Below are 57,671 nucleotides of genomic sequence, written 5' to 3' on the forward strand. Positions count from 1 at the left end.
CCGTTTACGTTATAAGAGATAATTTTCATTTGTATATTTTATTGTTGTATAATAAAGTCATTTAAACTTTCCCCTTCATTTAAAAAAAATAAATGACATTAATGATAAAAAAGCTAAAATAAGGATATTTAATCATTAATGTCCGAGTAAAAATACAAGACTGCTTCGCTGTAAAAGAAAAGAACAAAGACTAAATTTTAACTATTACAAAATGAGTAGTTTAAAGAAACATCATTACTAAACTCCTCTTTTTATTCATTTTTCTTAATAGCAAAGGTGGGGGCTATTTTAAAAACCTCTATTAACCCTTGATATATTTGGAATGCAATAAACGCTGTCTGCTTTTATCGGTCAACAAATAATATTTAATATAAACATAGAAGTAAGTACCGAAAAGTTTAAAGCATAATTTTCTTGATAGATTTTGATTCATCCTGTTTATTACAAAATTTCAAATCCATATTTTTACATCATGAAAAAAATCACCCTACTTTTTCTGATTTTTGTTAATATTATAATTGCTCAAGAAAAGAAAAACGATACTTTAACAGAAGTTATTTTAGAGTCCAAACGAGTTCAAAACAATTCGCTTATCCTCCCTATCGACGCAATTAGCAATCAAGATATTGAACGGTATGCTCCAACAGAAATTACCACCGTTTTAAACGAAACACCAAGTGTTCATGTTTTTTCTGGTGCTCTAAATACAAACCGACTTACCGTAAGAGGAATGGGTGCTAGAACTCCTTATGGAACCAATAAAATCCAAGCATACTTTAATGGAATTCCAATTACCAGTGGAGTAGGAGAAACATCTTTTAATATCTATGATCCTGAAAGTCTTGAACATATTAAAATTATAAAAGGTCCAAAAGCAACTATTTATGGTACTAACTTAGGAGGCGCTCTTTTATTCCAAACAAAACTTCCAGAGAACCATAAAACTACTTTTTCAAACCGCTTTACAACTGGCTCATTCGGACTCTTAAAAAATAGTTTTCAGGCAGGTTATCGAGATGATAAATTTTATCTAAATATCCTCTCTGACCATTTGGAAACCGATGGATATCGGGAAAATAGCAACTATAAAAGAAATAATATCCTTTTAGATATGGGGTATAATTTTAACGACAATAACAGCTTAAAAATCTTAATTAATCAACTCGATTACAATGCGCAAATTGCCAGCTCTATCAATGCTACCGATTTTGAAGAAGACCCCAAAAGAGCTGCCAATAATTGGAAAGAAGCACAAGGCTATGAAGACAATAAATTAACCACCCTAGGACTTTCTTTTCAACACAATTTCTCTGCTAATTTTACAAATACAACTACTGTTTTTTATTCTTACTTGGATCATTATGAACCTCGTCCTTTTAATATTTTAGATGAATTTACAAACAGCTATGGTTTTAGAACTCTTTTCAACGGAAGCATAACTACACTCCCTTTTAAAAACAAATTTTCGGCTGGCGCTGAGTTGTATGCAGACACTTATAACTGGGCTACAATAGAAAACTTATACGAACAAAATAATAACCAAGGAAGCTTGGAAGGAAACGTTTTAAGCGACAACAAGGAATACAGAAATCGGCTAAATGCCTTCGGGACTTTTAGTATGTATTTTAAAAAACTTGTGGTAGAAGTTGGGCTTAATTACAATACTACTGCTTATAATTTTAGAGATTATTATAATGAAGGAACTGCTAACAAAAATGCAAAACGAGACTTTGATGACATCTGGGCTCCTAGTTTAAATTTAAACTATCATTTCTCAGAGAATAATCAGCTATTTACCAATATAAGTTACGGGTTTTCCTTTCCTAACCTTGAAGAAACATTAACACCAGAAGGCGTTATAAACGAAGATATCGGACCTGAAACTGGAATTAATTATGAGATAGGAACAGAGAATTACTTTTTCAATAAAACCCTAAAATTCAAAGCTGCTTTTTATTATATGGATGTTAAGAATTTATTGGTTGCCAACCGTACAGGAGAAGATCAATATATAGGAAGAAATGCAGGTAAAACTTCTCACAAAGGCGTTGAATTCTCTTTAAACTATCTAACTAATCTCTCAAAAACAATTACGCTTCAGCCCTATATAAATGCAACTTTTAATCATCATAAATTTGAAAATTTTATAGATAACAGCAACGATTATTCAGGAAATGACCTTACAGGAGTTCCAAAAAATTTGATTAATGGTGGTTTTCAATTAAAGCATATCAAGGGAATTTATTATACTACTACCTACCAGCATGTTGGAACTATGCCCATGAACGACGAAAACTCTTTATCTAGTGATGCTTATAATTTAATCAATCTAAAAGGAGGTTATAAGGCTATACTTTCTGATAAATTTAGTGCAGAAATTAGTGGTGGAATAAACAATGTGTTTAACGAAAAATACGCTTCCTCAATTTTAATAAATGCTGTAGGATTTGGAAACGCAGCTCCAAGATATTATTACCCTGGATTACCCATTAATTATTACGGAAGTTTGAAGTTAATATATCATCTATAAAAACAATTTGTAGCTATCAAACTGATTTCTGTGGCAAAACCAAAGGAGGTGAAAATCATTCTCAAGAACAGCTCTACACACTCACTACTACTTTAATTGAGAATGTCAAACTGAGCTTGTCGAAGCTTATATGTTCCTAGGTGCGAACTGTCTTCGACAAGCTCCTGACATTTGGAGTTAAATGTTATAAAATAAATAGTCTATTTAGAATTTATTTAGTCTTCAATAACCAATTTCTTATGTCTACTTCCTGAGCTACAATACCTCGAAGCTCTTCTATTTTAACACGTTTTTGCTCCATGGTATCTCGGTGTCTAATAGTAACCGTGTTGTTTTCCAAAGTATCATGATCTACAGTAACACAAAATGGAGTTCCCGCAGCATCTTGACGACGGTAGCGTCTTCCTACAGCATCCTTCTCATCATAAGTTACATTGAAATCCCATTTAAGATCTTCAAATATTTCTTTTGCAACTTCTGGCAATCCATCCTTTTTAACCAATGGTAATATTGCCACTTTTGTAGGCGCCAATACCGATGGTAATTTTAAAACTGTTCTTGTAGATCCATTCTCCAATTCTTCTTCTACCAAAGAGTTTGAGAATACTGCTAAAAACATTCTATCTAAACCAATAGAAGTTTCTAATACATAGGGTACATAACTTTTATTTTCTTCTGGATCGAAGTATTGTAATTTTTTATTGCTGAATTTTTCATGCTGCGCCAAATCGAAATCTGTACGAGAATGAATTCCTTCCAATTCTTTAAATCCAAATGGAAATCTAAACTCAATATCTGAAGCTGCATCTGCATAATGCGCTAATTTCTCATGGTCGTGGAAACGGTAGTTCTCTTCTCCCATTCCTAAAGACATATGCCATTTCAAACGGGTTTCTTTCCAGTAATCATACCATTCTTTTTGTGTTCCTGGCTTGATAAAAAATTGCATCTCCATTTGTTCAAACTCACGCATACGGAAAATAAACTGACGCGCCACTATTTCGTTACGGAAAGCCTTTCCTGTTTGCGCAATCCCAAAAGGAATCTTCATTCGTCCAGTTTTTTGAACGTTTAAGAAGTTTACAAAAATTCCTTGTGCCGTTTCTGGTCGTAAGTATAAATCCATAGCCGACTCAGCAGAAGCCCCAAGTTTAGTCCCAAACATCAAGTTAAATTGTTTTACTTCTGTCCAATTCTTACTTCCAGTTTCTGGGTCTGCAATTCCAAGCTCTTCAATAAGTGCTTTTACATCTACTAAATCTTCTTTTTCTAAAGATTGTCCAAGGCGTTTTAAAATTGCTTGTGCCTCTTCATTATATTTTACTACCCGCGGATTGGTAGCCACAAATTGTTCCTTATCAAAAGAATCTCCAAAGCGTTTTTCAGCCTTTGCAATTTCCTTTTCAACTTTAGCTTCTATTTTGGCTACATAATCTTCCACCAAAACATCGGCGCGGTATCTTTTTTTGGAATCTTTATTATCTATTAACGGGTCGTTAAAAGCATCTACGTGTCCAGACGCCTTCCATGTTGTAGGATGCATTAAAATAGAAGCATCTATTCCTACAATATTATCATGCATTTGCACCATTGCTTTCCACCAGTACTCTCGAATATTTTTCTTGAGTTCTACCCCATTTTGTGCATAATCGTATACTGCACTTAATCCGTCATATATTTCACTTGAAGGAAAAATATACCCATACTCCTTAGCATGAGATATTACTTTCTTAAATTGATCGTCTTGATTTGCCATGACGCAAAAATATACTTTTTAGGAGAATTAGAATTTTATTTCAGCTTAAAAACTGTAGAAGCCAGTAAATTTTCTTTGTAAAACACATTCACTCGGTAATCGCCTTCCATTTCGAGGTCTTTAACAATGATATAATCACAGATTCCCATAGGCTTATTTTCATAGTCTACAACAATCTTTTTACTGTATATAAGTTTCTTATTTTTATATGTAACTGCTGCTCTACTTCCTAGAATCTGATTTTTAGGATCTATAAACTGTACATAAAAAATTCTTTCGCCAGGTTGTAAAAGGGTTCCTGGTGCTATATTAAAACATGCCCGAAGTCGTTCTGCCCTATTCGCTCTGTTTGTCTCAATTACTTTTCCATTGCTTCTTGCTTTATAGGCAATTCCCACTAAAGCCGAAACCTTTAAAGCTGGATCTTTATCTATTTGTTTGGAAAGCTCAATGTTTTCATTGATTAAAGAATCGGTAAATTGTGTTAAATTCTCGTTAGCACTTTTAAGTGCATTAGAATAACGCTCCAGTTCTATATATCGTAATTTGGTACTGTCTATTTCTTTTGAAAGCAAGAAATTTTGTTGCTTTATAGAGTCTGCAACTTGATGAAGGTATTTATTTTCTTTTCTTATTTCTGCTAATTCTCTTCTGTAGCGTCCCAAAATTTGATAATCTACTTCCAATAACTTAATGGAGTCTTTTAGCATGGCTATCCGCCTCCTGCTATAATCAATCTCTTTAATATGACTCTCATTTTCTTTAGCCAAGGTATTCAAATCATTTTCAATACTCTCTAAATCTTCCACTATCATTCCTTTTGCATTCTCTAAAAAGGAAACTTTCTCCTCACTTTCAACATAATTGAAATAAGAAAACCCTGTAAGTGCTGCAATACACAATAGTAAAACTCCTAATATTATTTTTTGTCCAAACTGCTTTTTTTGAGCACTCATTTAAATTAGTTAGATTTGAATATAACTACAACTATCATAATTGATTAAGGGCGTAAAGATACTAAATGATCTTCAAAATTTATTTTTTCCCAACACTTGTTTAGGGTGTTCCGAAATTATAGGCTTCAACGACGCTGTGCTTTGCGTTTCATGCCGACACCAATTACCACTTACTCAATTTATTAATGAGAACGATAATCTTACCGAAAAATTTTTATATGGTCGTATAAAAATTGAAAATGCCGCCTCATTTATACGATATTACAAAAAAGGTATCAGTAAACAACTTATTCATCATCTAAAATATAAAGGACATCAAGAAATCGGAACGATGTTCGGGAAATGGGTAGGACATGAAATATTGGTTTCCAATAGATTTAAAAATATTGATTATGTAATTCCTGTTCCGCTTCATAAAAAAAAATTAAAAGAGCGTGGATATAATCAAGTGAGCAACTTTGGAATTGAAATTGCCAATTGTATAGATGCTATTTATTCAGAAGAAATTGTTAGTAATGTTAAATACTCAAAAACGCATACTTCAAAAAATAGAAATCAACGAGCATTGAGCATTGGGAATCAGTTTTTATATAACAAAAACATTCCTTTAAATAATAAACATATTTTAATTGTAGACGATGTTATTACTACTGGAGCTACATTAGAAAGTTGCGTACGTGCTTTCCCTAAAGAATTAAATATAAAATTTAGTATTATCACTATTGCAATTACATCTTAATTTCAACGTTACTAAAAATAATCGTTAATTTGCAGCTTTAATTGGGCTTGATGAAAACTAAGAATCTTTTAAGTTATATTCTATTTTTTACACTATTATTCAGTTTAATAAACTGCGCTAGAAGAGGTACCCCAGAAGGTGGTCCGAAGGATTTAGATCCTCCAAGAATAACTTCTTCTAGTCCAGAAAACTACACTACAAATTTTTCTGCTGAAAAAATCAGAATTAATTTTGATGAATATATCAAATTAAAAGACTTACAAAAGCAGCTTATTGTCTCGCCTCCATTAAAAAACACTCCATACATTTATCCGCAATCTGGCGCTAGTAAATACTTGGAAATTGAAATTCAAGATACCCTAACAGAAAACACCACCTATGTTTTTAACTTTGGACAAAGTGTGGTGGATAATAATGAAGCAAATCCATATTCATACTTTAACTATGTGTTTTCCACAGGCTCCTATATTGATTCTCTAGAGCTTGAAGGGTTTGTTATTGATGCGGTACTAAAAAAGCCAGATTCTTTTATTTCGGTAATGCTTTATGAAGTAGATTCTGCATATACCGACTCTGTAATTTACCAAAAACCACCAAATTATATTACCAATACACTGGACAGTTCTACAAATTATAGACTTACAAATCTAAAAGAAGGAACCTACAGACTTATTGCATTAAAAGACGAGGCTGGAAACTACAAATTTGACCCAAAAAAAGATAAAATAGGATATATTGACCATTTTATTAAAATTCCAAGCGATTCAATTTACGGACTCAACCTTTTTAAAGAGGTCCCAGAATTTAAAGCTGCAAGACCTTCTTTAATTGCAAAAAATAAAATTTACTTTGGATATGAAGGAAATCCAAAAGGGATGGAAATAAAACTCTTATCCGATAAACCCGAAGATTATTCATCCCGTACATTTCCAGATCTTGAAAAAGATACTCTTAATTACTTTTTCACACCTTTTGAAACCGATTCTTTAGTTTTTGAAGTACGAAACACCAAAACAATTGACACTTTTACCGTACGTATAAAAGAAATGTATGCAGACACCCTTGTAGTGGCGCAATTAAATAAAGGGTTTAGTATAAACGATACTTTAAAAATTCATACCTCCACCCCAATGGAAACCTACAATAAGGAGCTTATAAATGTGTTAGATAAAGACTCTACCAATGTTGATTTTACTTCTATTTTAGATGAAAAAAATAATATTTTCAATCTAAAATGGGATTCAGATGTAGGTCAGAAATACAGAGTTACTATGCTGCCAGGTGCTATTACAGATTTTTATGGAGAGGTAAACGATACTTTAAATTATTCAGTTTCCACAAAAGACCTAGCAGATTTAGGAAGTTTACGTGTGAATTTAAAAAATGTAGACCAATACCCTATTATTCTTCAACTAACAGACAATAGCGGGGTTGTTAAACAAGAAATGTTTATTGAAGAACAAAAAGCTTCTTATGAGTTTAGAAACATCGATCCAGCCACCTATCTAATTCGTGTAATTCACGATAGTAATGGGAATGGAAGATGGGACACAGGAAACTACTTACAAAAAATTCAACCAGAACGAATTAGTTACTATCCAGAATCGGTTGAATTAAGAGCCAATTGGGAAATAGAGCAGACTTTTACTTTACAGTAAACTGATCTCTATCATTTAAAAATTTAAGTCCGTTTCGGTACGTATCAATTTCGTTTTTATGCAGGGTTGCATAGATAGTTTCGTCACTTTTTGTATGGATCAACTCCTCCCCAAGGGGGTTATACACTGCAGAGTGCCCTGTATATTCGTAGCCATTTCCATCCAATGCTATACGGTTTACCCCCATGCAATAACTCATGTTCTCAATAGCGCGGGCTTGCAATAAAACATCCCAAGCTTTTATTCTCTTTTTAGGCCAATTTGCTACATATACAAGCACATCATAATCTTCTACATTTCTTGCCCATACAGGAAAACGCAAATCGTAACATATTTGCGGACAAATCTTCCAGTCTTTATAATTTATAATTAGCTTTTTTTCTCCAGAAGCATACACTTCATGCTCTCCAGCCAAGGTAAATGTATGTCGCTTATCATAATACTCAACACTTCCATTAGGCGTTACAAATACAAAACGATTATAAAAATTGCCGTTCTCTACAATAACTAGACTCCCTCCAATTGCCATATTTTTCTCTGATGCAAGATTTTTCAGCCATTCTATAGAATCTCCCTTCATTGATTCTGCTACCAAACTTGCATTCATAGTAAATCCAGAAGTAAACATTTCAGGAAGAAATAGTACATCGGTTTCCTCATTTACAAGCTTAATTTTATCTTGAAGTAATGCTCTATTTGCTTCAGGATTCTCCCAAATCAACGTTGTTTGTAGAGCTGCTATGTTTAATATCTGTGCCATGGTATAAAATTAAGGTATTAAATCATTAATGTTCGAGAAAAAATACAAGACCGCTTCGCTGTAAGAAAAAAGAACAAAGACTAAATCTTAACTATTATAAAATAAGTAGTTTAAAGAAATAACATTACTAAGATCTTTTTTTTATTAATAGCAAGGAGGCTATTTTGAAAACCTCATTTAAACCTTGATATAAGTAGAGTCCAATAAATTCCGTTAACCTTTATCGGACAACAATAGTATTAAATTATAATTGAAAAAAGCACTAATCCAGATAACCTTTAACTACTTTCAACGCAATGTTTATTTGTAGCATGCTATAGATAAGCAACTACCTCGAGGTATTCAAAGGAAATAAATTGAATCCTTTTCGACGTAGAACCTTTCGATAAACTCAGGAAGCTTTGGGAATAAAACCCTCTATGAAGGATTTAAAATTCCAATTACAATAGTATGAATCCGTAAGGCAATTCCTGTAAGTACTGGTATCACCACAATTCCAATAGTTAAATACAAAAAACAAGCGGCGGCTCTACTACTCCCTACAAATACCTCTTGCTCTTTAAAATTAAACTGCCAATTTCCAGCAAATCCATAACCAATAAACAACCATAAAACGGCTAATGCTATAATGAAGTAGAGAATATTACGGTAATAAAAATGAAACTTCCTAACTGGATTATAAATACTCTTATTTCCGTAGAAAATTACGGTTGGTAAAAAAATAAGAATACTCCAGGCCAACAAACTCCCTATTGGAACTTCCAATCCTAAAAAAGTACGACTTAAATTAAGTACTCCTGATAAAAAAAGGTAACATGAAACCAAAAGAAGTAGGAAATAAAATAGAAATAATTTGGTACGTTTGGTCATTTTTTAATTTTAATAAAATTAGTGTTTAAGAAAACTACTTTTTGTTTACCAAATTTATCTGTCTTTGTATTTTATTAAAATAATTGACTAATCGTTTTCATTGGTAAAAACATTTTTCCACTATCTGGAAGTTTTATAAAACCATACTTGTTATAAAAATTTTCCGCATCTTGGTCAATTGGGTCAACAACCACAGCAAACGATGCAATAGTTTTAGATATTTCGTAACTTCTCTTTAAGGCATCTATTAATAGATACTTCCCAATTCCTTGCCCTTGAAATCTATTGTCAATTGCTAGCCTTCCAAGTAAAGTTGCAGGGATTGAATTATAAGCCTTTGGTAGTTTATTCCGTATTTGATTTGGAATAAAATCTGAAGAAACGCTAGTATTTGACAACGTATAATAACCTTTAATTAGATTAGTTTCTATTTCGTTAATTACAAAACAAACAGAAAGCTTTCTTTTAACATCTTGATTTGCTTGTTTTTGAATGTAAGTGTCTAACATTTCCTTTCCACAAGAAAACTCAGATTTTTTATGTTTAGAATTTAAAGGTTCTGATAATTGACTCATCAAGTGAAAAGAGCTTTAAATTCATCCGCAGCTTTAGAAAGATCTTTGTTTGGTGTTTTAGGATTTAATACAGCTTCAAAAAACAGTTCACTATCTTTTTGAGAAGCAACTACCCGTTCTCTTTCCGATATTATCTCTTTAGCCTTTTCTTGAACTGCTATAACTACAAAATCAGTTAAATTTCTATAACCTCCTAATCTAGCTGCTCTCTCAAAAAATAATTTTTGTTCTTTAGGAAGACGAGTATCAAATCTTGCGTTTTTAGTATTTTTTTTTTCTGTTGCCATCACATTCTTTTATACAAATGTACGTTCATTTTACGTACTTCGCAAAATACAGTACGTAAATTAAACGTACATATACAACCTATTTCTTTTTGGTTGCGTTAGGATAAGCATAATATTTATATGTATAGAAAATAAGCGCAAAACCTCCAAAAACCTAAATCCTTCATTTAGAAAAATCGTTCCTCCGTAAAAAAAGAAGCTCCTACCGGGGTAGTTACCGCTCCCGAGGAGCTTTTATGATCTCCTGCACACATTGTCACCCTTCCCGCAGGGATAATTAGCTTTTCTGCACTATTATCTGTCCTAGTTTCATTAGCTCTAGCAAGTAAATCTGCCATAGTAGCTGCGGTAGTTTCGGCGGTAGTTAACTGTTCCATATCAAACATAATTTTCTCTAATTCCTGAGGGTTTTTATTCCCTAAAGAAGCTAGATCACTTAAATCCTGAATCATATCTGCATGTCCAAAACCCGTGCTAATCTCTTGGGTACGACTTAATAGGTCTTCTCGTTCTCTAAAAGCAAACCGAAAAGCATTTAACAACTCTTCTCTTAAGGCATAAGCGTCTGGCGACCGTAAGTCCCATTCCTTGCGTGCTTCCTCTCTTCCATAGCGCTCGCTTACCCAAAGAGATTGTGCATGCCTAAGTGCTCCTGCTCGAACTGGTAAATCTTCCATATAAATTATCCAATTCAAGCCCACAGCTTCCAACGCTCTTTTATCTTCTTGCGCCCAAACATATAAGTCCTCCGCCTCTTGCAAATAACTATCTACTGGCATGTTTATTCTCTTTACCTCTTCCAATGGTATGCTTTTTAATAAGCTAAACTTAGTTTCATAATTCTCTTTGCTCATAATTTACTATTTACAGGGTTACTATTTTACATCATTAATTTTGAAATCCTATTTTATCGGGTTTTGGGGTTAAATTCTTGAGGTGCTGTTTTAGGTTCATTTATAGTTCCATCGGCTCCAGTATCATTATAAATGGTCCATTCGGAAAATGTATAGTCCGTATTATTTTTAACAACTGTAGTATTTCGTACAGCACGTCCATCTTCAAATTCGTGATTGGTGCCCGAGCCATCCTCTCCAGGAACACCAAATACATCTACCACCTTCCCATTTCCATCTACCAGATGCATAGTATCATCACCATTAGAATCTGCTGCACCGCCAGTACCCCCTTCTAAATCTGGCGGAAAACCATAAACCACTTCAAAAGAGAGCGCATCTGCCGCAATTACAAAAGCACTTAAGGGCGCCATAGTATATCCTGTTAAATCAATAACACTTCTTGCGGTAAATTCGGTATTAGAATTTGTATACCTACGTAAGCTCCAGCCCGACAAACTAACAGGCTCACTACCTGCATTAAAAAGTTCTATAAATCGCATATTTGTGGTAGTGTTACTATTATCTGGGTCGGCTATTTCTGAAATTAAAATACTAGTACTCGTGTTTTTTAACGAACAATCTTCGTAACTATCTGTAAACTGAAAATCCATTGCATCTCTAACATATAAATTGTTGCCAAAGGGAATTCCTACTACATTTCCACGACCTTTTACCACCGAGGCATTGGAAAAAGTAGCTGTTTTTGAAATGGAAATAATAAATTGATCCTCACAGTTAGTCAATTCATTTTCTCCTCCGTAAGTTGAATTAAGATCTTTAAACTGAAAATTATTTATTTGTACTAATTTATTTTGATAGTTCCCCGTTAAAAACGCCTCTAAGCCTATTATTTCTGGCTGAATTGTATTTCCATCAACACTACTTAAAATATGTTCCGAAGTAATCTTTGTTAGCAAGAATCCATTTTTATTCTTTTTTATACGCAAACCTCGTAAAGCAATTTCTATTTTAGAATTTACCTTTAATTGATGCGGAGCATCAAACTCCAATTCAATTCCAACATCTCCACTTTGCATTATAGCCTTAGTTTCTTCAAGGTTTAATGTTGAATAATTGGAGGTAATTATCCCTCTAATTTTTATGTTTTCTACTATCTCTTCGGAAGTCTCTCCAAACCCCATTAATAAAGTTTCCAGACTAATTTCGGTAGCGTTTTGTAATACATTACACCTTTCGGTATTCATTTGTAAAACATCCTCTAGACTTCGGATGCGTAATTGATACTTTTTATCATATTGTAAAATACCAATAATGATTCCATTTTCTTGAGGTAGAAGCGAATCTCCATTTTTAAATCTTCTAGAAGTAGAAACAAAGATTTCATTTGCAAAACAATCGGTTACTGCGCTTTTAGTGTCCTTATTACTAACTACAAAAGTTGACTCTTTTATAAATTGCACCGAAGCAATAGCCACCAAGCTCCCAAGGTCTTTTTCTGAAATAGCATTTATTTCAATAGCTTTTGGAGTTACATGCTGCGTCTCTTCTCCTAGATAAAAAAAGCGATAAAAATCTTCCTCTTGAATGCCAGAAAACGCATCGTCCTTCAAAACCCCTAAAACAAATTCTCCATCTACCTTATGAAGTGTTATTCCATTAACCGCAATAGTTATTTCATGATTCAATTGAAAAGTTTCAAAAAGAGCTATTTCCTCAATTTTAATATTAATTCCACCCGACTCATCTTGTACATATATTTCCTTATAAAAATTCCCCGAACTATCATTAGCAGTAATTACACCCTTAATAACCAAAGACTCTTTTAATGTTATTGAGGTTTCTTTATACATTTCTTTAATGGATTGGATAGTGGTATTTGCTATAGGCGTTTCACAATAATATTCAATACCTCTACAGCGTACATTATTCATTTTAACATCCTCTAAATCTCTAACGGTAAGGATATAATTGTTTTGATTTCTTGTTAAAACCCCTGTAATAGTTCCATTTCCAAGAGGCAATAATGCGGCTTGAAAATCTGCAAATCCGCTATTCTCCATAAATACTTCATTGCCTTCGCAATCTTTTAAAATATGCGTTTTAGCTTTTTGAGGTTCAGCATAGGTACTGCATAAGCTAGCGGGAGTTAGCTCTACATTTTGCAAGGTTACCAAGGTGTTTACCATGGTAGAATCTAATTCTGAAATTAAATATTTCTTTGGAGTAATTACCGAAACAGCATCACAGGAAACTAAAATATGCTCGTTAATTTTTGTAGCTGGCAACCTCCCTACAGATAAATTTCCGAAAGCCGAAAAGGTTCCACCCAGTTTAAATGTCCCTTTATTGTTATCTAAATAGAGTCCTTTTAAATTGAGGTATATTTTTTGACCCATAGGATAAAACAAATATAAATCCTGTAGATCCAGTTCTAACTGAAAACCTTGCGTTGGATTGCTTTGATGGTTTTGAAAATGTATACTTCCGAAGAAATTTCCAGTCAGATCTGAAGAGTTTATATATCCTTCAATAATAAGTTCCTCTTGAATTTGTAAAACTTCTCCCTTATAAAGTACTTTTACTGCTTCAAAAGTTATATTAACGGTAGGCATTTCTCCTATGCAACTATCTTTTGGAGGCGTGTACTCATCATCCGCTACACACGCAAAAATCAGCATCAAAGTAATGCTAATAAAAGAACTAAAAGCTATTATTCTCTTTAGATTTTGCATCTTAAAAACTTATTGCAAGGTTTACAAAATAGGTTCTTCCGTAGCCGTACCAATACTTATTTCCAAACTGCGGAGCACCGCGCTGCACATCTATAAATGCTTGTCCGAAATTTGCATTTCTACTCTGCTCATATCCGCCGCTTTTATAAGTAACATCAAAAACATTGTTAATACTGGCAAACAGACTTACATATCTCTTGTAAATACGCCACGATTTTCCTCCAGTAAGATTTAATAAGTAAATAGGGGTTAATCGTTCTTGAGTTAAAAGCATAGCCACTTGCTCTTCAGAAGCATTTGGAAAAGTACCTCCCTCTGGATTTTGCAAGAAACTTTCGGTTCTTTTAATTGCTGAAATATCTATATAATTATCTGCCAAATAATTACCAGTTATTCCTACCCACCAATATTTACTGCTCCTATAATCTACCCCGATTGAATATGCTTTTTGCGGTCCAACAGCTAGTTTATAATCTTTAATATTAGTTTTTCCTAAATCTAAAGTCCCTATCAAATTAATTAAATCATCCTCGGCGCCAACCGTATCAAAATTGATACTTACCTCTGCATTTTTGGAATAGCTATAATCTCCATAGGATGCCACCGCAGAAAGTTTAATTTCTGAAGTAGCTTGGTAGGCAAACCCGAGTTCTCCACCATAATGTAATTTTTCAATATTGGTAACTACCTCCTGTACAAAATCGCTCCCAACCCCAGCATCTACATAGAAATAATTAATATCAGTGGCATTTTTAAATTCAGTATAATAGCCTGTTAGTCGCATTGTAATTTCTGGCAAGTTTAAATGATAAGAGAAAGATGCCGAAGTGCTAATTTCCGACTGTAAGCTATCCACCACTTTATTATTCTCTCTTGAATTAATAAAGCTATTTTGAAGAGTTGGAGCGCTCGTTATATATGCTCCCATCCCATTAATTGAATGTCGGTTATTTAATTTGAATGTAAATCCGGCTTTAACTCCATAATTAGAAAAAGACAACGCTTCACTTTTCCCTTCTGAAGTTAACGGAAATCGCTCATTTAAAAACAACCCTTCTCTTTGATAAGAGGTATTTGAGGTTTTACCTGAAATAAAAAAGGCAAGTTTTTCAAACTGAAAATTCCCTTGCAAAAAAGCTTCATATTGACTGGAAACAATGTTATAGTTATACCCCATTCTATCGCCTTCAGTTTTATTTAAAGTACCATTTGCATCATTTTTAGTATTAGAAAACGGATCGATATCTTCATGAAATTGCGCGCCCAATAAATCTGCTAACAACCCGTAGTTTTCAGAATTTGAACTTAAATACCTAAAACCTGTATCTAGTTTAAAAAACTCATTGAATGTATAATTTGCATTTATATTTACGGATATCAAGTTTTCTTCCGTAGCATCATTATATAATACATAAGAGCTTTTCCCATTATTTGTTTCTGAAAGATTTGCACTATATAAACTATTCCAATGTATTTGAGGATCATTTATAAAACCTTCTTTTGCTAAGTTGGCATTCTCAAAATTAGCCTCCGAAGGATTATTAATATAAAAGCTTGGTAAATAGCGGTAATAATCTGGATTAGGACTCGGCGCATTGTAATACCCTAAACGACTACTAGTTAAGATCCCGAATTGATAAGCAGCACCCAACTTAACGCTTAATTTATCGCCTAAATATTCATAATTAAACATAAAAATAGGCTCTTCAATTTCTCGTATTCTAGAATTTCTACGCTCCCCCTCTTGAGTTCCCCAATAGGGGTTATATTTCCGACCTACTAATTCAAAAACCTCATTTGTTACAGCAGAAGACTTCCCTCTTCTATTGGGGGTATAAAACCCTGTGAAGTATAGCGTGTGCTGTGCATTAGGCTGATATCCTATAGCGCCAAAAACTGAATATGCGTCGTATAGCGTCCCATCAATATAACCTTCTTTAGTAATTTTTAATACATACGTTCCTGCTAAAATATTTTCTAAGCTGAAGTAACCATCTGCCAAAGATTGTATTTTATGAAATGAATCTTCTATTTCTATTGATGCTCCGTTTACAGGGAGATTAGTGCGAGCGTCAAAGAGAGAACCCTCCACCTTATTTTCTTGAGAAGCTAGCGTCTCAAATAGCAAACATATAAGTATAAAAACTCCAGATCTCATTGGTTAGGATTTACTTATTTCAAAGAAGACTAAAAACACCAACCTCTATGCGTATAATACTATATAACATAAGGGCTTAATAAATTAGTAGTTGACCAATATACAAATAAATAAAGTATATTTACTACAGTTAAATAGAAAATAAAACATGAAGATATTGATTGTATTAATATGTATTAGCGTATGTTCAATAATACATAGTCAAGAAAACGATTATAATATTGAATCTATAGTGTTTTATAATGTAGAAAATTTGTACGATACTTTAAACGACACGCTAACTTTTGATGATGACAGAACCCCAGACGGAAAATACCAATGGAATCTAGATAAATATACGCTCAAAATAGCGCAAATTGCCAAGACATTAAAAGCTTTAAATAACGACACCTATATTGCTACTCCAACAATTATTGGTCTTGCTGAAATAGAAAACATCAAGGTTTTAACCGATTTAAAAAACCACGAAGACTTGTTAGCTAGCAATTATGGAATTATCCATGAAGACTCCCCAGATGAACGTGGAATTGATGTGGCATTACTTTATAAAAAGGATAGCTTTATACCGAATACGATACATAGCAGGCGACTCATAATTTATAATGAAAAAGGTTTTAGAGATTACACTAGAGACCAACTTGTAGTTGATGGCTACCTACATGGAACATATTTTTGCTTTATAGTAAACCATTGGCCATCTAGAAGTGGAGGAGTACAAAGAAGCAAACCTTTTAGAGAAGCCGCCGCTAGGCTAAATAAGCAAATTATAGATTCGGTTTCTAGAAAACATCCAAAAATAAAAATTATTAGTATGGGCGATTTTAACGATAATCCAACTGATAATTCATTTAAAAATATCCTAAGAACAAAAGGAAATAAAGTAATTCAAGAAGAGCCATATCTCTACAATCCAATGGAAAAGATCTACAAAAAAGGAATTGGTTCTTTAGCGTATCAAGATAAGTGGAGTTTATTTGATCAGATTTATTTTACCTCGAATTTATTAGAAGATAATAATGGGTATCGATTTTGGAAAGCAGGAGTCTATGCGCCTAACTATTTAAAAACAAAAACTGGAAAATACAAAGGATATCCATTGAGAAGCTATGCTTCTGGCGTTTACTACGCCGGATATTCTGACCATTTTCCAGTTTATATCTATTTGGTAAGAAAGTTAACTATTAATAAAAGTGAATAGCTAGTGTGTTATGTACTTTTTAGTATTTCGTTTATTAGGACTGTTTAGGATCTTAAAGACAACCCTTCGACAAGCTCAGGGCTACAGTCAACACTAAATTATTGTAACACAGCACTAGTTAAACTTATGTAACTCTTAATTTCCAACCTTTAATTGCTTAGGAACAGCGTTCTTAATCGAACCAAAGCATATAAGGTATTCTAAGTAAAATAAGGAAAAGTCCGATTCCGTAGAATAAAGCAATTTTTCCAAATTTTCTTTTAGAAGTAGTTTCTTTTTTATGTTTACTCCACCCAATAGTAATTAAAGCAATAGCAATAATGTTAGTAAAAGGATGCTCTACAAGCACTAATCTTAGGAGACTATCACTCATAACGCCCCCTGTTTGCCATGAAGCAAATCTAGGAGAAACGAAATAAAGCACGAGTCCTATTAGAAGTTGAATATGCGAAAATATTAGTGCAAAAAGACTAACTCTAAGATCCTTAGCCATGCTAAAATCTTTATTTTTAAAATAACCTACCATAGCATTTAGAACTGCTATAACAAGTACTAAAAGGGTGAAATATGCCCAATATGAGTGTAAAACATTAACTGTTGAATACATGAATGAGATTGTTTAGTTTGTATTCAAAAATACACATTATAGCTGATAAATTTCCAGAAAAGGCATAAAAAAACCCCGCAAATTGCGGGGTTTAATTTTTATAATAAGATCTTATTAGAAGTTGTATCTAACAGCAAGGTTCCAAGTTAGACCGTTTCCATAGAAATAACCGTAGTTATCTTTTTGGCTAATATATTCTTTATCAAATAAGTTATAAATATTACCTCGGATACTAATGTTATCACCTCCGAAATCAAACTTATAAGTTGCTCCTAAATCAATTAGAGAATAAGCATCTAATTTTTCTGGCTGATAAGTTTCTCCAGCTAATGAACTTGACGCTACATCTTCAACATCAACAAATCCATATAGATTTGCATAGTGATTCCAATCAGCATCAACAGTTAGTTTATCCATAATGATATCGTAAGAAGTACCTAAACCAAAGGTAGTTTGTGGTGCTTGTCCAACTTTAGTTCCTGTTAAATCAACATCAAAACTATCAACTGCTGAATTATCATCGCTATTAATTACATTAACAGGAGAAGATCCATCATATTGCCAATCTCCAATTGTAAAATACCCTCTTAACATAAAGCCTAAAGTAGGTCTCCATTTACCATCAATCTCAATACCTTTATGTAACTGACCCACATTTGTAAATCTAAATAATGCATTTTCAACATTAGCTTCATCATAGTTACCAGCAAATGCTAAGTATCTGTTATCCCATTTTGTATAGTACCCGTTAATGCTACCTACAAAATTCCCTTTTTGTAATCTATATCCAGCTTCAAAACTTAAAATCTCTTCGTTATCAACTTTAGGGTCTGCTAACATTGTATTATCATCATAAGAAGGAAAGATATTATCTAAAAATGGCTGTCTTGAATAATTTCCAGAATTAAAATACAGTGTATTTCCTTCAATAAAAGTCCATGCAGCTCCTCCTTTAAGGTTATATCCAGTTCTTTTTACTGTTTCAGATTCTTTAGGGTTATCAAAATCAAAGTTTCCTCTATCCTCTCTTTTATAAGATTGGTTAGAAATAGCTCCTTGAAAATAGGCACTAAAAGAATCTTTTGCATACTCTACTTGCCCGAAAGCTCCTTGATAATTAATATTCTCTGAGTAATCGTAATCAATTCTTTGGTCTTTATCTGCATAGTTAAATAATGCAGCCCATGGATCTGGATTATACGTTTCTGTAACTACATATCCATCAGGACGTCCACCAATAGCTTCAACACGCCCATCTAAACCTAATAAATCTGTAATTTGACGGAAGTGATCTCCTTGATAAAAACGAAAATCTGCTCCTACATTAAATTTAAAATTTCTTTGCGTATCATACTCATAATTCATTACTGTACCATACCAAGCATGGTTATTCACAGAAGCTCTTAATACTGTACCATTATACCCGTCACTCACTCCACCAGCAATACTTGGGTTATATACATTCGTTATATAATCCCAATCTATTTGTCCATTATTATATAAATATGCTCCGTCTGTTCTATCGTCACCATTATCTACATAAGAGACTCCATTTCCATAATCTCCTGTTCCACCACCTCTACCAAAAGAAGCATACACTACTGTAGAAAAGTTAGACTTTTCATTAATTGCCCAGTCCCAGTTAAGGTTCATCACTGGTTTATGGTAGTAGTTTCTTCTTAAAGAAAGATACTCTCCATTCTTAAATCCGTAATTGTTGTTGTATTTAATGCCATAACGGTCGTACAATTCCTGATCCTTAGAAAAATTCTGGTCATGCCATTGCGGAGCACCTGTAAGTAAGAAGTTGAAGTTATGGTTTCCTGCTTGTTTCCCTACAGAAAAGAAATAATTCTGACCTTGACCCTTAGTACCGTAAGCATACTTGCTATGTGCTTGCCAGTAATCTACAAGGAAAGAGAATCCCCATCCATTATCACTTAAACCTGTATTATATGCAGCCGTGGTTTTAAAGAAACTATCATTCCCCGCTATAAATCTAGCAAAACCACCTTCTTGCATGTCTGTAGTTTTAGTTACAATATTTACAGTACCTCCAACAGAAGAAATGGCTAATTTAGAAGAACCTAAACCTCTTTGGATCTGAACTCCGTTTGCGATGTCAGACATCCCAGACCAGTTAGACCAGTACATTTTTCCATCTTCCATTCCGTTAATTGGCTGCCCGTTCAAAAGGAAAGCAACATTTGTTTGGTCAAAACCTCTAACAAACATTTGAGAATCTCCAAATCCACCAGATTGATTAGAAACATACACTGATGGTGTATTTTTTAAAATTTCAGGAAACTCAACGTTACCAACCGCTTTCGTTTGAATTTCTTCAACACTTACTGTTGATACTGCAATAGGAGTTTGTCTGTCTCTAGCAAGGTCAATAATACCAGACCCTACTACAACAACGCCTTCTAATTCTTCAGCGTCTGGTTGTAATGTAATTGTTCCGATATTAGCAGAACCATTACTTAAAGTAAAAGGAACTTGTTTTGCAACAAATCCAATGTAAGAAACTGTTACAGTTCCAGAATTTTCAGAAACATTTAATGTAAAGTTACCGTCAAAATCGGTTGAAGTTCCAGAAGTAGAACCTTTTACCATAACATTTGCACCTGGCAGCGGACCACCTTGGCTTCCATCTACTACAGTTCCGCTAATTGTTCCTTGCGAAAAAGCTGTTGTAGTAATTAAAGCAATTACTGCTGTTAAAATCCAATTGTAAATTGTCTTCATTTGTTGTTTGATTTAATTTAACGCTGCAAAAATCCTATATTAAATAGATTCCTACATTAAGGCAATGTTAAATAATTTAACACTAAGACAAAAGTAAACAAAAAACGTAACATATTAATCTTGTTAAGATTACAATGCTACGTTTTGAGATTTTAACAAAAAATGTTAATTGTTTTTATAAAATCGTAAAAGATTTAACGTTGAACTGTCGTGATTACTAATCTTTTCAGATTTAATATCGGTAAGTATCGTTGATGCTAGTTGTTTCCCTAACTCAACACCCCATTGATCAAAGCTAAAAATGTTCCAGATTACTCCTTGAACAAAGATTTTATGCTCGTACATTGCAATAATTTCTCCTAAAGCTTGAGGTGTTAATTTATCAATAAGAATTGAATTTGTAGGTTTATTCCCTTCAAATACTTTAAAAGGAAGTAGCTTTTTACTTTCTTTTTCTGAAAGGTTTTTTGCTTTTAATTCCTCGTTTACTTCTACTTCAGTTTTACCATTTAACAAGGCTTCTGTTTGAGCAAAATAATTGGCCATTAATTTATCATGATGGTCTTTATCTCCATGAAGCGACTCTATAAACCCGATGAAATCGGCTGGAATTAACTTTGTTCCTTGATGTATTAATTGAAAAAAGGCATGTTGAGAATTTGTTCCAGGCTCTCCCCAAATAATAGTTCCAGTTTGGTAATCTACAGGGCTTCCTGCACGATCCACGCTTTTTCCATTACTCTCCATTGTTCCTTGTTGAAGATAAGCAGACAACCTGTGAAGGTATTGAGAATACGGAATTAAAGCTTCGCTTTCCGCTCCATAAAAATTATTATACCAAACACTTAAAAGCGCTAATATAACAGGAATATTTTTTTCAAAAGGAGTTTCTCTAAAATGGTCATCCATTGCTTGTGCACCTCCTAATAGCTTGTCGAAATTATCAAATCCAACTGCTAAGGCAATAGACAACCCAACAGCGCTCCATAAAGAAAAACGTCCACCCACCCAGTCTTTCATAGGAAAAACATTGTCTGGGTCAATTCCAAATTCGTCTATTTTTTCAAGGTTTGTTGAAACTGCAACAAAATGTGTAGCTACATCTTTTTGGGTAGCCGATTCTAAAAACCACTTTTTAATAGTGGTGGCATTACTTAATGTTTCTTGAGTAGTAAAGGTTTTAGAAACTATAACAAACAATGTTGTTTCTGGATTTAGTTTCTTTATGGTTTCATGCACATGATCCCCATCTACATTACTTACAAAATGAACATTTAAATGATTTTTATAATACTGAAGAGCTTCGGTAACCATTGCTGGCCCTAGATCTGAACCTCCAATACCTATATTTACAACATCGGTAAAAGCTTTACCTGTATGTCCTTTTTTCTCTCCTGAAATAATTTTTTCAGTAAATGTTTTTATTTTTTCTTTTACCTGATAAACTTCAGGAACTACATTTTCTCCATCAACAAAAATCTCTTCATTTGCCTTAGCTCTTAATGCTGTATGAAGCACCGCTCTTCCTTCGGTTTCATTAATAAGATCGCCTGTAAAACATTTCTCAATAGCTTCTTTTAGTTTTACTTCGTTTGCTAATTCCAAAAGTAAACTTATAGTAGTTTCATCAATTCTATTTTTAGAATAATCTACATAAAAATCATTCCACTGAATTGTATATTTTTCTGCTCTTTTAGGATCTTGAGTAAAAAGATTTTTTACTGAGGTGTTATGAAAGGCTTTATAATGTTCTTCTAGTTTTTCCCAAGCTTTTGTTTTAGTTGGGTTTACGGTCGCTAATGGCATTTTTTTGATTTAATTCAGTTATATATTCTTCTTCATTGGTAGTCTTATCAGACGGAAATGGCATCCCATCAAGCTGTGCTTTTATTGGCTCAATATGGGCTAAATATTTCACTTTAAGAGAATCTCCAATAGGCTCTGCTTTTGGTAAATCTTGTTTAAATGGATCTACTTGTCTTCCATTTTTCCAAAAACGATAACAAACGTGTGGTCCACTGGTATTTCCAGTCATACCAACCCAACCAATAATATCTCCTTGTTTAACATAATCTCCAACTCTTACTTTTCTTTTCTTCATGTGTAAGTATTGAGTGGTATACGTTCCGTTATGTTTTACTTTTACATAATTTCCATTTCCTCCTCTTCGGGTGGACTCAACTACAGTTCCATTTGCCGTAGAAAGAATTGGAGTTCCTACTGGCGCAGCAAAATCTGTTCCTTTATGAGGTCTAATTTTATTTCCGTAGTATGCAATTCTTCTGTTTAAATTATAACGAGACGATATTCTACTAAACTGAACTGGAGCTTTTAAAAATGCTCTCCGTAAATTTTTAGCAGTTTCATCAAAATAATCTACAATATGCTTTGTAGAATCTGTTTCAAAACGGAAAGAATAAATAGGCTCTCCTTTATGCTCAAAATACGCTGCTTGAATTTTATCAATTCCTGCATAAATTGAGTCGTCTATATATTTTTCAGTAAAAATAACTTTAAACCTATCCCCTTTTTGGATTCTAAAGAAATCTATTGTCCAAGCATAAACATCGGACATTTTATAGGCCACAATAGGACTTAAGCCTTGATCTTGAAGTGTTTGATACAAAGATCCATTAATAATTCCAGAAGCTTCCCTCTCCACAAGTTTAACTTCTTTTTTACCTTTTTTAACTTTTGCAGAATCTGCAAAATCTACCACCACATAATCAATACTATTTGGTTGATAGATAAAACATTTTGGCGTTTGCAGAGAATCCTCTTTGTCACAAAGTAAGGTATAAGGTTTCCCTACTTGTAAACTTGCTATATTAAACGAATCTTTAACCCCTTCAACAATATTGTATATTTCTGGATATCCAATATTGTTTCTTTGTAGAATTTCTCCAAAGCTATCACCAGCTTTTATAGTATCTCTAACTACTAAATAGTGGTTGAGATTATAACCAAATTCCTTTAACTCAATAGGTTTAAGCTCTTCTGTTTCAACAGCGCTTACTTCCTCTACTTCTTTCTTTTCATTTTTGCACGATACTAAGGCTATCATTGCCATTAGTAAAAATGCTGCTACATTCTTTGGCATTTAGTTTTAATGTGTTTGAGGGTTAAACATATGCTCCACCCACTGTTTTCCCCAGTCGGCTTTTTCAGAATCGCTCCAAAGTTCAGGAAAAAAGATGATTTTCTGAAAACTTGGAGGTAAATATTCTTTCCAATTGGTGCCTCCAGTAGCATCAATGGTATGATCTTTTTTACTTAAATGTTTGTATGCTGCACCCATGTGCATTAGGTTCCAATTTATATTTGCATTTACATCAAGCTCCCTCATTGCCTTGACTAACAACGAGTTATTTTTAACTTCTTCTGGCAAATGTAAGTATTTTTCATATACGGTGGTCCCTTTTACTTCATTTGCTATACGCATGAATCTAGGCGTATAACGATATTCAAACTGTTTTAGTGTGAGCGTCTTCTCATTTGTTTTGGTATCTACCGCTCCTTTTTTCCAATAAATATTTTCATATAAATCTTCTAAAGTGCTTTTTTCTGAAAACTGTTCCTCAACACTACAATGTAATAAATTATTTAATGGCGTTGAATAAATTTCTATCATTCTAAATTGTGCAGACTGAAAACCACTTGCAGGCAAGAGTGCCATTCGGTATTTTAAAAACTGAGAACGATCCATTCCATTAATCATTACATTAAAAGAATTGATTAATATTTTATAGTAATTATTAATCCTTTCAATTTTGGTAATTAAAAAATCTGCTTCTTGAAGCTTATGATCTATAATTTGTTTTTGCTCATGAATAATAAGCTTAAAATACAATTCCGTAATTTGATGATACATAATAAATATCTCTTCATCTGGGAAATGCGTTCTTGGGATTTGCAAACTCAAAAGTGTATCCAAATGAATATAATCCCAGTAAGTAAGATACTTTTCGTAAAGAAGGCCATCTAAATAAGAACTTAGATCTTGACCAGAATTTTTATACTTTTCTTCTAATGATGCTATTTGCGCCTCAATTTCGGGTTTCACTGCCATTAATCCATTTGAATTTTAAACTGATGCTTTAATCCTTTAAAGGCCTCTAAATCGGCTTTAATTGATCCTACAAGAATATCTGCTTTTACTCTTATGGGCATTTTATTTTCATCGTCAGACACCCAAAGTGTCAAACTTTCTTCTTCTTTAAATATACGACCCGACTGAACGTAAGGGCGGAATTTTAAGCATCTTACTTTACCAAACTTGGTATTAAGGGTTTGTTTTCCTAAATACTTGAGTTTAAACTTAAACAATCCATCATCATCAAAAAGCATATCCGAAACAAACTCCTCTCCTTCTTTTACAGTTTTTCTATCAACGCGGTCTCTTAGGAAATAAAATGCAGAAATAAGATCTTGCACTCCCTTATTTATTTGAAATATTTCTTCAGTATCGTGCTTATGATCTTTTAAGACAGCCTTATTTTTATTATAATCAAAATTAATTTCTAGGTCTTTGGTATGACCTCCTTCGTTAATTTTTCTAATAAATTTATAGGGTTGCCCTGAGTTTTTATCAAAATAACTTTCGTAATTATCGTCTACTTTAAAAAATAAATCTGCTAAACCTGTAGTTTGACCTTTCCCAATTACATGAAATACTTCTTTTCCGTTAAGGTTTTCATTTTTAAGCTGAAGGGTTGCATAACTAGCATTAAAAATTCCATAATGGATTCTAAACTTAAACCACTCTCCCGCTTGGTATGCATTCTCTTCTACAACTCTATTTTGGTTTACAAATGCTGAGGACCAAAATACTAGTATAGCTAAAATAATCTTCTTCATAATCAGCGTATTAATAAACTCGCATTAAACCTTGATAACTATTGATAATTAATTGTAATTCAATAAATTTAAAAGAGTTCTGTGTAAAAATAATAAAATCAATTACATTATAATTCTTATATAGCTATAATTAACAATTATTATTCCAAAAGTAGAAAAAGGTATAAATAAACTTCTCTAACCATAGCACTGCTATGCTTCTTTAAAAATACTTGATTAAAGAATAAAAGCACTTTTTTTTACTCAACCAAAAAAAGTCAAAATAAATTGAACGCAAAAAACTCGACCGAAGCCGAGTTTTTTTCATTAACCAACCAAAACTTTAAATTATGAAAACTTTACTTAAAGTTTGCAAAGGGCACCACCCCTTTTGCGAGCGCAAAGTTAATACAAAACACATGTTATGCAAGCATAATAAATAAGTTTAACTTTTTTAACATTAAGTAATCAATTTGTTGAGTTTTAAATTATTAATTTAACAGAAAAAGATGTGTTTTATAGCGTTCCTCGCATTTCTTGTTCCCGCTCTATAGCCTCAAACAAGGCTTTAAAGTTGCCTTTCCCAAATGATTTCGCCCCTTTTCTCTGGATTATTTCAAAAAACATTGTCGGTCTATCCAAAATTGGTTTTGTAAACAATTGTAATAAATACCCCTCATCATCTCTATCTATTAAAATCCCTAACTCTTTAAGCGGCTCTAAGTCTTCATCTATTTTTCCAACTCGCTCCAAAACTGTATCATAATAGGTTTCCGGAACTTTTAAAAACTCTACTCCCCGCAATTTTAATTGCTTTACCGTTTCAATAATATTATCTGTGGCTAAAGCAATGTGCTGAACTCCTGCTCCGTTATAAAACTCTATATACTCTTCTATCTGAGATTTTTTCTTTCCTTCAGCTGGTTCATTTATTGGAAATTTAATTCGTCCATTTCCATTGCTCATCACTTTACTCATTAATGCCGTATAATCTGTAGAGATATCTTTATCATCAAAGGAAACCAACTGGGCAAAACCCATAACCTTAGCGTAGAACTCACACCATTTTCTCATTTCACTCCAACCAACATTACCCACCATATGGTCTATGTATTTTAACCCAACTGTCTCAGGTTTGTAGCTTGGATTCCACACTTTGTACCCTGGCATAAAAGATCCAGAATAATTGGTGCGCTCTACAAAAACATGAACAGTTTCTCCATAGGTATGAATTCCAGAAAGTACAACTTCCCCGTTTTCATCTTCTATAGTTTTTGGCTCCATATAACTTTTTGCTCCACGCTTTATAGTCTCTTCATAACTCTTAGTAGCATTGTCTACCCAGAGTGCTACTACTTTTACACCGTCGCCATGTTTTTCTATATGCCTGTTTACCTCTCCGCCTTCCTGCAAAGGAGAAGTTAATACAATGCGTATTTTATCTTGTTGAAGCACATAGGAAACACTATCTTTTCTTCCAGTTTCTAATCCAGCGTACGCTATGGGTTGAAAACCCCAAGCCGATTGATAGTAATGCGCTGCCTGCTTAGCATTTCCCACATATAATTCTACATAATCTGTTCCTAAAAGCGGTAAGAAGTCTTCTGCATTTTCAACTTCTTTATTCAATTTTAATGATGTTGTATCTTGTGACATAATTTTTTCAATTTGATGATTTTTAATCCCTCAAAGTTCACTCTGAGGTAATTGATTTCTGAAAGCCTTCCTATAAAGAATATATATTTAGTGATGATAAAGTTATCATCCTAGCTCTTCACCACATTGCTCTCAAGTGAGCTGATATATCTACTCTAAAATTCATCATACTACAAAAATCAATGTTCTAACCACGATTTATAATAAGAATCATCAGCTATTTCTAATGCTTCTTTTGTAAGCTGAAGTGGTCTAAAAGTATCTACCATAACAGCCAATTCGTCGGTTTTTGTTTTCCCAATACTACGCTCTACAGCCCCAGGATGTGGTCCGTGAGGGATTCCTGCTGGGTGCAACGAAATATACCCTTGATCGATATCGTTTCTACTCATAAAATCGCCATCTACATAATATAAAACCTCATCAGAATCTATATTACTATGATTGTATGGCGCTGGAATACTTTCTGGATGATAATCATACAAACGAGGCACAAAACTACAAACCACAAAAGCATCTGTTTCAAAAGTTTGATGGACTGGTGGCGGCTGATGGATACGCCCAGTAATTGGCTCAAAATCATGAATACTTAATGCATACGGATAGTTAAACCCATCATAACCAACCACATCAAATGGATGTGAAGCATATATCATATCAAAAATTTCGTCTTGTTTTTTTATTTTTATCAAGAAATCTCCTTTTTCATCATTTGTTTCCAATTCGTAGGGCCTCCGAATATCTCTTTCACAGAAAGGAGCATGTTCCAATAATTGCCCAAACCAATTTCGGTATCGTTTTGGTGTATATATAGGTCTTCTAGATTCTACAATAAAAAGTCTGTTTTCTTCTGTATCAAAATCTATTTTATAAATTATTCCTCTAGGAATAACTAAATAATCCCCATAAGAAAAGTCTAAATTCCCAAGATGGGTTCTTAATTTACCACTTCCTTTATGAATAAAGATTAACTCATCTGCATCTGCATTTTTATAAAAATAATTCTCTATAGATTTTTTAGGTGATGCCAGTTGAATTGTACAATCTGAATTTGTTAAAATTGACTTTCTACTTTTTAAAAAATCATCTTCAGACTTAATTTTAAATCCGTGTAATTTATATGATTGAATATTATTAGAAATTGCAACCTTTGGAGCTACATCTATTTTTTTATTTATCTCTTTTACCTGTGTTGGTCTATGGCAATGGTATGAGTTGGTAGACATCCCATCAAATCCAATGGTTCCGAATAATTGTTCATAATATAAGCTCCCATCACTCTTTTTAAATATAGTGTGTCTTTTATGAGGTATCTTTCCTAGTTTATGATAAAAAGGCATAGCGAAAACGTTTGAATTCTACAAATATCGGAATAATATACGGAGATTTACATTAAGAAATTCTTAAAACCAAAAACCAATACTAATTGTAAACAAGGTATCATCTGTTTCTGGAGACCAATTAACTTTAGCTTGTAATGGCCCTATAAAAGACTCGTAGCCATACCCCACACTATAACCTGTATAAGTTGGCAGAGTAAACCATTCTCCTCTTTCAAAAATATTATCTCCAGCATTTGCTACATTGGCAGTAAAGTTTAAATGATTTTGTTTTACAAATTCCCAATCAACATTAAAGGTAGCTTTAACAAAGCTATCTCCCCCAAAACTTAAATAATCATACCCTAAAAAAGGGGTTATGTTGTTTATAAAATCATTACCCCATCCTCCAAGAATAAAATCAAAGGAGTTTACTTCTGTATCTCCAAATTTAAATCCTCCTTCAGCAAAAAAATCAAACGAAAGATTTTTATAAATTGGTGTTGCAAATCCCATTTTAGCTTTAGCTACTGAAAACTCACTAAAATCATTAGAAATATTAGTAGACAATAAATATAAATGAAAATCGCCGTCAAAGTAAAACCCTTTTGAGGGGAAGTATTTATTGTCTAATGAATCAAATTTTAAAAACCCATAGGTACTAAAATAATTATCATTTTCAAGAACAATTTCATCTCCTTCATCATCTGCAATCGTTTCGGTTTCAATTTTCAGAAACTTATGCTCAAGTCCAACCCCAAAAGTAAACTCTTCTTTCCAGACCGTTTGCATATATACCTGATTGGTAATATCCGACAGTTTAACGTCTAGTTTATTAACTTCTGGTAGCGGTGGATCTCCAGCCTTCTCTTCTACAAAATCAAAACTTACATTCCTATCAAATGAATTATAGCGCGATTTTAAACCAAAACTCCAATAAAATCCTTTATCCACATAGTATTCTAAATTATAACGGATATTATCTCCCACAATAAAATCTACATACATATTATCGTCATCAAAGAAGAGGTGTTTTTTGGTAATATTTAGCAATGCAGCGGTTTTATATAATCCATCATAATGTACTCCTAACTTCAAAAACATGTCTGTATGCCTTTCTACTATAGGAACTGTAAGTTTATACCCCTCTTTATTCGGTCTTAACTCATAGCGCACACTATTAAAGTTATTGGTTGCAGCTAGATTACTCATCCCTTGATTTATTTTATCAAAAGTTGTGTATTCCTCTGTTGTATATCTTAATTTTCCTTTTAGATAAGCACGTGTAAATTTGTCATTTCCTTCAAAAGACAATCTATCAATTAAAAAACTATCAACAATTTTTCCAGGATAACGCATTACAGGTTTTTTAATCTGAAGTTGCGCAATACTATCCAATGTTCCCTTTTTTTCTTCCGCAGCTACATACCCACTTTCTATAATTTCTTTTCCTTTACCAAAGGACAAAACACTGTAAGGCTTTATATTAGGCTTTATATGAAGGTCCGTTTTTTTTAACTTCTCCTTCATTGCATTAATAGTATTGTAATAATTTATCTGCACCAAAACATCGGTAGCAGAACTCAGTTCGTCTCGAGTAGCTAACGAATCTTGAACATCTACCCCAATAATTATATCGGCTCCCATCTCTTTAACCTCATCAACCGGATAGTTATTTATAACTCCCCCATCTACCAACACCCTATCATCATTAAATACAGGTTCAAAAAAAGAAGGAATTGCTGCACTTGCAGCCAAGGCTCTTGGCAGGTATCCTTTATCTAATTTTATTGGATCGCCTGTTTCTACATCTGTTGCCATACAGAAAAAGGGAATAGAGAGGTCGTTAAAATCTTCTACATCATTTACATTAAACAACAGTTGAGATAGTAGGTTGTATAAATTTTGCCCTTTGGACAAAGAAGTAGGAAACGATAATCTAAACTTATTAAACGGCAAGGCAACCGCATATTTTTCATAACTATTTTTCTCATAAAAAGACATAGCAGAACGAGGAATTCTATCTTGCAGTAAAACGTCAAAATCGGTTTCTTGAAAAATAGAATCCAATTGTTTTGGAGAATATCCAGCCGCATAAAGCGCCCCAACAATAGCCCCCATACTTGTTCCTCCAATATAATCTACTCTAACTCCTGCCTCTTCTATTGCCTTTATAGCGCCAATATGCGCTAAGCCTTTTGCGCCCCCTCCGCTTAAAACCAATCCTACTTTTGCATCTTTTTTGGTTTCATTTTGAGAAAAACCCAAGAATGAGAAAAGAAAAACTATTAAAAACAACCTATTCCTTATAAACATACCCCTAATTATTTATGAAAAGCTTGATAAATTTTTTGAGCTTTCGATTTCCCTACTACCTCTGTAATTTGCTCCAATGGAGCTTCTTTAATTCTTTTAACCGATTTAAATTTTTTCAATAAATCGTTTGCCGTTTTTTCTCCTATCCCTTCAATATTTTCTAATTCCGAATTAATAGCGGCTTTACTTCTTTTATTTCTATGAAATGTAATTCCAAACCTATGCGCTTCGTTTCGCAAATACTGAATAATCTTTAACGTTTCCGATTTTTTATCTAAATACATCGGAATCGAATCTCCAGGATAGTAGATCTCTTCTAAACGTTTTGCTATTCCAATAATTGCAATTTTGCCTCGTAAGCCTAAAACATCTAAACTTTTTAATGCTGAAGAAAGCTGCCCTTTCCCTCCATCTATTACTATTAATTGCGGCAAAGACTCCTCTTCTTCCAACAATCTTTTATAACGTCTAAAAACAACTTCTTCCATAGACGCAAAATCGTCTGGCCCTGTTACTGTTTTTATATTATAATGGCGATAATCTTTTTTACTTGGTTTCCCATCTTTAAAAACTACACATGCTGCCACTGGATTTGTTCCTTGAATGTTTGAGTTGTCAAAACACTCTATATGGCGTGGTTCTTCCGACAGACGTAAATCTTTCTTCATTTGTCCCATAATACGCTTTACATGCCTATCAGGGTCAATAATTTTTATTTGCTTGAACCTTTCTTGTCGGTAATACTTAGCGTTCCTTTCGGAAAGTTCTAAAATTCTCTTTTTATCTCCTAATTTAGGAATCGTAACTTTAATTTTGTCGGCTACTTTTATCGGAAAGGGCACATAGATTTCATTAGATAAAGAATTAAACCGTGTTCGAAGTTCTGTTACCGCCAATTCCAATAACTCTTCATCTGTTTCTTCTAATTTTTTCTTAATTTCTATAGTATGCGCTCTAATAATTGCACCGTATGAAAGTTGTAAAAAGTTAACATAGCCAAAGCTCTCATCACTTACAATAGAAAATACATCAACATTACTAATTTTTGGATTTACAATTGTTGATTTTGCTTGGTAATTTTCTAAAACTTCAATTTTTTCTTTTATCTGTTGCGCCTCTTCAAACTTCATCTCCTGAGCAAGTTTATTCATCTGCTCTCTAAATTGCACCAAAGAATCTTTAAAATTCCCTTTAAGAAGCTCTCTAATTTCTTTTATTTGCTGGTTATAGGCTTCCAAACTCTGGTGCTCCTCACACGGCCCTTTACAATTACCTAAATGATATTCTAAACACACCTTATACTTACCTGCCTCAATTTTATCTTTAGACAAATCGTAATTACAAGTCCGTATAGCGTACAAACCTTTAATTAAATCTAACAGCGTTCTAACTGTTCTTATATTAGTATATGGTCCAAAATATTCTGAACCATCTTTTATTAAGTTTCTAGTTGAAAAAACTCTAGGAAAACGTTCATTTTTAATACAAATCCATGGGTATGTCTTATCGTCTTTTAATAAAACATTGTAACGAGGCTGGTATTTTTTTATAAGATTATTCTCTAATAAAAGCGCATCCGTTTCTGTAGAAACAACTATGTGTTTTATGGTATGAATTTTCTTAACAAGGACTCTTGTTTTTCCGTTTTCGTGATTTTTATGAAAATAGGAAGAAACTCTTTTCTTTAAGTTTATTGCCTTCCCTACATATATAATCTTCCCATCTTTATTGTAAAATTGGTATACTCCAGGACTAGCTGGTAAAGTTTGTAATTGAATATCTATGGGGGTTTCACTCATGGAATTGCTGCAATTTCTTTTCAAAGATAATTTAAACTAAAATAATAAAATCTTCAAGGATATTTTCTTTTAAAATGAAAGAAAAGTATGATAAGACTTAGTTTAAAAGAGTCATTTAAGTTAAATTTGGAGAACTGGTATTTTTTAATAGTATGAAATATTAAAAAAAACCTATATTTATCGGCTATTACATTATAAATAATACCCCTAAGAATACTCAAATGAACCACAAAATAGACTTAGCCTGCATAATAGATGACGACAAACTCTATGTGAAAATGCTATCTCGGTTACTAGACATCAAGAAGCTTTGCAAAGAATTTTTGGTTTTTGAAAACGGAAGTGAAGCATACGCTTATTTTAAAGGTGTTTTTGACCAACCTGAAAAAGAACGGATTCCACAGGTAATTTTACTCGACCTAAATATGCCTGTTATGGATGGCTGGCAGTTTTTAGATGAATTTGTAAAGATTAAATGCGAATTAGAACACCCTATTACACTTTATGTTGTAAGCTCTTCCATAAACCCTGAAGACATAGAACGCGCTAAAAAGTTTGAAGAAGTATCAGATTATTGGGTAAAACCAATTTCTCTTGGTGAACTCGAAGAGATGTTTGAAAAAGTATAATCCGATGAATAAAAATGAGCTTCGCATAGCGTATAAAAAAAAGCGTGCTACGTTCACACAAGATTTTATTGAAGATACTAGTATTGCCATTGCCAATCAACTTTTAAAACTTGACATCTGGCAAAAAACCTACTACCATATTTTCTTAAGTATTGAATCTCAAAAAGAGGTTGATACATCTTTCATATTAAGTATTCTTCAAGGAAAAGACAAAGAAATTATTATTTCTAAAAGTAATTTTAAAGACGGTACGTTAACCAACTTCTTACTTACAGATAATACTACCATCAAAATAAATAAATATGGTATTCCAGAACCTGAAGATGGTATTGAAGTTCCAAATAAAAAAATTGAAGTTGTTTTTATTCCACTTTTAGCTTTTGATAAAAAAGGAAATCGTGTAGGGTATGGAAAAGGCTTTTATGACCAATTTTTAAGCTCTTGCAACAAAGATGTAATAAAAATAGGACTCTCATTTTTCCCTCCTGAAGAAGGTATTGTCAATACCAGAAAAGAAGATATTGCTCTTGATTACTGTGTTACTCCCGAGAAGATTTACCTTTTTTGAGCTTTTATTCCTGCCTTTTCTGGAAAAGCTTTCTTATTAAATACTAAAAGTACCCCAACACCAATACTTATTGCAGAATCTGCTATATTAAAAACAGGTTCAAAGAAACGAAAATTACTCCCTCCCCAAATTGGAAACCATTCTGGAAGCACTGTATCTATCATCGGGAAATGGAGCATATCTACAACCTTTCCGTGGAATAAAGTACCATATGGTTGCTCTGCAAATAACGTAGCTACTTGTCCGTAACTATCATTAAAGATTATTCCGTAAAAAACAGAATCAATTATATTTCCTAAAGCGCCTGCAAATATTAATGAAATAGCTATGATTAAAGTTGGAGTAGCTTTCTTTTTAACGTTATCATACAACCAATAACCTATTCCACAGATGGCAAATAACCTAAAAACTGTTAAGAATAACTTTCCTGCTTCATCAGAAACTCCAGGAATAATATCACTTATTTTTGTTCCCCAAGCTGCTCCTTCATTTTCAATAAAAAGAATTTTAAACCAGCTAAAAACTTCTACGTATTCTCCTAAAACAAAGTTTGTTTTTATATATATTTTTGATATTTGGTCTATCACTAAAACCAAAATGATAATAAATGACGCTTTTTTTAATGACATGCTTTTATAGGTAATTGCCTTTTATTAGATGGAGGCATTATTTTTCAATGGCGGTAAAAATAAGGATATTATTCTATTTAATTAATGTAAATGTTTCCGTTAAGCGAATTTAACTCAAACTTAGTATTTCCCTTTTTAAACTTCTCCTTATAAACTTTACCATATTTTGAAATTGCTTCAAAGCTCCCTTTGGAATTTTCTACTACAATATTACCATTTCGGGTTCTGGCTTGAATAAGATTTCCAAAAGTATTTTTCATGTAAACCATTTCATTCCCAGTAGAAATCTGAAGATTATCATACTTCCCTTCTACATATACCTGCGTATAATCTCCTACAATTCGAACTTGCTTATACGCGGGAACTAAAACTTCTAAAGCCACTGCAACTACTTTATGAGCGCTAAGTTTATCGTTGGGTTTATCAAACAAAGGTCTGTTTTCAACTCCAATATAAAGTGTGGTTCCGTCTTCTTTTATAGTGTTTATAAATTCGTTTTGATATTCTCCATCCATAACTGTTGTAATCAAAACATTATTAGAAGCGTGTGTTTTGATGGATACTTTATACACATTTTGTGCATCAATATCAATCAAAGTAACCCCTTTAGCATACACGCTTTTTTCCACAGCTTTTTGAGCAAAACAACATGTAGATACTAAAAGAAAAAAATAAAAAATAGCATTTCTAGCCATCATATACTTTAACAATAAAACTTCACCTTATTCTGAAGACAAATCCTACGGATTAACTCTAAACAGGTTTTAAGGAAATCAACTACCTCGAGGCAAGTCTACGAAGTATTCAAAGGAAAATAATTTAACCCATTTCGACGTAGAGCCCTTCGGTAAACTCAGCACAGGTTCTGGGGAATAAGCCCTAAATGAGGGATTAAAACAAAAAACGCCCTTAAAAAGAGCGTTTTTATTATAAAAATAATATGATAATTACGATTGCATATTTTTTGCTTCAATACTTAATGTAGCATGAGGAACTAATTTTAAACGCTCCTTGTTTATAAGCTTTCCTGTAACTCTACATATTCCGTATGTTTTGTTCTCTATACGTACTAATGCATTTTTTAAATCGCGAATAAACTTTTCCTGACGTAAAGCAAGCTGTGTATTTGCCTCTCTACTCATGGTTTCAGAACCCTCTTCAAAAGCTTTAAATGTAGGAGAAGTATCATCTGTACCATTATTCCCATCATTTTTATAAGAACTTTTTAGTAGCTCTAAATCCTGATAAGCCTTCTGCATTTTACCTTCTATCAATGTTCTAAACTCTGCTAAATCTTTGTCTGAGTACCTTACTTTTATATCTGTCTCCATAGTACTAGTGTTTTTGAATGATTAATCTGGTGTTCACTTCATCAAATGCAATTTCTGTACCATTATCTAGATTCTCTTCGAAATTAAGCTGTGCAGTTAACGTTTCTGCTTTAATATATTCAATATTATTTTCAACAGCTTTTTCAATAAATCCATCTTTTTGCAACCTTACATCGATTTTGTCTGTTACATCAAAACCGGAATCTTTACGTAAATTCTGAATTCTATTTACTAATTCTCGAGCCACGCCTTCATTACGTAAATCATCTGTAATAGTTACATCTAACGCTACTGTGATTGCACCTGAACTTGCTACTAACCACCCTTCTATGTCTTGTGATGAAATCTCAACTTCATCGATTCCTAAAGTAATGTTTTTTCCATTAATTTCCATAAGGATTTCCCCATTACGTTCAATTTCTTGAATATGAGATTGTTCAAACTTAGCTACTTCATTGACAATCAGTTTCATATACTTTCCAAAACGAGGTCCTAAAACCTTGAAATTTGGCTTTATTTGCTTAACTAACAGCCCTGAAGCATCATCTATTAATTCAATTTCTTTTACGTTTACTTCAGATTTTATCAACTCCTCAACTCCTTTAATCTCATCTCTTTGAGCTTCGTCAAGTATAGGAATCATAACCCTTTGCAGCGGTTGACGTACTTTTATCATTTCCTTTTTTCGGAGTGAAAGCACTAAAGATGAGATTGTTTGCGCTTTCTCCATCTTACGTTCCAATAACTTATCAACAAAGTTTTCTACAAATTGAGGGAATTCTGCCAAGTGCACACTTTCATAATTCTCTTTATTTGTAGTACTTACCAGGTCCTTATACAACTGATCCATATAAAATGGAGCTATTGGCGCCCCTAACTTAGCTACCGTTTCCAAGCAAGTATAAAGCGTTTGGTATGCAGAAATCTTATCTTTTTCATACTCTCCTTTCCAAAAACGCCTTCTACATAAACGCACATACCAGTTACTTAAATTCTCTTGAACAAATTCTGAAACAGCTCTAGCTGCACGAGTTGGTTCATATTCAGCATACGCTTCATCTACTTTCTGGATCAAAGTGTTTAATTCTGAAAGTATCCAACGGTCTATTTCCGGACGTTCATTTAAAGGAATATCATCTTCTGCATACGTAAAACCATCAATATTTGCATATAAACTGAAAAAAGAATAGGTGTTGTACAGCGTTCCGAAGAACTTTCTACGAACCTCAGCAATTCCTTCTAAATCAAATTTTAAGTTATCCCAAGGGTTCGCGTTAGAAATCATATACCAACGTGTAGCATCTGGACCGTACTCATCCAACGTTTTAAATGGATCTACTGCATTTCCTAATCGCTTAGACATTTTCTGTCCGTTTTTATCCAACACCAAGCCGTTCGATACTACGTTTTTATATGCAACCGAGTCAAACACCATGGTACCAATTGCATGCAAAGTATAAAACCAACCACGTGTTTGATCTACTCCTTCAGCAATATAGTCTGCGGGGAAAAAGCCTCCCCCTAGCCCCCTCCCAAGGAGGGGGGACTTTAATTTCTCTTCGTTTTCAAACGGATAATGCCACTGTGCATAAGGCATCGACCCAGAATCAAACCAAACATCTATTAAATCTGCTTCACGTTTCATTGGTTTTCCAGATGGAGCTACCAATGTAATTTTGTCCACTACATTTTTATGAAGATCTACTTTGTTGTAGTTATCTTCACTCATATTACCTACTTCAAAATCAGCAAAAATATCAGCTTCTAAAACTCCTGCTTCTACGGCTTTTGCCATTTCAGCTTTTAATTCTTCTATAGAACCAATTACCACCTCTTCTTTTCCATCTTCGGTACGCCATATTGGTAATGGAATTCCCCAGAAACGAGAACGCGATAAATTCCAGTCGTTTGCATTTTGCAACCAATTTCCAAAACGACCTTCTCCAGTTGCTTTTGGCTTCCAATTGATCGTTTTATTTAATTCGTACATTCTATCCTTAACTTCGGTTACTTTAATAAACCAAGAATCTAATGGATAATACAATACTGGCTTGTCTGTTCTCCAACAGTGTGGGTAACTATGGACGTATTTTTCAACCTTAAAGGCTTTATTTTCTTCTTTTAGTTTGATTGCTATTTCTACATCTACCGATTTTTCTGGAGCTTCTCCATCCGCATAATATTCATTCTTTACATACTTTCCTCCAATTTCAGGAAGTTCAGCTCTAAAACGGCCTTGTAAATCTACCAATGGAACAGGGTTATCATTCTCATCTAACACCAACATAGGCGGAATTTCTGGAGTTGCTTCTTTGGCAACCTTAGCATCATCCGCCCCAAAAGTAGGCGCTGTATGTACAATACCTGTACCGTCTTCTGTGGTTACAAAATCTCCCGAAATTACTCTAAAAGCATTTTCTGGATTTTGATATGGCAATGCATATGTTAGCAACTGCTCATATTCAGCTCCAACCATAGCCGCTCCTTTTCCTTCTGCAATTACTTGAAACGGTATTTTCTTTGCTGCTGAAGTATAATTAGTAAAATCTTCTTCTGAAGTAGCCTCAAAATACTTCCCTGAAAATTGTTTTTTCAATAATGGTTTTGCCACTACTACATTGATAGGCTCAAAGGTATATTGATTAAAAGTTTTTACTAAAACATAATCAATTTTAGGTCCAACTGTTAATGCGGTATTAGACGGAAGTGTCCACGGTGTGGTTGTCCAAGCTAAAAAATGAACTGCTCCAAAACCTTTTAAAAACTCAGGCAAGGTTTCTTCCTTCGCTTTAAATTGCGCCACAATGGTAGTATCGGTAACATCTTGATAGGCTCCTGGCTGATTAATTTCATGCGAACTCAATCCAGTTCCTGCCTTTGGAGAATATGGCTGAATAGTATACCCTTTATACATCAAATCTTTAGTATAGATTTGCTTGAGCAACCACCAAACACTCTCCATATATTTTGGCTTATAGGTAATATATGGATCTTCCATATCTACCCAATACCCTATTTTACGGGTCATGTCGTTCCAAATGTCTGTGTAACGCATCACCGCTTTTTTACAAGCTTCGTTATATTCTTCTACCGATATTTTAGCACCGATATCTTCTTTGGTAATTCCTAGTTCTTTTTCAACACCAAGCTCTACAGGAAGACCATGCGTGTCCCACCCTGCTTTTCTTTTTACTTGATAACCTTTTTGAGTTTTATAGCGACAAAAAATATCTTTGATTGCACGTGCCATTACATGATGAATCCCTGGCAATCCGTTAGCAGAAGGGGGTCCTTCATAAAACACAAATGGTTCCTTCCCTTCTCTGCTAGTGATGCTTTTTTCAAAAATAGCCTGCTCTTCCCAAAACTTTAAAACTTCTTCTGCAGTTTTAGGCAAATCCAATCCTTTATATTCTGTAAACTTCACGTGTTTATAATTTTAGTAATTATCCCGATTGCTATTAATTATAAAATTGAGAATGCATATAACTACTGCATTTTCATATTAATATCCAATCAGCAAATCTTTGTCGTATTAAAGTTGGCAAAATTACTAAATTCCAACGAATTGACACACCTTAACACTACTAAAAGCAACACCTTGATTGATAAGTAACTTGAAAATAATAGTTTTAGAACTTAAACATAACTTTTATAAGAATAATCTCCACATTTATTCTATTAACAAAGACAAACTAAGTAGCTTATTTCTATTGTTTTTGTAATATCTCTAAAATGATGAGCTAACTAAATACTTGCTGAAGGATTTCTAGTGAGCGAGGCTTTTTAAAATCTGACAAATGAAGCTGATAATAGCGAATTAAATTATTTAATAATACCGCACGAACACCTCTTCCCATCTTGATTATTTTAGCAGCATCAAAATCGGCTTTCAAAAATTGTTTAAAAGCTACCAATGTAGTCCCTTCAATTACTTCATTATAAAGAGAAGGAACAAATTCTCCTTCGGATAAATCAAAATACGGGGCTTCTATATAAGTATCATCAGGATAAAAACCTAAAAAAGTAGTGAGCTGAATTAAGAATGAAATATGAAAATTAGCAATATCTTCATGAGTATCCAACCAAATAAAAGCCTCTTCTATAAAAGAATACAAAGCTTTATTTTCCTCCTCTTCCTGCATAGAAATTACTAACATTTCGGAAAGGAATAAGGAAATAGAACTTTTTAAAACGTCTGTTTGAAGGGTTTTGTAAGAATAGCTTAACTTAACGTCTCGCAAGCTTTCTAAAGTTCCTTTATCTCTATGATTGGCTACAACCTCCAACTGAGTTAGCGGCTGAAAATATCCTTTTTTTAGCTTCCCTTTTTTAGAAGCCAAAACTCCTTTCAGCATATACGATTTTAAGCCATCGCTTTCCGTAAAAAGCTTAACAATTAAACTCGTATCTCCATATTTTAAAGCAGAAAGCACAATAGCTTTGGTAGTAACAATCATAAAACAAAGATAGCGAAGAATCTATTCTGAAAAACTACTAAAATAAGTTCATAAACTATCAATCATAAAAAACACCCTTCAGCATAAAACCAAAGGGTGTTTAAATTATATATAAGAATACATTAATGTCCGAGTAAAAATACAGAACCGCTTCGCTGTAAGAGAAAAGAACAAAGACTAAATATTAACTATCACAAAATGAGTAATTTAAATAAATATCATTACTAAACTCCTCTTTTTATTCATTTTTCTTAATAGCAAGGGAGCTATTTTAAAAACCTCTATTAACCCTTAATATAAGTAGGGTCCAATAAAAGTCGTAACCTTTATTAGACAACAATAATAAGAATATTATACTACTCCTTGTGCTAAAACAGCATCGGCAACTTTTACGAAACCAGCAATATTAGCGCCTCTTACATAATTTATATATCCATCTGGATCCTTTCCATGCTCAATACAAGAATTATGAATACTCTTCATAATACCTTTTAATTTCTCGTCCACCTCTTCTCTAGTCCAGCTATAACGCAATGAATTTTGCGCCATCTCTAACCCTGAAGTAGCAACTCCACCAGCATTAGATGCTTTTCCTGGAGCAAACAATATTTTAGAATTATGAAAAACCATTACAGCACCTGGAGTACATGGCATATTTGCCCCTTCACTCACACAAATACATCCATTTTTAACCAATGCTTCTGCATTTTCTTTATCTAATTCATTTTGTGTAGCACATGGCATTGCAATATCACAAGGTATATGCCATGGCGTTTTCCCTGCATAATATTCTGCATTTGGATATTTATCTAGATATTCAGAAATTCTACCACGCTTCGTGTTTTTAATTTCCATAACATACGCTAGCTTCTCCTCATCTATCCCATCTTTGTCATAAATAGTTCCTCCAGAATCGGATAGCGTTACCACTTTTGCTCCTAATTGCGTAGCTTTTTCTGTAGCGTATTGCGCCACGTTACCAGAACCAGAAACCGTAATAATCTTTCCTTCAAGACTATCTCCTTTAAGCTCTAACATATTTTGAGCAAAATATACGTTTCCGTACCCTGTTGCCTCCGGACGAATAAGGGAACCTCCCCATGAAAGTCCTTTTCCTGTTAAAACTCCAGTAAATTCATTTCTAATTTTACGGTACATCCCAAACAAGAAACCTATTTCTCTAGCTCCAACTCCTATGTCTCCAGCTGGCACATCGGTATTTGGACCAATATGTCTAAAAAGTTCTGACATAAAACTATGGCAAAAACGCATAATTTCGTTATCCGATTTCCCTTTTGGATCAAAATCCGATCCTCCTTTTCCACCGCCCATTGGCAATGTGGTTAAGCTGTTCTTAAAGACCTGCTCAAAAGCTAAGAATTTTAAAATACTTAAATTTACTGTTGGGTGAAAACGAAGACCACCTTTGTATGGACCGATAACAGAACTCATCTGAATTCTGTACCCTCTATTAACTTGGATTTCTCCATTGTCGTCTACCCACGGCACTCTAAACATAATTGCTCTTTCTGGCTCTACCATTCTTAACAATATGTTTTTACCATTGTAAATTTCGTGTTCGGCTATGTAAGGAAGTACTGTTTCTGCTACTTCTCTTACTGCCTGAAGAAATTCTGGCTCATGTGCATTACGGACTTTCACTTCGTCCATAAATGCTTCTATTTTTTCGTCCATTGCGTTCATAAAAAATGGATTAATTAAGTATTTAATAATTTCGAGGCAAAATTATACTTTTTATTGAAAATCAATGCCTCTTTTTTGTAAAATCAATAATTTCAAACGTTTTCGCTACCCTATTGCTTGATCCAAATCTTCTATCAAGTCGTTTTTATCCTCAATTCCAACACTTAAACGAATAAGCGCATCTACAACGCCTGTTTTTTCGCGTTCTTCTTTTGGAATAGAAGCATGTGTCATACTTGCTGGATGCCCAGCTAAAGACTCAACACCTCCGAGTGATTCTGCCAGCGTAAATACTTTTAAATTCTCAACAATCTTAATTGCCTCTTTATAATCATTTCCTTTTGTTACAAAAGAAATCATTCCTCCAAAACCATTCATTTGCTCTTTTGCAATTGCATGGTTAGGATGCCATTCAAACCCTGGCCAATATACCTTTTCAATTTTAGGATGCTTTGCCAAGAAATTTGCTACTGCTTCTCCATTTTCACAATGGCGTTGCATACGCACATGCAAGGTTTTTATTCCTCTCAGCACCAAAAAACTATCCATTGGCCCTGCAACTGCTCCACTTGCATTTTGTATAAAGTATAATTTATTGGCTAGCTCTTTGTCTTTTACCACCAAGGCTCCCATTACCACATCGCTATGTCCCCCTAAATATTTAGTTGCAGAATGCATCACTAAATCGGCTCCCAAATCTAAAGGTTGCTGTAAGTAAGGTGTAGCAAATGTATTATCCACCCCCAACAAAACCTTGTGTTTTTTTGCTATTTCAGCAACCGCTTTAATAGCTATAATATTCATCATTGGGTTGGTAGGCGTTTCTACCCAAATAAGCTTGGTATTTTTATTAATATGTGCTTCAATAGTAGAAGCGTTCTCCATATTAACAAAATGAAATTTAATCCCAAAACCTTCAAATATTTTACTAAACAACCTATAACTCCCTCCGTATAAATCGTTAGTAGAAACCACCTCATCTCCAGGCTTTAAAAGTTTCATAACAGCATCTATAGCAGCTAAGCCACTAGCAAATGCCAATCCGTAATTCCCATTCTCAATACTTGCCAAACTGTTTTCCAAAGCCGTACGTGTAGGGTTTGCACTACGAGAATACTCATAACCCTTATGTCCGCCAGGGGTACTTTGTGCATATGTTGATGTTTGGTAAATTGGTGGCATAACAGAACCGTATGCTTTATCGGGCTCTTGCCCTCCGTGGATTGCTTTTGAATTAAAGCGTAAATTATCTTTACTCATAAGTTGAAGATTGTCTAACAAAAATATCGTTTACTTTTGGGGATTGCAAAGAACAGCGTACCTTTATCCTTTATTTAACAGCAATTTTTATGAAGCGATTTTTTGCAATTGGAATTATTCTATCTGCAGTATTTTTTACAGCCTGTGAAAAGAAAGAAACTCTAAGTTTTGTTAATCAAAATATGGTCAACAACACATGTACTAATTGTCCGAAAGTAACTATTGACCTTCCGCAAGCGCAACCCGAAAACGAAATCACTAGCAAGATTAATCAAGATATTAATAAGTTTGTTATTAACATCCTTAACTATTCCGAGGAAAAAACCACCGATTCTTTGGATGCTGCAATTGAAATATTCCGAAGTGATTACAAAAAACTAAAAGAACGATTTCCTGAAGATATTATTCCATGGGAAGCTACTATTAATGGAACTATCTCATTTCAAAATACCCTCTTTACTTCTATCAAAATTGAAAGCTACATCTTTACAGGAGGAGCTCATGGATACGGAAGTATTACTTTTTTAAATTACGATACAAAAACAGGAAAAGCGTTAACTGCTGAAGACTTATTTACAGACAAAGGGGCTTTTGTAGATTATGCTGAAAAACTATTTAGAGAAGAAGAAAAAATAAAACCCGATGCTAATATAAATAGCACCGGATTTATGTTTGAAAATGACAATTTCCATCTTCCAAATAGTATTGGTTTTGATGAAAAAGGCATTGTATTAATTTACAATCCGTACGAAATATCTGCTTATGCTGACGGACTTACAAAAATTGAAATTCCTTTGGAAGAAGCAACCCAATTTATGAAGCCTGAATGGCTCTCAGAAGCGCATTAACAAAACCTGTATGCAAACCTTCGTGGTAATTATTAAAAGCAATAGCATCTTCAATACTATTTATATTTATTCCAACACTATTGGTAAAACTAATATACGAAGTTGACTTTTTATAATCTTCTTTAATTCTATCAACATTTAACATTAACTCTTCTTTGTATTTATTAAAATCTTCCAAAGAGACTGGTTTATTAGGGTTTGGCGCAGTTCCTTTTCTATAATTATCTACAAGCTCATCATCTACGTACATGGCTTGCCCTGCCAATTTATAACATAAAAGTTGTTGCGTAACCACCAAATGGATAACATTCCATGCAATATTATTATTAAATCCTTCTGGAATTCTATTAATTTGTTCTTCTGAAAGACCTTCGGTAGCTTTTAACAAGCTTTTTCTACTTTTTTCTAATATCTCAAATTGATATGCCAACATACTATTTATTTTTTTGCTAAATGAAGTTTAAAACACTAGGTATTAACCCTCCATAAAGCATATTATTTACAAAGGATAAAATTAAGAAAACTAGGCTCAATTCCCTTGAAAAAACTCAGTTAAAACATTCAAAGAGGACCTTGTTATAATTCCACAAAAAAGAAGGAGTAACTAAACTAATAGCTTTAAATTTGCATTTTATCCCTCATAGAGGGATTAATTATAGTCAAAATAATCGCCTCCACAGAAGGAAGGAATGAAATTTATAATTTTTGCGATTTTTATCTATTATCAATTTTATTACCAAATGTTTAACCTAAATTTATTCGTATGAAAAAAATCTATCATCTTAGCACTTGCGATACTTGTAAAAGAATTATTCAAGAAATAAATTTTCCTGATAATTTTACTTTTCAAGACATTAAAACAGAAGCTATTACTGAAAGTCAGCTAGAAGAGATGAAAGCCCTTTCTGGTTCTTATGAATCCTTATTTAGCAAAAGAGCTCGCCTATACAAGGAGCGCGATTTAAAGAATCAAGCCCTTGAAGAAAACGATTATAAAAGTCTTATTCTGGAGCATTATACTTTTTTAAAACGCCCTGTAATTATTGTTGATGAAAATATTTTTATAGGAAATAGTAAAAAAATAGTAGCAACAGCAAAGGAAACCATTCATGAATAAACGAATTTTAGCGTTGTTGGCTGCATTTGGGGCAAGTGTTATTTACGGAATAAACCATACGGTTGCTAAAGACGTAATGCCTACCTACATTGAGCCTTTTGGATTTATTTTTCTAAGAGTAACGGGTGCTGCCGCTTTGTTTTGGCTTATTAGTTTTTTTGGCCCAAAAGAAAAAATTGCTAAAGAAGATTGGCCACGACTTATTGGAAGTGCCATTTTTGGAATGGTTATTAACATGCTGATGTTTTTTAAAGGGTTAAGCCTTTCTTCCCCTATTAACAGCGCCGTTATATCTACTATTACTCCAATTTTTGTTTTTGTACTTTCTGCATTAATTATAAAAGAACGGATTACTCCTATTAGAGCTTTTGGAGTTATGCTAGGACTTGCTGGTGCACTCGGACTTGTACTTTTTGGAGAGCAAATGCAGCAAGGAGCCCCAGATATTGCTTTAGGAAATATTATGCTCCTTACCAATGCTATCTCCTATGGTATTTATTTAATTTTAGTTAAACCTCTTACAGTAAAATACCACGCATTTACTATTATGAAGTGGGTTTTTCTTATCGCTATTTTTATTAATTTCCCATTTACTATTTCAGAATTTACAGCAGTAAAATGGAGCTCTTTACCTTTTGATGCTATTTGGCGTATGGCATATGTAGTACTTGGAACTACATTTTCTACCTACTTACTTAATATCTATGCACTAAAACAATTAAAAGCATCTACTATTGGAGCCTTTGTGTATTTACAACCGCTTATTGGAATTGCATTTGCTGTTTTAGTAGGCGCTGATAAAATTAGTTTTGTTAGAATAATTGCTGCTATATTAGTATTTATTGGGGTTTATTTAGTGACCAAAACAAAGAGAAAAACCCCCTCACAGCAAAAACCATGAGGGAGCAAACAAAAAATATGTCAACATCTTTTATTTTATAGCCTACTACTTTACAAGCTCCTTAAAACTTATTCAGACTTTAAGTCGACAGGCATTTTAGCATGCTTACGAGTATCTTCTTTTGTTAAAACCCTAAAATCTTCAGCACGATCTACTTTTTCAAATAAATGCGCTGCTTCCTCTGGAAGTCCTATTAATTTTCTAGAACCTAAATCTATCCAAGCCCCCATAATCTCACAATGCGCAACATTACGTCCTTTATAATCGTAATAATTATGATGAAATTCAAAAAACATTCCATCTTCACTCATCCCTTTTAACTCCAAAGAAACTGTTACTGGTTTTCCAGAAAACACTTCTTTAAAATAATAAATATGCTCATAAAACACCACAGGACCTATATTTAACTTTCCTAACAAGCGCTGATCAAAACCCTTTTCTATAAGATAGGACATACGCGTATGTGCGGCAAACTCAATATAAGCCTTGTTTGCCAAATGTCGGTTTGCATCCAAATCGTTCCAACGGATTTCAAATTCTTTTGTGTACATCTTCAATATTTTTTTAAGTTTATGCTGCTACAAGCAACCACCTCGAAACAAGTCCGCAAAGGATTTAAAACCTCCATAAGAAATTAAAACAAATTTCATTAATTTTAAACTTGTAAAGCAAAGTTACAAACTATTATTATGCACGCATAATAATTAACGAATTTGAAATTAATAATTCCTTATGCCAATTTTAGCATCGCACTACAATCCTCCTCATTTATTTAAAAATGGTCATTTTGCAACTATCTATTCTGGAAAAATAAGGCACGTAAAAGGAGTTCAGCAAAAACGAGAAGAGATTACCACTCCAGACAATGATTTTCTGGATTTGGACTGGAGTTTTTCCGAAGAAAAAACAAACAAACTAGTTGTTATTCTCCACGGATTGGAAGGAAATGCTCAACGCCCATACATTACTGGAAGCGCAAAAATATTCAATCAAAATGGGTATGATGCGGTTTGTTTAAACTATAGAACGTGTAGCGGAAAAATAAATAAAAACTTTAGATCCTATCACTCTGGAGATACCGATGAGTTGGAGTGGGTTATAAATTTCATTTTAAAAAAATACAACTATCATCATATTGTTTTAAAAGGGTTTAGTTTAGGAGGAAATTTAACCCTGAAATATTTAGGACAACACAAAATTCCTTCAGAAATAAAAATCGCAATAGCGGTTTCTGCTCCCTGCGATTTATATGGTTCGATGCTTGAAATTCATAAAAGAAAAAATTATTTATACGCGCTTCGATTTAAAAGAACACTCTTGGCTAAATTGAAAGAAAAGCAAAAACTATTTCCTGAAAAAGTTTCAAAAACAGATGTGAAAAAAATTATCACCTTAAAAGATTTTGATGATTTTTATACCTCCAAAGCTCATGGTTTTATAAATGCTTTAGATTATTACGATAAAAGTAGCTCCTTACAATTTCTAAAAAACATAGAAGTTCCTACTTTAATTTTAAATGCTAAGAACGACTCTTTCTTGTCGGAGAGCTGTTTCCCGATTGAAGAAGCCAGAAAAAACAACAATTTATTTCTTGAAATTCCCGCATACGGAGGTCATGTTGGATTTTATGACGCTCATAATGTTTATTATAATGAAAAAAGAGCGTTAGAATTTGCAACAAAATTCACAAAATTTTAAAAGAATATTACCTAATTTATTAGGCTTGTCTACTTCCAAATGAAGTATAAATATGTATCTTAGCGCTTAATTAAAACAAAATAACAATGAAACTTTACAGTAAAATAGCTGCATGTCTTTTTTCATTGGCCATCATAAGTTGTGGTGACGGGAAAAAAGAAAAGAAAGAAGAGAAATTCCAATATGAGCAGGAGCAGTCTTCTTCTAAAAAAACATCGGATGCTGAAGAATCGCAAAACACAGTGATTATTACAGCTAACGATATGATGAAATTTAATAAAAGTGAGATCCGTGTTAAAGCTGGTCAAAAAGTTACTATTACATTAAAGCATGTTGGTAAACTTGACAAGAAAGTAATGGGGCATAATTTAGTTATTCTTAAAGCTGATGCCGACCTTGTTGATTTTGCTACTAAAGCTACTGGAGCTACAAACAATGAGTACATTCCTGAAGGAACAGATGCTGTTATAGCTCATACAAAACTATTAGGTGGTGGTGAAAGTGACACTATTACTTTTGAAGCTCCAGCTGCTGGAACTTATAACTTTTTATGTAGTTTCCCTGGACACTTTGCTGCTATGCAAGGTAAATTTATTGTAGAATAATTTATTATTAAGATGAAAATATATCAGTTTATTTTATTAAGTGCACTAATTTCAATAGTTGCTTGTAAAAGCAAAGAAGAGAAAAAAGAAGAACCTATAAAACAAACTGATACAGCAGTCCAGCTAGAATGGCAACAGCTATTTAATGGTGAAGACCTTTCTGGCTGGACTCCTAAAATAAGACATCATGAAGTAGGTGAAAACTACGCAAACACCTTTTCTGTAAAAGATGGATACATTACCGTAAATTACGACGACTACCATGATGTTTTTAATAAACAATACGGACATCTTTTCTATAACAAGCCTTTTTCTGCTTATTTTCTAGCTGTTGAGTATAGATTTGTAGGAGAGCAAATAGCCGACGGCGAAGGTTGGGCCTATAGAAATAGTGGTGCTATGCTACACGGGCAAGCTCCAGAAACTATGCTTAAAGACCAAGATTTTCCAATTAGTATTGAAGGGCAATTTCTTGGTGGAAATCCGGATACAGAAGATGAGCGATCTACACTAAATCTATGTACCCCTGGAACAAATGTTGTTTACAAAGACTCTCTTTTTACACCACATTGTACTAACTCCTTATCCAAAACCTATAGAGGCGACCAATGGGTTAGAGGTACTTTTTTAGTTTTAAAAGACTCTATTGTAAAACATATTCTAGAAGGAGAAACAGTTTTAGAGTACATAAACCCTACAATTGGTGGTAGCGGTGTTACCGATTTTGACAAAACAGCAAAACAAGATGGGAAACCACTAACCGAAGGATATATTTCTATCCAAAGTGAAAGTCACCCAATACAATTTAGAAAGGTTGAAATTATAGACTTAGATCCAATTTACAACGACAAAGACAAACTAAACGCTACTATTGATGCTATTTTAAAAGAAGAGAAAGCAAAATAAATTTCTATTCCCTTAAAGATAATAGCGAATCTATTTTGTGCTGAAGTCTTTCCTCAGAAGGAGCCGCCTCATTAAAATCAATAATAGATCCATATTTATCCAATAATAAGTATCTAGGTAGCGAATTAATTTCTAATTCTTTTGTAAAGTCTACTTTAGTAGAATTTTCTTCAATTAATTGAAATTGATTTCCTTTTAGCTCATGCTTATTCAATACATCTAACCATCTCTTGTTTGAGTCCCACACATTTATCCCTACAAAAGTTATGTTTCTGATATATTTATCTGCCAATTTATTAAATGAAGGAAATTCTACTAAACAAGGCTTACATGAAGAAGCCCAAATGTCCACATACAAAAATTTGCCATTATATTGATTTAAGGTAGTTGTATCTCCATTACGATTAATAAGTTTTGTTTCAACTACCGATCTAATTTTCTTTACTTTATTGAGCTTATTAAAAGTACTTTCAATATCTTTCTTATAATATGCATCTGTATTTATAGCTTTAAAAGTTTTATAAAACAGATCTAAACTATCTACACCTATTATATGCCATTTAGCAATAAGATATGATACTTTATTTTTTATTTTTTGATTTGTAATATTTTTATCTATTTCCTTTAGATACGCCACGTCAATATCACAATTTTTACATTTTAAGAACTTTCCCTTCACAAATAAATCACTCTTATCTTTAAGGAAATAGTAATGATTATTAGCCAAAAAAGGGATAAAGAAAGGTAACTTTAATAATGTTTCATTATTTATATCAATAGAAGAAAATGGTTTTGGATAGTTTATAGAAACTTTATAATCCTTTTCATCAGTAAGTAACTTTTTATCTACTTCGAAACTCATTAAATTATAATCCATATTAAGAGCTATAAAGGACCGTTCAAGATGCAAAAAATCAATATTTTTTATAGGCGTATCCTCAAGAAGCTTTTTATAAACACCTCCAATTGAATCATTCATTTTTAAAAATTCTTCTTCATCAAGCTTTACAAAGTTCTTATAAGTATCTATATGCTTTAATGCTTGCCTCTTCTTTTGACGTGAAAAAAGATATTCATTTTCATCAGCACCAATTCCTTTGAAATACACTTTACTCTTTTCTTGGTCTAGAATTAGATCCAAATTAAAACCAGGCTCCAAATAAATATCAAAATTTAGATTGTCCGCCTCTATTTTATAGTAACCTAGCGCTACTGAGATTGTATCCTTAAACTCTCCTTTTTTGTTTACATAAAAAGTATCTATTGTTTTAGGATTAGTAATATCTCTATTTTTAATAACAAGGAATTCCGACTTAGAAGAAACCAATCCCCCTGAAATAAGCACAGCATTTTCTGCCTCTTTTTCGCAAGAAAAAAAGACAACAAGCATTAAAGCATATAGAATTCTATTCAAATTATATAAATTTACTTTCTTCTTCCAAAAATTATCAGAAGAAATAAGAACAGGTTTATAAAATCTAAATACAGAGTTAAAGCTCCTATAACAGCTTCTTTTGTATCTTCTTCCGTCCTTCATTTCCGATGATATTCATCTGTTTAATTTTCTGTGTATCATAAGCAGTTAATACAACAAATATTAGAACCCCTGCATAAATTAACGTGAGTTCGAAATAAATCTAAATATAGAACAAATTTAACTATATGATTTTAAATTACTTAATCCTCCTTTCGTTTTTGTATTGACACAAAAACGAAACAAAAAGGTCAAGACTGATTTAAAAAGTATTCAAATAAGTCAGTTTTCTTATATAGAACTCACGTTAAATTACAATTCAATAAATCATTTCATTTTCAAAAAATAGTTATCTCGAATCAAGCCCAAGAGGTATTCAAACCAATGGAGTTTAGTTTATTACGGTGCAGAAATCCTTCAGCAAACTCAAAACAGGCTTTGAAATAATTAAACCCTCTATGAGGGATTAACGAGTTTTATTTATAAAAACATAAAAAAGCCCTCACTTTCGTAAGGGCTAACCATGAATGAAATCTATTTAATCCATTAAATGAGTTAAATCATTAACAGGTAAATTGATTTTATTGTTATTGCCTTATTGCCAACCTCCACCAAGTGCTTGGTACAGTGTCACAACAGCATTTAAACGTAAATATTTATTTTCAACCAAAAGCAATTCAGAGTTTAAAGAATTTTCTCTAGCCGTAAGTACTTCCAAGTAATTTACTAAACCTTGATTAAGTAATTCTTCAGAATACTCTGTAGCCAAACTATATGCTTCGTACTCTTTTTGTCTAGCTTCAATTTTATCTACTGCAGCTTGATAACTATACAACGCATCTGAAACTTCTCTTCCAGCGGTTAATAATGTTTGCTTATAATTTAATAAAGCCGACTCTTGTTGCGCTTTAGAAACTTCAAATTGAGTACGTATTTTCCTTCCATTTAAAATAGGCTGAGCCAAACCACCTACTAGCGAGTTAAAAATAGAGCTCGCATCAATCCAATCATCAAAATTTAAACTTTGGAAACCAGCGCTAGCACTTAATGTAATAGAAGGATAAAAGCTACTTCTAGCAACATTAGTAAGCTCAAAAGCATTTATTAATCCATATTCTGCTGAAGCTACATCGGGTCTGTTTTGCAACATCAAATAAGGAACTCCTGTAGTTAATTCTTGGTCTATTTCTTGAGATTCCAATACACTACGCTCTATAGCATGTGGAGGTTGCGCTAATAAAATAGAAAAGGCATTCTCTAATAATTTAATTTGATTTTCTAAATCAATTTTTATCGCCTTTGCTGTGTATAACTGAGCTTCGGTTTGTTTAACCGCCACTTCTGTAACCATTCCAGCATCTTTAAGAGCCTTTGTTGTTTCTAAACTCCCTTCTCTATTTTCTACTGTTTCATTAGTAATTTTTAACTGTTCATCTAAAGAAAGTAATTGATAATAAGTAGAAGCAAGTGCTGCAATAAGTTCTGTTTTAACAGCTTTATGCGCTTCGATAGTTTGCAAATACGTTGCTTCGAAAGCTCTTTTATTACTTCGTATTTTTCCCCAGATATCTGCTTCCCATGATAAACTTGCCGTTAAATCGTATTGCTCATAAGGCGCATTAAAAATACTCCCAAACTGACTGTTTTCAGAATTTTCCTGACGCGTAACTGTTCCATTTAAATTTAAAGTTGGATAATTGCCAGCCTTTCCTTGTTTTAAATAAGCCTCTGAAGCCACAATTTGCTGTAGCGCCATTCTGATATCTAAATTATTAACAAGTGCAGTATCTATATATCTTTCTAGAATTGGATCCTTAAATAAAGTTCTCCATGAAACCATTCCTAATGAAGTACTGTCTTGAGATAGCTGATCGGTTCTATAAAGATTTTCCGTTTCAACCTCAGGTCTTTCATAATTCTTAGCCACAAAACACGATTGCAACAGCAATGGTACGCTAAGCCCTAGTATGATTTTATATATTTTTAAGTTCTTCATCTTAATTTAAGTTATCTTCAGATTCAACAATAGCTTCTGGAGCTCCTGAAATTTTTTCTTGTAACCATTGGAATACTACAAAAAGAATTGGGATTGCAAACACTCCTAAAATTGTTCCAATTAACATCCCTCCTGCTGCTCCAGTTCCTATAGAACGGTTACCAGCGGCACCAACACCACCTGCTAATGCTAATGGCATTAATCCTAAAATAAAAGCAAATGAAGTCATCAAAATTGGTCTAAGTCTAGCTTTAGCCCCATGAATTGCAGCATCTGCAAGACTCTCTCCTCGTCTTCGCCGTTGAAGTGCAAACTCCACAATAAGAATTGCATTTTTGGCTAAAAGCCCAATTAACATAATAAGTGCAATTTGGAAGAAAATATTATTTTCCAATCCAACCATTTTGGTTGTAAAATAAGCTCCAAATACCCCTAATGGTAATGATAAGATTACCGAAAAAGGCAGCAGATAACTTTCGTACTGTGCCGATAATAAAAAGTACACAAACACAATACTTAAAATAAATATTAAAATTGTCTGACTTCCTGCATTTACCTCTTCTCTAGTTAGTCCAGAATAAGCAATATCATAATTTGATGGTAAGTTTGCCGCTTCAGCTTCTACTACAGCAATTGCATCCCCAGTACTATACCCAGGATTTGAAGCTCCAGTAATTTTAGAAGAATTAAATAAGTTAAAACGGGTAACCGACTGAGGTCCGTACACTCTTTTTAGTTTTACAAACTGAGTAATAGGTGCCATTTCCCCTTCTCCAGTTCTAACATACAATTCATTTAAAGATTGTTTATTATCTCTACTTTCGGGAAGTGTTTGTAAATACACACGATACTGTTTACCAAATCTAGCAAAATCGGCTGCATAAATACCTCCTATATATCCTTGTAAGGTAGAGAATATAGAGCTAATAGGCACTCCCTTTTCTTTAGCAACAGGCACGTTAATCTCCATCTCATACTGTGGATATTTAGTATTAAAAGAAGATTGCGCATATTGAATTTCAGGATGTTTCATTAAAGCCATCATAAAATCACGATTAGCCTCATCTAGTTCCGTAAAAGCACCTCCAGATCTATCTAATAAATTCACTTCAAAACCAGAAGAAATTCCAAAACCAGGAATACTTGGCGGTGCAAAAAATATAATATTTGCCTCTGGAATTGTAGTAGCTATTCCAAATAACTTCTTGGTAAGCGCATCTACAGAAAGAGAATCTTCTCCACGTTCTTCCCAGTCTTTTAATTTAATAAATCCTAATCCGTAGTTACTACCTTGTCCTCCTAATAAGCTAAATCCACTAATTACAGACACACCTTCTACACCAGGTAAATCCTTAGTTTTTTCATATAATAATCTGTTTACTTCTCCAGTTCTATCTATAGATGAACCCGCAGGTAATTCTACATTCGCAAAAATAATCCCACGATCTTCATTAGGAACAAAACCAGTTGGAGTAGTTGAAGAAACCCAAATTATACCAGCTATAGACGCCAATAATGCAACTCCAGTAATCCATTTATGCTTATATAGAAAACCTAAAGATTTTCCATAACGTTCTGTAGTAGCACTAAATCCCTTATTAAAACCGTCATAAAAACGTTGTAAGTATGTTGTGTTCTTCTTCTCCTCTTCCGTATGAACTTTTAAGAATAATGCACACAATGCAGGGCTTAAGGTTAAGGCATTTACAGCAGAAATCATAATCGCTACAATTAGCGTTACCCCAAATTGCTCATAAAAAACCCCTGTTGGTCCTTGGATAAATGTAACAGGAATAAATACAGCTGCCATTACTAAGGTAATAGATATAATAGCTCCTGATATTTCTGTCATTGCATTTATAGTTGCAGATTTTGCAGATTTCTCATTCCCTTCTTCAATCTTGGCATGCACCGCTTCCACCACTACAATAGCATCATCGACCACAATACCAATAGCCAGCACTAAAGCGAATAATGTTAGTAAGTTTATGGAATATCCGAAGACATTCAGAAAAAAGAAAGTACCTATAATTGCAACAGGAACTGCTATAGCAGGAATTAAAGTAGATCTAACATCTTGTAAGAAAATAAATACTACCAAGAAAACCAATATAAACGCCTCAATAAGTGTATGCACCACCTTATCTATCGATGCAGTTAAAAAGTCGTTTGTATCATACGGAATAAACAAATCTATCCCTTTTGGAAAATCTGGCTTCAGATTCTCCAATTTTTCGCGAATAGTCTCAATAATCTCTTGTGCATTGGACCCTTTTGTTTGGTATATCGCCATGTTTACACTTGGATACCCATTTGTAATAGAACTCGAAGCAAAAGATTGCGCACTCAATTCTATATCTGCAACATCTTTTAAACGCAGATACTGACCATTCCCTAGCGCTTTTATAATGATGTCTCCGTATTGTTTTTCAGTTTTAAAACGCCCACTGTATTTTATTACGTAAGAAAAAGCCTCTCCATTATTCTCTCCTAAAGAACCTGCAGCTGCTTCTAAACTTTGCTCTCTTAAAGCTGCCGAAACATCTGATGGAATTAAATTATATGCCGATAATTTATCTGGTTTTAACCAAATACGCATTGCATAATCTTGACTAGAAAATACATTAACATCTCCAACCCCATTTACACGCTGTAATTCTGGAATAACGTTAATTTTTAAGTAATTCTGAACATACGTAGCGTCGTAATCCTCATTAGATGAGAAAAAAGAAATAAACATCAGCGAACTCGTTTGTTGCTTTTGTGTTATAACTCCTGTTTGTACAACCTCTTGCGGCAACAAAGCATTGGCTCTAGATACCCTGTTCTGTACGTTTACAGCAGCAATATCTGGATCTGTATTTTGATCAAAATAAACCGTAACATTTGCTGTACCAGCATTGGTAGCGGTAGAAGTAATGTACGTCATTCCTTCCACTCCATTTATCTGCTCTTCAATAGGAATAATTACACTCTCTAATATAGTTTCGGCACTGGCTCCAGGATAGGTAGCATTTACCTGAACAGTAGGAGGGGCAATATCTGGATACTGCTCTATAGGCAAGGTTAAAACCCCTAACCCTCCTAAAATTACTAATATAATGGAGATTACTGTAGATAATACAGGTCTCTCTATAAATGTTTTTAGCATAACTTACTTTTTAAGCTTTTTTGTTAGTTTCTAAATAATGTTTTTATCGGTTTTGTTATACTATCAAATGACGTTTCTTGTGGTACAATTTCAGCTCCATCTCTAAGTTTATCCACTCCTTTAGCCACTATAACATCTCCAATTTTAACACCAGATTCTACTACATATAAGTTTTCTATGTGGTCTGTAATTTTAATTACTTCAGATTTTACTTTATTATCACTTCCTACATGAAAAACTAATGTTTGCCCCTGACGCTCAAAAGTAGATTCTTGAGAAATAACAGGTACATCTGTATAAACGGTAGGGATTTGTATTACCCCACTGTTTCCATTTGTTAAAAGTCTTTCTGGATTAGGAAATGTAGCTCTAAAGCTAACTGTACCTGTATTTTGGTTTACTTGCCCTGTTACAGTTTTAATTTTTCCTTTATGCTTATATAATTCGCCATTAGCTAAAACCAAATTGATTTCTGGAAAATTGTCAAGTTTTTCCTGACGGGAATCTCCTTTTGTATTCTGAACAAAATCTAAGTAATCCTCTTCATTCATTGAAAAATAAGCATAAACTTCTTTTATATCAGAAACTGTTGTTAACGGTATTTGGTCACTCGGACTTACTAAAGTTCCTTCTCTATAAGGTATTGCCCCTACAAAACCATCAACAGGACTTTTAACCGTAGCATAATTTATATTAGCATTTATGGCGCTATAATTACTCTTTGCTTGTGCTAAATTAGCTTTGGCAGTTTCTAATTGAACTTCACTAATAATTCCCTTTTCTACTAGTGGCTTTAATTTATCAACCTCCACTTGGGCTACATTTACACTAGCTTGAGCAGCACCAGCATCTTGAGTTAAAGATTCTGTTTCTAAACGAAATAAAACTTGCCCTTTGCTAACTTGCTGTCCTTCGTCTACTAAAACATCTTTTATATAACCAGATATTTTTGCTCGAACCCCACTGTTTATAACCCCTTCTATACTTGTAGGATAGGTTTTATAACCAGTAATTTTTTTACTTTCTATCTTTACAGTAGGATAAGGCATTGCCTGAGCTGCTTGTTGCGCTTTTTCCTTCTTCCCACAACTTACAAGGACTATTGCAAAACCTACTAGGAATAGTTTAGAATATAATTTTGAACTCATTATTGTACTTGATTGACTGTTATTAAATTATTTTTTAGTTTACATAAATTTTCAATCATGGCATCCACAAACTCAATGTAGTGCTTATTGAAAGAAAGATCTTTTCTGTTTTTCATTGTTAATTTATCATCTGCTGATAATGTTTTTTCTCGATAATTAAGAACCTTAACATGCAGTTCTCGCTCTTTTTTCCAAGAATTAATTTTATCATCTAAACGATTTATCATATTATCAACCGAAGCCTTAAAATACCTTCTACGGTCTCCCGATTTTGTGTAATAACCAATCCTTCCCATCGACTGTAAAAGCTGAAGATTTGTTGAAAGCGAACTTTTACTCACTTGTAACTCTTCCAAAATCTCGTCAAAAGTTGCACCTTTATCTCCTGCTAAAGCTAAATACCCAAAGATTCTTGAAGACAGTGGAGATAGCATATCTTGACATTCAAAATACACTCCCATTTCTTCTATTAGCTCTTTTTTTAGCTTCATTAATTCTACATCTTCTATCATATTTTATAAATAAGATGCAAAACTACGTTTAGTTCGGTAATTACCGAACTAAACAGCAGTTAATAGTATGTTAAACTTTAGCTTAAAAATTAAGCGTTACTTTCAGAATATTTTTTTGAGGTAGTGGAGGAAGCTTTAATAAACGATTTAAAACTTTTGCAAATTACCACAAAAACACCTAAAAAACAGCATGTTAGACCTAATATTAATAAATTAAACACATCCGAAAATGTATTTCCTGCAGAGAGAATACATAATATTAGTAATGTAGAAATAGGTAATGAAAGTGCTAAAACTCCAATTGCAAAATTGGAATCAAATGTTTTAGCATTAGTGTTTTTATTTTTTTCTGAAGAATCTATTAAAGAAATATGTGC

The 57,671-nt window shown here is 33.3% G+C and carries 47 protein-coding genes (2 of these 47 cut by a window edge); 12 read left to right on the forward strand and 35 right to left on the reverse strand.

Going from position 1 to position 57,671, the window contains the following annotated elements; genetic code table 11:
• A protein-coding gene (locus AC13CQ_RS11730) for an exodeoxyribonuclease III (RefSeq protein ID WP_008611086.1) crosses the window boundary here: on the reverse strand, positions 1-29 show its 5' portion. It extends 736 nt beyond the left edge of the window; only the first 29 of its 765 coding nucleotides appear in the window; it begins with the start codon at positions 27-29; its stop codon lies beyond the left edge, outside the window.
• A gap of 443 nt (positions 30-472) precedes the next feature.
• On the opposite strand from AC13CQ_RS11730, the gene AC13CQ_RS11735 reads away from it, so the two are divergent.
• On the forward strand, positions 473-2,530 hold the full coding sequence (locus AC13CQ_RS11735; RefSeq protein ID WP_474507650.1) for a TonB-dependent receptor family protein: 2,058 nt from the start codon (positions 473-475) through the stop codon (positions 2,528-2,530).
• Positions 2,531-2,741: 211 nt separating this feature from the next.
• Here the strand turns inward: AC13CQ_RS11735 and AC13CQ_RS11740 are convergent, their stop codons facing one another.
• Complete coding sequence (locus tag AC13CQ_RS11740; RefSeq protein WP_008611092.1) at positions 2,742-4,286, reverse strand: glycine--tRNA ligase; 1,545 nt, start codon at positions 4,284-4,286, stop codon at positions 2,742-2,744.
• Between the two features lie 35 nt (positions 4,287-4,321).
• Positions 4,322-5,242, reverse strand: a complete 921-nt coding sequence (locus tag AC13CQ_RS11745) for a hypothetical protein (protein ID WP_008611095.1) — start codon at positions 5,240-5,242, stop codon at positions 4,322-4,324.
• Between the two features lie 40 nt (positions 5,243-5,282).
• Between AC13CQ_RS11745 and AC13CQ_RS11750 the strand changes: the two genes are divergently transcribed.
• Together AC13CQ_RS11750 and AC13CQ_RS11755 are read left to right on the forward strand one after the other, a co-directional pair.
• Positions 5,283-5,981, forward strand: a complete 699-nt coding sequence (locus AC13CQ_RS11750; protein WP_008611096.1) for a ComF family protein — start codon at positions 5,283-5,285, stop codon at positions 5,979-5,981.
• Positions 5,982-6,031: 50 nt separating this feature from the next.
• Entirely contained in the window at positions 6,032-7,639 is a 1,608-nt protein-coding gene (locus AC13CQ_RS11755; protein ID WP_474506786.1) for an Ig-like domain-containing protein, read from the forward strand.
• Here the strand turns inward: AC13CQ_RS11755 and AC13CQ_RS11760 are convergent.
• The 7 genes from AC13CQ_RS11760 to AC13CQ_RS11790 form a co-directional block, all read right to left on the reverse strand.
• Positions 7,626-8,399 (reverse strand): amidohydrolase, encoded by a 774-nt coding sequence (locus AC13CQ_RS11760; protein WP_335587500.1) that lies wholly within the window; start codon positions 8,397-8,399, stop codon positions 7,626-7,628. The genes AC13CQ_RS11755 and AC13CQ_RS11760 overlap by 14 nt on opposite strands.
• Positions 8,400-8,816: 417 nt before the next feature.
• The gene (locus tag AC13CQ_RS11765) at positions 8,817-9,269 is read right to left on the reverse strand and encodes a hypothetical protein (RefSeq protein WP_474506787.1); all 453 of its coding nucleotides are present in this window, start codon (positions 9,267-9,269) and stop codon (positions 8,817-8,819) included.
• A 74-nt stretch (positions 9,270-9,343) separates the two neighbouring features.
• Positions 9,344-9,844 (reverse strand): GNAT family N-acetyltransferase, encoded by a 501-nt coding sequence (locus AC13CQ_RS11770; protein ID WP_335587502.1) that lies wholly within the window; start codon positions 9,842-9,844, stop codon positions 9,344-9,346.
• A complete protein-coding gene (locus tag AC13CQ_RS11775; protein ID WP_008611104.1) occupies positions 9,844-10,131 on the reverse strand; it encodes a type II toxin-antitoxin system TacA family antitoxin in 288 nt (95 codons plus the stop codon). Before AC13CQ_RS11775 ends, AC13CQ_RS11770 begins: the two co-directional genes overlap by 1 nt.
• Positions 10,132-10,298: 167 nt before the next feature.
• Positions 10,299-10,985 carry a hypothetical protein gene (locus tag AC13CQ_RS11780; protein WP_474506788.1) on the reverse strand — a complete coding sequence of 229 codons (687 nt, stop codon included), beginning with the start codon at positions 10,983-10,985 and terminating at the stop codon, positions 10,299-10,301.
• 53 nt (positions 10,986-11,038) lie between these two features.
• The gene (locus AC13CQ_RS11785; protein WP_474506789.1) at positions 11,039-13,720 is read right to left on the reverse strand and encodes a DUF5689 domain-containing protein; all 2,682 of its coding nucleotides are present in this window, start codon (positions 13,718-13,720) and stop codon (positions 11,039-11,041) included.
• A 1-nt stretch (position 13,721) separates the two neighbouring features.
• Positions 13,722-15,878, reverse strand: a complete 2,157-nt coding sequence (locus AC13CQ_RS11790) for a TonB-dependent receptor domain-containing protein (protein ID WP_474506790.1) — start codon at positions 15,876-15,878, stop codon at positions 13,722-13,724.
• A gap of 148 nt (positions 15,879-16,026) precedes the next feature.
• Between AC13CQ_RS11790 and AC13CQ_RS11795 the strand changes: the two genes are divergently transcribed.
• Positions 16,027-17,076, forward strand: a complete 1,050-nt coding sequence (locus AC13CQ_RS11795) for an endonuclease/exonuclease/phosphatase family protein (protein WP_474506791.1) — start codon at positions 16,027-16,029, stop codon at positions 17,074-17,076.
• A 172-nt stretch (positions 17,077-17,248) separates the two neighbouring features.
• Here AC13CQ_RS11795 and AC13CQ_RS11800 read toward each other — a convergent pair whose 3' ends face one another.
• From AC13CQ_RS11800 to uvrC, 10 genes are all read right to left on the reverse strand, one after another.
• A complete protein-coding gene (locus AC13CQ_RS11800; protein WP_008611110.1) occupies positions 17,249-17,683 on the reverse strand; it encodes a hypothetical protein in 435 nt (144 codons plus the stop codon).
• Positions 17,684-17,797: 114 nt separating this feature from the next.
• Positions 17,798-20,431, reverse strand: a complete 2,634-nt coding sequence (locus AC13CQ_RS11805) for a TonB-dependent receptor (protein WP_456867920.1) — start codon at positions 20,429-20,431, stop codon at positions 17,798-17,800.
• 165 nt (positions 20,432-20,596) lie between these two features.
• Positions 20,597-22,237 (reverse strand): glucose-6-phosphate isomerase, encoded by a 1,641-nt coding sequence (gene pgi / locus AC13CQ_RS11810; RefSeq protein ID WP_335587508.1) that lies wholly within the window; start codon positions 22,235-22,237, stop codon positions 20,597-20,599.
• Positions 22,209-23,531, reverse strand: a complete 1,323-nt coding sequence (locus AC13CQ_RS11815; RefSeq protein ID WP_474506792.1) for a peptidoglycan DD-metalloendopeptidase family protein — start codon at positions 23,529-23,531, stop codon at positions 22,209-22,211. The genes pgi and AC13CQ_RS11815 overlap by 29 nt, the downstream gene beginning before the upstream one ends.
• Before the next feature lie 6 nt (positions 23,532-23,537).
• On the reverse strand, positions 23,538-24,500 hold the full coding sequence (locus tag AC13CQ_RS11820) for a tryptophan 2,3-dioxygenase family protein (RefSeq protein WP_335587509.1): 963 nt from the start codon (positions 24,498-24,500) through the stop codon (positions 23,538-23,540).
• Positions 24,500-25,288 (reverse strand): DUF3108 domain-containing protein, encoded by a 789-nt coding sequence (locus AC13CQ_RS11825; RefSeq protein WP_474506793.1) that lies wholly within the window; start codon positions 25,286-25,288, stop codon positions 24,500-24,502. The genes AC13CQ_RS11820 and AC13CQ_RS11825 overlap by 1 nt, the downstream gene beginning before the upstream one ends.
• A 495-nt stretch (positions 25,289-25,783) precedes the next feature.
• Positions 25,784-26,923, reverse strand: coding sequence for a 4-hydroxyphenylpyruvate dioxygenase (gene hppD, locus AC13CQ_RS11830; protein WP_474506794.1), 1,140 nt, complete (start codon positions 26,921-26,923; stop codon positions 25,784-25,786).
• A gap of 179 nt (positions 26,924-27,102) precedes the next feature.
• Entirely contained in the window at positions 27,103-28,263 is a 1,161-nt protein-coding gene (locus tag AC13CQ_RS11835) for a homogentisate 1,2-dioxygenase (protein ID WP_337900976.1), read from the reverse strand.
• Positions 28,264-28,326: 63 nt separating this feature from the next.
• A complete protein-coding gene (locus AC13CQ_RS11840; protein WP_474506795.1) occupies positions 28,327-30,558 on the reverse strand; it encodes a patatin-like phospholipase family protein in 2,232 nt (743 codons plus the stop codon).
• A gap of 8 nt (positions 30,559-30,566) precedes the next feature.
• Positions 30,567-32,357, reverse strand: coding sequence for an excinuclease ABC subunit UvrC (gene uvrC / locus AC13CQ_RS11845; RefSeq protein ID WP_474506796.1), 1,791 nt, complete (start codon positions 32,355-32,357; stop codon positions 30,567-30,569).
• 221 nt (positions 32,358-32,578) lie between these two features.
• On the opposite strand from uvrC, the gene AC13CQ_RS11850 reads away from it, so the two are divergent.
• Both AC13CQ_RS11850 and AC13CQ_RS11855 read left to right on the forward strand, forming a co-directional pair.
• Positions 32,579-32,986 (forward strand): response regulator, encoded by a 408-nt coding sequence (locus AC13CQ_RS11850; RefSeq protein ID WP_008611122.1) that lies wholly within the window; start codon positions 32,579-32,581, stop codon positions 32,984-32,986.
• A gap of 4 nt (positions 32,987-32,990) precedes the next feature.
• Positions 32,991-33,554 (forward strand): 5-formyltetrahydrofolate cyclo-ligase, encoded by a 564-nt coding sequence (locus AC13CQ_RS11855; protein WP_335587515.1) that lies wholly within the window; start codon positions 32,991-32,993, stop codon positions 33,552-33,554.
• Here AC13CQ_RS11855 and AC13CQ_RS11860 read toward each other — a convergent pair.
• The 7 genes from AC13CQ_RS11860 to AC13CQ_RS11890 form a co-directional block, all read right to left on the reverse strand.
• The gene (locus tag AC13CQ_RS11860) at positions 33,542-34,183 is read right to left on the reverse strand and encodes a lipoprotein signal peptidase (protein WP_335587516.1); all 642 of its coding nucleotides are present in this window, start codon (positions 34,181-34,183) and stop codon (positions 33,542-33,544) included. The genes AC13CQ_RS11855 and AC13CQ_RS11860 overlap by 13 nt on opposite strands.
• A gap of 77 nt (positions 34,184-34,260) precedes the next feature.
• Positions 34,261-34,881, reverse strand: coding sequence for a DUF4097 family beta strand repeat-containing protein (locus AC13CQ_RS11865; RefSeq protein ID WP_040879485.1), 621 nt, complete (start codon positions 34,879-34,881; stop codon positions 34,261-34,263).
• Between the two features lie 249 nt (positions 34,882-35,130).
• Positions 35,131-35,514, reverse strand: coding sequence for a TraR/DksA family transcriptional regulator (locus AC13CQ_RS11870; RefSeq protein WP_008611127.1), 384 nt, complete (start codon positions 35,512-35,514; stop codon positions 35,131-35,133).
• 4 nt (positions 35,515-35,518) lie between these two features.
• On the reverse strand, positions 35,519-38,941 hold the full coding sequence (ileS, locus tag AC13CQ_RS11875; RefSeq protein ID WP_474507648.1) for an isoleucine--tRNA ligase: 3,423 nt from the start codon (positions 38,939-38,941) through the stop codon (positions 35,519-35,521).
• A gap of 316 nt (positions 38,942-39,257) precedes the next feature.
• Positions 39,258-39,974: a DNA repair protein RecO gene (gene recO, locus AC13CQ_RS11880; protein ID WP_337900971.1), complete on the reverse strand. Its 717-nt coding sequence runs from the start codon at positions 39,972-39,974 to the stop codon at positions 39,258-39,260.
• Between the two features lie 351 nt (positions 39,975-40,325).
• Positions 40,326-41,669 carry an NADP-specific glutamate dehydrogenase gene (gene gdhA, locus AC13CQ_RS11885; RefSeq protein WP_040879486.1) on the reverse strand — a complete coding sequence of 448 codons (1,344 nt, stop codon included), beginning with the start codon at positions 41,667-41,669 and terminating at the stop codon, positions 40,326-40,328.
• 114 nt (positions 41,670-41,783) lie between these two features.
• A complete protein-coding gene (locus tag AC13CQ_RS11890) occupies positions 41,784-42,938 on the reverse strand; it encodes a cystathionine gamma-synthase (protein ID WP_040879487.1) in 1,155 nt (384 codons plus the stop codon).
• An 89-nt stretch (positions 42,939-43,027) separates the two neighbouring features.
• Here AC13CQ_RS11890 and AC13CQ_RS11895 point away from each other — a divergent pair, with 89 nt between their 5' ends.
• A complete protein-coding gene (locus AC13CQ_RS11895; protein ID WP_474506799.1) occupies positions 43,028-43,786 on the forward strand; it encodes a DUF3298 and DUF4163 domain-containing protein in 759 nt (252 codons plus the stop codon).
• Here the strand turns inward: AC13CQ_RS11895 and AC13CQ_RS11900 are convergent.
• Positions 43,752-44,219 carry a DinB family protein gene (locus AC13CQ_RS11900; protein ID WP_474506800.1) on the reverse strand — a complete coding sequence of 156 codons (468 nt, stop codon included), beginning with the start codon at positions 44,217-44,219 and terminating at the stop codon, positions 43,752-43,754. The genes AC13CQ_RS11895 and AC13CQ_RS11900 overlap by 35 nt on opposite strands.
• A gap of 330 nt (positions 44,220-44,549) precedes the next feature.
• Between AC13CQ_RS11900 and AC13CQ_RS11905 the strand changes: the two genes are divergently transcribed.
• Together AC13CQ_RS11905 and AC13CQ_RS11910 are read left to right on the forward strand one after the other, a co-directional pair.
• On the forward strand, positions 44,550-44,903 hold the full coding sequence (locus AC13CQ_RS11905; RefSeq protein ID WP_008611134.1) for an arsenate reductase family protein: 354 nt from the start codon (positions 44,550-44,552) through the stop codon (positions 44,901-44,903).
• The gene (locus tag AC13CQ_RS11910; RefSeq protein ID WP_008611135.1) at positions 44,896-45,804 is read left to right on the forward strand and encodes a DMT family transporter; all 909 of its coding nucleotides are present in this window, start codon (positions 44,896-44,898) and stop codon (positions 45,802-45,804) included. The genes AC13CQ_RS11905 and AC13CQ_RS11910 overlap by 8 nt, the downstream gene beginning before the upstream one ends.
• Before the next feature lie 68 nt (positions 45,805-45,872).
• On the opposite strand, the gene AC13CQ_RS11915 is transcribed toward AC13CQ_RS11910, so the two are convergent.
• Positions 45,873-46,355, reverse strand: a complete 483-nt coding sequence (locus AC13CQ_RS11915; RefSeq protein ID WP_008611136.1) for an acyl-CoA thioesterase — start codon at positions 46,353-46,355, stop codon at positions 45,873-45,875.
• Positions 46,356-46,536: 181 nt separating this feature from the next.
• Between AC13CQ_RS11915 and AC13CQ_RS11920 the strand changes: the two genes are divergently transcribed.
• The 3 genes from AC13CQ_RS11920 (at position 46,537) to AC13CQ_RS11930 (ending at position 49,013) form a co-directional block, all read left to right on the forward strand.
• Positions 46,537-47,502 (forward strand): YheT family hydrolase, encoded by a 966-nt coding sequence (locus AC13CQ_RS11920; RefSeq protein WP_474506801.1) that lies wholly within the window; start codon positions 46,537-46,539, stop codon positions 47,500-47,502.
• 86 nt (positions 47,503-47,588) lie between these two features.
• On the forward strand, positions 47,589-48,107 hold the full coding sequence (azu, locus tag AC13CQ_RS11925) for an azurin (RefSeq protein ID WP_008611138.1): 519 nt from the start codon (positions 47,589-47,591) through the stop codon (positions 48,105-48,107).
• 12 nt (positions 48,108-48,119) lie between these two features.
• Positions 48,120-49,013 (forward strand): 3-keto-disaccharide hydrolase, encoded by an 894-nt coding sequence (locus AC13CQ_RS11930; RefSeq protein ID WP_335587521.1) that lies wholly within the window; start codon positions 48,120-48,122, stop codon positions 49,011-49,013.
• A gap of 4 nt (positions 49,014-49,017) precedes the next feature.
• On the opposite strand, the gene AC13CQ_RS11935 is transcribed toward AC13CQ_RS11930, so the two are convergent.
• The 6 genes from AC13CQ_RS11935 to AC13CQ_RS11960 form a co-directional block, all read right to left on the reverse strand.
• Positions 49,018-50,427, reverse strand: a complete 1,410-nt coding sequence (locus AC13CQ_RS11935; RefSeq protein WP_474506802.1) for a TlpA family protein disulfide reductase — start codon at positions 50,425-50,427, stop codon at positions 49,018-49,020.
• A 655-nt stretch (positions 50,428-51,082) separates the two neighbouring features.
• Positions 51,083-52,483, reverse strand: a complete 1,401-nt coding sequence (locus AC13CQ_RS11940; RefSeq protein ID WP_456867930.1) for an efflux transporter outer membrane subunit — start codon at positions 52,481-52,483, stop codon at positions 51,083-51,085.
• 1 nt (position 52,484) lies between these two features.
• Positions 52,485-55,634 carry an efflux RND transporter permease subunit gene (locus tag AC13CQ_RS11945; RefSeq protein WP_456867931.1) on the reverse strand — a complete coding sequence of 1,050 codons (3,150 nt, stop codon included), beginning with the start codon at positions 55,632-55,634 and terminating at the stop codon, positions 52,485-52,487.
• A 23-nt stretch (positions 55,635-55,657) separates the two neighbouring features.
• Positions 55,658-56,782: an efflux RND transporter periplasmic adaptor subunit gene (locus AC13CQ_RS11950; protein WP_008611143.1), complete on the reverse strand. Its 1,125-nt coding sequence runs from the start codon at positions 56,780-56,782 to the stop codon at positions 55,658-55,660.
• The gene (locus tag AC13CQ_RS11955) at positions 56,782-57,294 is read right to left on the reverse strand and encodes a GbsR/MarR family transcriptional regulator (protein ID WP_474506803.1); all 513 of its coding nucleotides are present in this window, start codon (positions 57,292-57,294) and stop codon (positions 56,782-56,784) included. Before AC13CQ_RS11955 ends, AC13CQ_RS11950 begins: the two co-directional genes overlap by 1 nt.
• Before the next feature lie 89 nt (positions 57,295-57,383).
• A protein-coding gene (locus AC13CQ_RS11960) for an AEC family transporter (RefSeq protein ID WP_474507647.1) crosses the window boundary here: on the reverse strand, positions 57,384-57,671 show its 3' end. It continues 843 nt past the right edge of the window; 288 of the gene's 1,131 nt are visible here — the last part of the coding sequence; its start codon lies off the right edge, out of view; it ends in the stop codon at positions 57,384-57,386.

This window comes from Galbibacter sp. L-19 (assembly GCF_056857615.1).

Excerpts from the sequence above, each read along its gene's own strand:
- AC13CQ_RS11735 (WP_474507650.1), top strand. The coding sequence starts at position 473 with ATGAAAAAAATCACCCTACTTTTTCTGATTTTTGTTAATATTATAATT.
- AC13CQ_RS11740 (WP_008611092.1), bottom strand. The coding sequence starts at position 4,286 with ATGGCAAATCAAGACGATCAATTTAAGAAAGTAATATCTCATGCTAAG.
- AC13CQ_RS11745 (WP_008611095.1), bottom strand. The coding sequence starts at position 5,242 with ATGAGTGCTCAAAAAAAGCAGTTTGGACAAAAAATAATATTAGGAGTT.
- AC13CQ_RS11755 (WP_474506786.1), top strand. The coding sequence starts at position 6,032 with ATGAAAACTAAGAATCTTTTAAGTTATATTCTATTTTTTACACTATTA.
- AC13CQ_RS11760 (WP_335587500.1), bottom strand. The coding sequence starts at position 8,399 with ATGGCACAGATATTAAACATAGCAGCTCTACAAACAACGTTGATTTGG.
- AC13CQ_RS11765 (WP_474506787.1), bottom strand. The coding sequence starts at position 9,269 with ATGACCAAACGTACCAAATTATTTCTATTTTATTTCCTACTTCTTTTG.
- AC13CQ_RS11770 (WP_335587502.1), bottom strand. The coding sequence starts at position 9,844 with ATGAGTCAATTATCAGAACCTTTAAATTCTAAACATAAAAAATCTGAG.
- AC13CQ_RS11775 (WP_008611104.1), bottom strand. The coding sequence starts at position 10,131 with ATGGCAACAGAAAAAAAAAATACTAAAAACGCAAGATTTGATACTCGT.
- AC13CQ_RS11780 (WP_474506788.1), bottom strand. The coding sequence starts at position 10,985 with ATGAGCAAAGAGAATTATGAAACTAAGTTTAGCTTATTAAAAAGCATA.
- AC13CQ_RS11785 (WP_474506789.1), bottom strand. The coding sequence starts at position 13,720 with ATGCAAAATCTAAAGAGAATAATAGCTTTTAGTTCTTTTATTAGCATT.
- AC13CQ_RS11790 (WP_474506790.1), bottom strand. The coding sequence starts at position 15,878 with ATGAGATCTGGAGTTTTTATACTTATATGTTTGCTATTTGAGACGCTA.
- AC13CQ_RS11795 (WP_474506791.1), top strand. The coding sequence starts at position 16,027 with ATGAAGATATTGATTGTATTAATATGTATTAGCGTATGTTCAATAATA.
- AC13CQ_RS11800 (WP_008611110.1), bottom strand. The coding sequence starts at position 17,683 with ATGTATTCAACAGTTAATGTTTTACACTCATATTGGGCATATTTCACC.
- AC13CQ_RS11805 (WP_456867920.1), bottom strand. The coding sequence starts at position 20,431 with ATGAAGACAATTTACAATTGGATTTTAACAGCAGTAATTGCTTTAATT.
- pgi (WP_335587508.1), bottom strand. The coding sequence starts at position 22,237 with ATGCCATTAGCGACCGTAAACCCAACTAAAACAAAAGCTTGGGAAAAA.
- AC13CQ_RS11815 (WP_474506792.1), bottom strand. The coding sequence starts at position 23,531 with ATGCCAAAGAATGTAGCAGCATTTTTACTAATGGCAATGATAGCCTTA.
- AC13CQ_RS11820 (WP_335587509.1), bottom strand. The coding sequence starts at position 24,500 with ATGGCAGTGAAACCCGAAATTGAGGCGCAAATAGCATCATTAGAAGAA.
- AC13CQ_RS11825 (WP_474506793.1), bottom strand. The coding sequence starts at position 25,288 with ATGAAGAAGATTATTTTAGCTATACTAGTATTTTGGTCCTCAGCATTT.
- hppD (WP_474506794.1), bottom strand. The coding sequence starts at position 26,923 with ATGTCACAAGATACAACATCATTAAAATTGAATAAAGAAGTTGAAAAT.
- AC13CQ_RS11835 (WP_337900976.1), bottom strand. The coding sequence starts at position 28,263 with ATGCCTTTTTATCATAAACTAGGAAAGATACCTCATAAAAGACACACT.
- AC13CQ_RS11840 (WP_474506795.1), bottom strand. The coding sequence starts at position 30,558 with ATGTTTATAAGGAATAGGTTGTTTTTAATAGTTTTTCTTTTCTCATTC.
- uvrC (WP_474506796.1), bottom strand. The coding sequence starts at position 32,357 with ATGAGTGAAACCCCCATAGATATTCAATTACAAACTTTACCAGCTAGT.
- AC13CQ_RS11850 (WP_008611122.1), top strand. The coding sequence starts at position 32,579 with ATGAACCACAAAATAGACTTAGCCTGCATAATAGATGACGACAAACTC.
- AC13CQ_RS11855 (WP_335587515.1), top strand. The coding sequence starts at position 32,991 with ATGAATAAAAATGAGCTTCGCATAGCGTATAAAAAAAAGCGTGCTACG.
- AC13CQ_RS11860 (WP_335587516.1), bottom strand. The coding sequence starts at position 34,183 with ATGTCATTAAAAAAAGCGTCATTTATTATCATTTTGGTTTTAGTGATA.
- AC13CQ_RS11865 (WP_040879485.1), bottom strand. The coding sequence starts at position 34,881 with ATGATGGCTAGAAATGCTATTTTTTATTTTTTTCTTTTAGTATCTACA.
- AC13CQ_RS11870 (WP_008611127.1), bottom strand. The coding sequence starts at position 35,514 with ATGGAGACAGATATAAAAGTAAGGTACTCAGACAAAGATTTAGCAGAG.
- recO (WP_337900971.1), bottom strand. The coding sequence starts at position 39,974 with ATGATTGTTACTACCAAAGCTATTGTGCTTTCTGCTTTAAAATATGGA.
- gdhA (WP_040879486.1), bottom strand. The coding sequence starts at position 41,669 with ATGGACGAAAAAATAGAAGCATTTATGGACGAAGTGAAAGTCCGTAAT.
- AC13CQ_RS11890 (WP_040879487.1), bottom strand. The coding sequence starts at position 42,938 with ATGAGTAAAGATAATTTACGCTTTAATTCAAAAGCAATCCACGGAGGG.
- AC13CQ_RS11895 (WP_474506799.1), top strand. The coding sequence starts at position 43,028 with ATGAAGCGATTTTTTGCAATTGGAATTATTCTATCTGCAGTATTTTTT.
- AC13CQ_RS11900 (WP_474506800.1), bottom strand. The coding sequence starts at position 44,219 with ATGTTGGCATATCAATTTGAGATATTAGAAAAAAGTAGAAAAAGCTTG.
- AC13CQ_RS11905 (WP_008611134.1), top strand. The coding sequence starts at position 44,550 with ATGAAAAAAATCTATCATCTTAGCACTTGCGATACTTGTAAAAGAATT.
- AC13CQ_RS11910 (WP_008611135.1), top strand. The coding sequence starts at position 44,896 with ATGAATAAACGAATTTTAGCGTTGTTGGCTGCATTTGGGGCAAGTGTT.
- AC13CQ_RS11915 (WP_008611136.1), bottom strand. The coding sequence starts at position 46,355 with ATGTACACAAAAGAATTTGAAATCCGTTGGAACGATTTGGATGCAAAC.
- AC13CQ_RS11920 (WP_474506801.1), top strand. The coding sequence starts at position 46,537 with ATGCCAATTTTAGCATCGCACTACAATCCTCCTCATTTATTTAAAAAT.
- azu (WP_008611138.1), top strand. The coding sequence starts at position 47,589 with ATGAAACTTTACAGTAAAATAGCTGCATGTCTTTTTTCATTGGCCATC.
- AC13CQ_RS11930 (WP_335587521.1), top strand. The coding sequence starts at position 48,120 with ATGAAAATATATCAGTTTATTTTATTAAGTGCACTAATTTCAATAGTT.
- AC13CQ_RS11940 (WP_456867930.1), bottom strand. The coding sequence starts at position 52,483 with ATGAAGAACTTAAAAATATATAAAATCATACTAGGGCTTAGCGTACCA.
- AC13CQ_RS11945 (WP_456867931.1), bottom strand. The coding sequence starts at position 55,634 with ATGCTAAAAACATTTATAGAGAGACCTGTATTATCTACAGTAATCTCC.
- AC13CQ_RS11950 (WP_008611143.1), bottom strand. The coding sequence starts at position 56,782 with ATGAGTTCAAAATTATATTCTAAACTATTCCTAGTAGGTTTTGCAATA.
- AC13CQ_RS11955 (WP_474506803.1), bottom strand. The coding sequence starts at position 57,294 with ATGATAGAAGATGTAGAATTAATGAAGCTAAAAAAAGAGCTAATAGAA.